A 57671-nucleotide genomic window follows, 5' to 3' on the forward strand; every position below is an offset into this window, starting at 1 on the left:
TAATTGCATATTTAGCTTGAATATCCCGTAAAGAGGCATTCCCCTCAAAATATTCTTTAACGGCAGCAATTTTTAAGTCTCGACTATATGGAGTGTTTTGGGAGGTTGTTAACAATACGTGCGCACCTACGTGCTTGTACATTTTCACCCAGGATTGTAATGATGATTTATCAACTGATATTTCTTTTGCGATAGTTGAAAAACTTCCTAATCCATTTATATAGCGCTGGACTGCTTGAATCTTTTCCTCATAACTGACCTTTGATTTTCTTTTCATAGAAAAACTCCCCTTGCAGCGACAGTTTTATTATTTCAACTGTCTACTACAAAGGGAGCATATCACTTTGCCGATGGTCATTTTCAATTACATAACAATTTTTACGCACTCCATATGAGCCGACTCACGCCTCACGCCTTGCGCGTCACCTTCACCCTTAGGGTATCCCCGTCGTGCTCGACCTCAGCCTCGTCCACCAGGGCCCCCACCAGATCCAGCTCCGAGTGCTTGTTGCCCCCCGCCAAATTCCAGTACTCCTCCAGCTCCAGCTGCCGGGCGCCGTGGATGGCCTCCTTGAGGTGCACAATCCTGGCCACCGGGATGCGGCTGACATCGCCTTCCAGCTCCACCGTGGACTCCAGCGCGTTGGTCCTGACGTCCACCTTCAGGTCATCAATCCCCATCTTGAAAAAGACGCGTACGAGTTCGCTCATAATTTTAATGACTTTTCCCTGTTCCTTACTCAAAACTATCTTCCTCCCTAAACGCGTCCAGGATTGGCACCAGCGTCGCCGCCACAATGCCCCCGGACAGACCATTGTTGTAAAGGTTGATGCCGCCATGCAGATAGCCCACGTTCATGACCATGGACATGTGCAGGAATCCGGCGAGGACCCCCGCCTTCCAGCCGAACTGACCTGAAATGGGAGCCAGTGTCGTGCCAAACAGCGCCGCCAGAATTGCCCCAGTGGAATTGACGTCCCAAAGCTTCAGCTGCGTGGCCAGGAAGACCCCCAGCATGACCGGCAAGGCGTTCCTCAGGTGCTTTCCAAACGCCCCAAAGCCTATCATGGTGAAAATGCCGCCTATTGTGGGGCCGCTTAGCTCTCCCTTAACGAGAAACACATAGCCCATACCCGCAAAGCCCAGAAGGCCCATATTCACAAGCGACACACCAAAGCCTTCTGTGGTGACAAAGTCCGAAACCAGCCGCCCGGGCTGACGCATGAGCTCTCTCAGATGCTTAAAGCTATGCTCATTCATGAGGTAGCCCGTCACAATGAAAGAACCAAAATAGACGCCCAGAATGCTGGCCAGGGCCAGGTTGTTCCCCTGGGACACTTGATAGACCGTTGGCGTCTCCAGCCCAAAAGACCTGAAAACCGCCATGAACACCGTCCCAATAATCCCCGCGGTAAAGCCCACGTTGTATAGGTTGAAGCCCTGATGAAACTTGACAAAGCTCGTGGCCAGGGGCGGCAGGATGATCCCCGTGAGGATACCAGCGATGTTGCCCACAAGCACGCCCGCCCACAGCGGCAGCCCAAAACCAAAGGTAATCTGGCTCACAAGTGGGCCCAGGGCCGTACCAAACAGCGCGATCAGGATGAATTTCCCGAACCGCTCCTTCTGGATCCTCGAATACAAGTACACCCCTAAAACAATGCTGACAACATTGTAGGGGTTCTTCCCAAACATGGCAAAGCCGCCCACAATGGATACCGCCGCGATCAGGTAGCCGTTCATGTGGGCCCTGGTCTTCCTGGCCAGGAAGATGGACCCCAGCATCATCAGGCCGCTGTTGAAAAAGGCGGTGCCTATGTTCGCGATTTCCATGTAGTCCGTCAGCAGGATGCTCGACGAGGTCAGGACAGTGCCCATGCCCTTCAGTATTTCGAGGGGGTTGTTGAAAAAGAATCCCGTGAGCAGAATGATTACGGCGTACATGGTTATGACTTTGTATTTGGTGTCTTCACTGATAATTTTATGGTGGATCGCCCACCGTTTCTCCACATTTTCAATCACTCAATCGATCACTCCTTTTGAAACCTTGCGGGTGCGGGGTTCTATTTGAGACCGTTTCTCAGTAGGAGTATTCTACAGGAAAATGACGGGGGATGCAAGCGGTGCATGCGTTGATTGGCGTTAGGGGGAGGGTGCTGGCGGGAGACAATCGGTGGAGGTTATGTGGCGTCTTTTCCAGGAACGATTTAGCCTTGACTACAGGTGATCACTTACCTTCCTTACAAAAACACAAAAATTAAAAGTGCTTTAAACCAAGATTCACCAATGGTCTAAAGCACTTTCTATACTGCAAAATGGGATTATAGTTCACTTTGAAACGCGACACCGAATACAAAATTCATGTTGCTATTGCTCTCAATTTCTGACTTAATTTTTGGTTTTATCATTTCTTTTTCATTTAGACTTCTCTATTTTAGAGGATTTAACATTTCCTATACGCCAGACATCAGCATTTTTAATGCCCAAATCATCAGGGTTGAATATTGGATCAACGCCTTGCGCTTTTTGACTTTCATAATCCTTGAGAACTTTTATCGCTACGCCGCCAGAAATCGCTAATGCAATGATGTTGATCCAAGTGAGCAGGCCAACACCAATATCAGCCATCCCCCAAGCAATTGCTGATGTTTGAGTCGCTCCGACCAAAGTAAAAACAACAAATAAGCCACGAATCACAGGAATTAATTTTAGCCCCGTTTTTTCTTGAATATAAACACCTACGGTCTCACCTGCATAATAGTAGGCTATAAGTGTCGTATATGCGAACAGAAATAATGCAATGGCAACGAATGCGGAACCAAACCCTGGCGCGATTGTGTCAACGGCCATTTGAGTATATACAGGGCCAGCCTCGACACCTTGCAAATGATTTACTATAAAATCTCCTGTTGGTCCCATTACATTATATGATTTGGTAATAAGAATCATGAATGCGGTTGCTGTACATACAAGCATTGTATCAATATATACCGAAAATGCTTGAACTAAGCCTTGTTTTGCCGGATGAGAAACGTCAGCTGCCGCAGCCGCTTGTGTGGCTGTACCCATACCGGCTTCATTGGAATATATGCCCCGTTTTACACCATTTGAGATTGCCGCACCAACAATACCAGCAAACGCTTGCTCTGTTCCGAATGCACTCTTAAAAATCAAAGCAATGACGCCAGGAAGTTCAGAAATATTCAATACGATAATAACAAGTGCAATCAACAAATATATGCCCGCCATAAATGGCACAAGTACCTCAGCGACTTTTCCTATTCTTTTTACGCCACCAAATATTACTATTGAGACTAATAAGGTTACTATAATTCCGGTCATCATTCTGGATATGCCAAATGCGTTTTCAAAGCTGGATGCGATCGCATGGCTTTGCAGCCAAGGCACGCCAACAGTTGATCCATAAATCAGAGAGATTGCGAAAAGAATGCCCAGAAATTTCATGCCTGTATATTTCTCAATGTAATAAGCTGTGCCACCGCGATATTGTCCGTTATATTCTTCTTTATATACTTGGGCCAGAGTACTCTCGACAAATGCCGTCGCCGAACCGATCAGGGCAAGACACCACATCCAAAATACCGCTCCTGGACCACCGAGCGAAATCGCGGTCGCCACACCTGCTATATTTCCAACACCCACGCGACCTGCGATTGATAGTGCGAACGCCTGAAAAGACGTGATCCCCTGTTCTCCGGATTTTCTATCCAACAGCAATTTAACCATCTCTTTAATCGATCTGAATTGAATAAATTTCATTCTCACTGTGAAATATAATCCAATTATCAATAATGAATAAATCAGATAATTACTCCACAAAATCCCGTTGATCATGTCAATAATTGATGCCATTCAGATTCCTCCTCAAATTTTGTTTAACCCACTTAAAAAATCAACCCGCTGATTATTTTACACGAGTGCGTTAAAAACAGAGTCTATCACATGTTCGATCAATAATGGCAACCTTTGGAAAGCATCCACTTTATGAACTCTCTCCGTAATTTTATGCAAATCTTTCCCCCAAGGTCCCAGGTTAACCACCGGCATACTAAGCTTCTTCAAGCCTTCAATCGGAATCCCATAGAGAATATTCCAGCCAGGCATATTTTTTCTGACTGCTTCAATATCCTCGTTCTGCAGTGAAAATGAAGTGTAACTCAAGTCCGAGATCCCCATGAAGTAGTGCTTTGATTCATAAGTAATCCCCCAGTGACTTTCCGTAAATTGGTTCACCCTCTCTTTGAATGAAAACCCAGCTGCATCTTTTAGTTTACTATTGGTGACATGAGGATAGAATGGACCTGAAAACGCAATCACAATAATGGGTTCATGATCATTCAACTGCGTCAGCATGTAGCTGATCATATCTATTGTAGCTTCCTGGAGTGTGAGTTCACCTGCCGCGACACTTTGACTCAATTCTGTAGCGCGCGTCTCGTAAAGCGTCTTGAACTTTGGACCATTTTGCACTGTCAGCATAGTCGTCAGCTCTTCTAAAGTGACAACTCTGGGGGCAATATTCAAACGCTCAATTTTTTCTTTACTGTAAACATTATATGTAGCTACACTTTCAATATATTTTTGAATACACGTCTTGAATGAACGCTCAGCATAAGCCTTGAGTTTATCAAGAATCTCACCTGGTGTTGTATAGAGGGTGAGGATGCTGAAATAAGCGACGGCAGATTCAGGAAGCGAAGCGTCATATTGTGCTTTCTGATCTCTTAAATAGACCCATGCTGGCGGCGGTGTCACTTCCCCTTCATAGTGATCAGAAAAATCGCTTGAAAGCTCTATTTCAGAATGCATTTGAGACAACAGCCACACGGGATTAAATCCTGCGAACACGTCGCCAACGTGGGATTTTTTACCTCTCGCATAGAGAATAGGCATGATTTTGCCCACAGTACCTTCATGAAAAATCGGCCGTTTTTCCGCGGTCAGAGCTATAGGTTCAGAATTGATTGTCGTCACAAAATTAAGGCCGTGCTCTTCTCTCAAATTGTTTAAAAGCGTGATGGCGTCTCTCATACCAGCGGATAAATTCTCTTCATCCGGTACAGATAGAAACAGTAAACTTCCATTGAAGGATTCAACCTCAGAAGCATATCTCTCCATCAACCACATTTGTACTGCTGCCCCGGCCTTCATATCACAGGAGCCTCGTCCAAAGATCCAGTCAGGATCCGCAAGGTCTGTTTGGACTTCCGGTGATAATTTTTTTTGCTTGAGGTGCTTTTTCAAAGCATCAGGGTTTAAAGCGACTTCTTTCAGATCCTCGTATTCAAAAATATCCACTACATCATGATGATGTATGAGAATTATGGTATTGGGACTGTTGCCTTTTACAAGACCCCAAACGATTGCTCTTTGATAGGGATCTCCGGGAAGGGTATGGTTGCTCAAGAGGTGGGGATGTTCCTTAAAGTACTCCAATTGGTTTAACCAGCTGTAGATATAATCTGACATATCTTTCTCAAGTGAGGTCCCTGTGTCACTTTGAATCTTCATCAGACTATAGAATAATGCTTCGATTTCATCTGATGACTGCATTGAAATTGACTCCTCCAAAGTATTTCCACTCCTTTCACTATTAAACTATCACAGTCATGTTGACGGCTTGTGTGAAGAAGTGTTTATTTTCGAAAAATTGATTCTGATTTTAGAATTTATTTCACCACATACAGAATTTATTTTAACGGGTGTTTAACAGTTGATCAAAATTACGCAAAAAAAATGCCTACTCAAAAGGCCGCTGCGTCCTTTGAGAAGGCTGAATCGATTAACTCAATTTTAATAGTTGTCTATTCTGGAGCTTGAGCTGATAATCAATGGCATTAATAATTTTTTTCGATGTTTCATCTGCATTATTAAAGTTAAAAATATGGATTTGAATGTCCTGATTAACGCTTAGCTGACTAAACAGTGCATCCAGTCCATAATAAATCTGCATTTCTGAAGGCGGCCAGGTAGATTGATGCGACATGCCCTCCATAAGTCTTACGTCAGGGTAGATATACGCAAGATAGGATATTTTGAACTTTTGATCCTCAGAAAAAGCAGACATTGAAATCATTCCGAACAGACTTTCCAACAATCGGCTGCAGAGCTCAAAAGAGATGAACGCGGTGCCATCCATTTGAATTTTTTTGTATTTGGCTGATTGGGCCGATTTGGGAATGACGCTCGCCTTGACCTGCGTCTCTTCTTGCGTCTTAGTCTCACCCATCAGCTGCCTGTAGATGTTTTGCAGCTCACTGCCTGGTTCAATATTCAACTCATTGCGCAATGTTTTCTCAAAATCCTGATAGAATTTGATCGCTTCTACTCTGCGGTTCGCGTTGATCCGGTTGTTCATAATTTTGAGATACGTATCCTCGTGCAATGGATTGATCTTCAGCAGCCTCAAATAATATTGCAGGGAGTCTTCATACACCTTCTGTTCCAGGAGCTGATCGCCAATATAACTCAAAATCTCGAAATAGATTTTCTGGTAATGATTCCTGCTGATTAAAGTCCAATCATTGATTTCAGGGGCGTTATTAAAATATTCGTTCTCCAAAAAATCATTTTGATAAATCTCAATCTCTTGCATTAATGGTTCAAGCGCCATGCTTTTATAGTGTTTATAAATCCGGTCCAGCTCCAAAGCGTCAATATAGACCTCTACCTCAGGATTCAGGCAGCATATGCTTTGATCTCCCGTAATGATGCTTACTTTCTCAGTGAGCTTATTGATTTCCCAAAGCGCATGTCTTAGATTATTGCGGCTGGATTTCAAAGAACTGTCATCCCAAAATAGGGACGCAAGATATTCTCTTTTGCATTTGCCTTGTCTCGATAGCAACAGATAGATCAAAAGTCCTATTGATTTTTGACTCAATTTGCCCTCTACATTGCGTCCGTCTATTTCCAGCATCAACCCGTTCAGCGTGATCACAGACACCCTACTCAACGTGATCACCTGCACAATAAATGCTTCTTCCGTTTTTAACAGTCTCATGCACAACAATGCTCTTAATTTCAAGCGGATTACAAGTAAACGGGTTTTGATCCAGAACTACCAAGTCAGCGATTTTACCAATCTCCAGAGAGCCTTTTAAGTGCTCTTGGAAAATACCATAGGCGGCGTCTATTGTAAAAATTCTGACCGCTTCATAAACACTTGTCTTCTGACGTGGATTGCTGCCGTTTACCAAGGTGTGCAGACTCATGATGGGATTCATTTCAGTTGCGTCACTATCTGAACCACCTATAACCGTCACACCATGGTTTAACAGATCTCTGAAAGGATTGTTGGTGGCCAGCCTTTCCCTTCCCAAACGAACCTCATAGGCCGCGCCAGCTTTGGACCAATATTCGATCGCATTGGGGACCATGGATGCAATGACGTTTAATGATGCCGTTCTCTTGATGGCATCCATGGATGGCAGCTCATAATGCTCAATTCTATGCCGATGGTTGTCATTGGGATACATTGTGAGTGTCTCCTCAAGCGCGTCCAACGCCATATCAATTGCCCGGTCGCCTACAGCGTGAATTGCGATCTGAAGATCAGCCAAATGCGCTTTTTTCACAAAATCCTTAAGATTCTTCTCGGAGAAATATAAAGAGCCATAGCTTTCTTTCATATCATGATAGGGCTCTGACACTGCGGCCGTTCTTGAACCTATGGATCCATCCAGCAGCAGACACCCTACGCGGGGGATATTCATTTGTTTCAATTTCTCTAAATCCAACGTCTGATAAAATAAAACTACGTCGATAGGGAATTCATTCTGATGGTTGTAAATATATTCGCCATCGCGATCACAAAAAGCAAATCCGCCTTCCATGGCATTCACCGTTGTAATGCCGCAGCGCAGAGCGTGCTGAAATGCCAGTTCCATTCCTTCTTTTCTCTGCTGGTCCGTAATTTGATTATAAAATTTGTTTGTGATGAAAGCATTAGCTCTGTCATAAACAATGCCCGTCGGAGCGCCGTCTTCATACTCAATACCTTGAAGGTTGAATGGCAGTTTAAGATTTGTATAAGCCAGGGAATTTACAATGCTCGTGTGTTTTTCTATTCTATTAATCCAAATTGGATGGTTTTGAAAACGCTTATCCAAGTCGTGACGATTGGGTAATCTTTTTTCGATCAAGTTCACTTCATCCAGCTTTACGCCCCGGATTAAGGTGCCCTTTGGTTCTTTCAATGCGCGTTCTTCAAGCTTAGAAAAAATGTCTTCAAAGCTTTTACAGGAAGATAAATCCACCGCCAGCTTGTTGATGCCTGTTTGAACCAGATAGATATGCGAATCAATAAATCCCGGCAGGACAGTCTTTCCCTTCAAATCCAGGGGCTTCTTGCTGATCTCAAGATATTTGTGATAACCGTCATAGATGCCACAATCCATTATTTTCCCATCATTTATTAACATCCATTTATACACAGTGTTGTTTGAATCCATGGAGATAATATTCCCGTTGTAGATTAAATCATACATCCTCACACCGCCCCATTTTGCATCATTTTCCGAATTAAATTCCTCTTTGCAGCATTATATCATACTTAAAACATCCAGCTGTTGCCCATTCAATACTCGTTTGAACCGGCAGTCAAGGCGAAACAGACATGAAAATGGCCGCTGCGGCAAGGGGGTGGGGGCGTGTTAAATCACCATCGGGCAAAGCACTTGGGCCTTCAAAAGCTCAAGTTTTTTGCCGATGGTCACCCATCCCCACCCCCACTTCCCTCCACGTTCCTTTTCTCTCCACGCCCCTCAGCTTTGGCCCCCAGCATCAGCCCCACATACCGGAAGAAGACGCGCACAGCGCCCCCGGACATTCTGATCAGGGTGCCCGCCCCAAACTTCTTCGTGATGTAATTTGTATGGTTGGAAACGAAGTTGAGGTAGAGGATGGTTTTAAGGACCTCGTAATAGTAGGCGCGCAGGCTCATCCGGCCCGGGCGGATGATGACCTGGCCAAAGCTCCAGGCGCTATAGTCGTCTTCTTTGAACAAAAGGCGGTCCTGGTCCTTGTAGTGCTTGTAAAGAGGAAGGCCAGGAAAGGGGGTCAGTGGCGAAAAGGTGGCGATCTCCGGGGCCAGCCTTTTGATGTGCCGGCGCAGGGCCTTGAAATCGTCATGGGTCCAGTCCGGGTGGAGCATGAAGGAAGCCCAGACGTCAATGCCGGCTGACTTCAGCCACTTTGCGGCTTTGAAAGCGTCCCCCGAGCGCGAAGGCTTTTTGTAGGCCTCGAGTTCCTCATCGCTGAAGGATTCATAGCCCACGAGCACCGCTTTCAGCCCGTGGTCCCTGAAGCTCAGGATGGCCTCCGGGTTTTTCAGGACGCTGTGAACGCTGGCGTAGCAGATGAAGCTTTTGTGGAGGCCCGCCTGATCGAGCCGGTCGCAAAATTCCTCGAGCCGCTCGCCATTATTCAGGAAGTCGTTGTCAAAAATCATGAGGGACGGTTCCTCAATGGTTTTTAAGTCTTCCATAACGAAGTCCATGGGGAAATCCCGCTCGCAGGGGCCTTCCATGCGCCACCTAAGGCAGAAGTCACAGTGGGCGGAGCAGCCCTGGGAGGTCTGCAGGATGGCGCAGGGGCGGAAGCCAAAATAGGCGTATTGACCGCGCCAAGCCTTGGTGGAAGTGCGGTCCGGGAGCCAGTAGGCGTTGGTTTTTTGGCGCAGCCCAGTCCCCGACCAAATCATTGTCTGACGCGGCCCAGTCCCCAACCAAAGCTCTGTTTCTTTTCCCGGCCTTTTTCCTTTTTCGTTTTCAATGCCCTTAAACAGCGCCTTGAGCCCTTCCTTGGTCGAGACCTGAACCACCACGTCAATCTCCGGTACCACAAAGGCCTCTGGATTCAGAAATGCCTGGGTGCCGCCTGCCACAACAAAAGTTTGGGGCGACAGGGCTTTGACCCGTGCCGCCAGCTGCCTCACCGCCATGACGTCCACACATAACGAGGTCAGTCCCACGACCTCCGGCTGCAGCGCAGCCAGCCGCTCTTCCAGCGCCCGCACCGCGGCACCCTTTTTCCCTGAAGCCTCTACCGCCATCAAATCCAGGACCTCAACGTCGTGGTCCTCTTTTAGCGCCGAAACCACCATCTCCAGCCCCAGCGGCTCAGAAAACATAATTTCCCCAAGGGTCACGGACTGGGGCGTCCGGGCCGGCCTCACAAGTAAAACACGCATCTCAGTCCCTCCCTCAATGGCTTAAATGCAAACCAAATACAAATTCCAGTGCTTGTGCCGATGGTTGGTTTGCGAAAACCATCGGCAAAAGCTCAAATAATATTAGGCGTAATCCGCTGCCGGATCTGTCGCCGGTAATACAGGTTCACGCCAAGATAAAACAGCGCCCGGGCCAGCGCCCCCGGTGACTTAAATGCCTCCCGGCGCAGCAGCGACCGCCGCACAATGCTTCCAATGGAAAACACCGCTTCATACAGCGCCCAGTACGCCGCTGTCAGATCCTCCGGACTCATGTGGGCAGGCTGGTGCACCGCCTCGCTGCCGTTATAGGCGTAAATGTCCGCGTTCACAATCCGCCCCGCCCGCTGCATCTCCTCAAAATAATCCGTTCCGGGGATGGGCGTCAGAATGTAGAACCGCGGCACCACAATGCGGTTTTCTTCAATAAAGCGCGCCGTCGCCTTAATGGAATCCAGGGTATCCCCTTCGCCGCCCACCACCATCTCCGTGGACAGGTCGATCCCCGCCCGGCGCACTGCTGCCAGCAGCGCCGGATAGTCTGCCGGAACCGCCCAGTCCTTGTCCATACCGTGCAGACTCTCCTCTGAAAGGCTCTCGAGACCAAAGCTCAGGGCAATACACCCCGCCCCGGCCATGGCGTCCAGCAGCACCGGATCCCGACCCACGGAAATGTCGCATTGAGAGAGCCACTGCATGCCAAGGGGCCTGAGGGCCTCGCAGAGCGCCAGCAGGTACTGCCGGTCCGCGCCTATGTTGTCGTCCAGCAGCAGGAACTTCTTAAATCCAAGGTCCTGCACCTGTTTTACATCCCGGAGTACTTCCTCCAGCGGCAGCTTCAGGTAGCGCCCACGGTAGAGGCAGTAGACTGAACAGAAGCTGCAGGTGTTGGGGCAGCCCCGTCCCGCCTGGACTGGCAGAAAGTCGCCTATGCGCTTGTTCACGATCAGGTCGAACCGCGGCAGGGGCGTGTGATACAGGTTTTCCGGTAAGTCCCTGTCCCCGACCAGCAAGCCCCTGTCCCCAGCCAACGAGTCCCTGTCCCCAGTCGTTGAATTATTGGCGAGGGGGGTGGGAATGGGGACATCGCAAAAAACCTTCTTTGGGTTCCCGGCTTTGTAAAGCGGCTTCAGACATCCGGCCTCAAAGTCACGGATGACTTGGGGCCAGGTCGCCTCAGCGTCCCCCAACACCACGGCATCCGCGTGCTTCCCGGCCTCTTCCGGCATCAGGCTCACCATGTAGCCGCCCAGGACCACAGTTTTGCCCCGGGCCCGGAATTGCCGCGCAATGTCCAGCGTCCGCACCACCGCGTGGCCCATGCTGCCAATCCCAATCAGCGCCGCATCTGTGTCCCAGGGGATCTCCTCTATGGTCTCAAGGATGATCTCGACTTCCCAGTCCTCGGGCGTCAGCGCTGCAAGCAGCGGCAGTCCCAGCCCCACGAAGTAGAGGCGGCTTTTCTTGATGGGTTTTTTGTCCGGCCCGTCGCCCGCGTAAGGCGAGGACTGGATCAGCAGGACTTTTTTCCTGGGTGAAGGTCCTGGAGATTTTGGCGTTGGCATTATGTTTGCGGTTGGTGCTGCGTTTGGAATTTCCGTCGAGTTCGCCTCTTTCAAAGCTTTTGCCGATGGTCCCCCATCCCCCACTTTGCTCTTCATGCGCCTTGCTCCTTTCGCGACCCCAGATTTACCCTTGGGCAATTTTCTTCAGATATTGAAGGCTCACCCTCGCCGAGCCCACAGACAGCCGCAGCACAGGTCCAAGGCCATAGCGGCGGATCAAAGCCATAACATGAGCCGGGCTTGCGACGCGCTTGTGATAAAGCTTCAGCATTTCCCAGTAAAAGGCCCGGACGCTGAGCTTTTCAGGCTTCAGGACCAGATGGGCCAGATCCCACTTGGGGTAGTCCTCCCGGGGAACCAGGAGACGGTCCTTGTAGTCGTCAAAGATCGCCGTGCCCGGCAGGGGCGTCAGGGGCTGAAGGTTCACAAAGTGGACTTTGTTCTTTTTCAGCCACAGATTCAAGGTGTTGAAGTCATCTTTGTCGAAGTCCATGCCCAGGATTAAGGTGCCGTAGAGCTCAACGCCGTGGCGCCTGAGGATGGCAGCAGCTTGTTCGTTTTCCGCCAGGCTCGTGCGCTTGCTGTAGGTGGACAGGTCCTGGGCCCGAACGGATTCAAGGCCTATGATGACGGCCCTGAGACCGGAACGTTTGAAGCGCTCTATGACGTGCTCGTGGCGGGCGACGAAATCCGCCCGGCCGTAGATGAGGAATTTTTTGTTTAGACCTGCCGCGTCCAGGGCGTCGCAGAAGGCGAGGACCCGTGCTTCAGATACAAGGAAGTCGTCATCCACAATGTAGACCTCTTCTTCCGGTATGCCCTTCAGCTCCTCGATCACGTCGTCGAGGGGCCGCTCGCTGTATACGCCGCCGGTAATCTCCCGGCAGAAGCAGAAGCTGCAGTCATAGGGGCAGCCGTAGGAGGTCTTGATGAGGGCGCAGGGATTGTGGAACATATAGTAGTAGCGGGCCCGGTAGCGGGCAGTGCTGCTGCGGTCCGGAGGGAGAAGTTTGGTTGGGGACAGGGACTCGCCGGAAAGTTTGGTTGGGGACAGGGACTCACCAGAAGCATCCGGCTCGGTGTACTCCGGGGAAGCGGTGCAGGGCGCCGCCGCCAACAGCTCTGTTCCACCGCCCAGCCAGACTCTGGCTTCAAAGACCGCGTTTTTAGTGAAGATTTTGTCGAATGTGGGGGGCTCATCCGCCTCAGAAGCAGTTGCAGCAGTCCCAGGCAAAAAGTCCTCCGGCACCACTTCCGCGTGGACGCCACCTACACCAATTTGTATCTTTGGATTCCAGGCCTTGATGACCCTTGCCGTTTCCTTCAAGGTCCCCACATGCGTAATATAGCCGCTCATCAGGACCACCTCAGGTCGTAACGCTTCCAGGAAACTCTGCAGGGACCTCCGTTCCAGGATCATATCAACAATTTGTGTCTCGTGACCATCTGCGCCCAGGTTCGAGGCCAGATACTCCAGCTCCAGCGGCTCACAGACCATCACGTGCTGGAGGCCAATGGTCTCCGGGTCCGGCATGACACGGAGCAGCATTATTTTTTTCGGGACAGGCCCCGAGTTTTTGGTTGGGCCCAGTCCCCCACCACGCAGCGCTTTGGTTGGGGACTGGGCCCAAGCAGCGTCTTTGTTATTTTCCCCGTCTGCGCCACCCTTCAGCCGCAGCACCATCAGCACTATAGACGGCATAAACCAAGCCGTGGGCACCTTTTCCACCGACTCGACCTCAAACCGGCCCGCCGCCATGGTCTTCAGGGCTTCCACACTGTAATAGCTTGCCGTCCCCGTGGTCAGCTTGACCATGGAAAGCACCGCCGCGTCGTATGTGGAATTGGCAGACGCCTGAGCCAGCACCAGCATACCCCCTGGCGCCAGAACCGCCGCCATGTCCTCCAGCACCTGAACCGGGTCCGCATAATAAGGCAAAGAATGGGTGCACATCACCACGTCGAACTTTTTCTCGCCGGGATCCGCAGCTTCAATCAGCCACCGCAGCGCTGATGCGTCCCGCACCTCAAAAGACAGCTCCGGATGCCGGCGCCGCGCCTTCGCGATCATGCCCGGCGAGGCATCCACGCCAGTGAATTGGCCGATGGTCAGCCGCACAGCACCTGTCCCCTCCGTCTTTTCAAGTGCATCTACCTCCCGGGCTACCTCGCCCAGCAGCTCCCCAATGCCGCACCCCACATCCAGCACCCGCGTCTCAGGCGTCAGCCGCCCTGCGAGCCTTGCCAATACTGCACGTCTGGTCGGGCCCAGGGACACCCTCTGGACCCACAGGCGCTCATAAAAATTAGACCAGAAATCCCATACCACCGACATGAACGCCACCTCCAAACCTCAAATCAGCGCAGCCGCGCCTTTGCAGAAAGCCACCAAAACCGCAGATAAAACAACCAAGCCGGCATGCGGGTCGGACGCATCACCAAATGCAGGAAATCAAACCGAGCCGGACGCGCCAGCCCCTCCGCCGCCATCCGCCCGGCATACTGTTCGTAGACCTTGGTCCCTTTCAGGGGTGTCAAGATGGACACAGTAAACCGGCGCACCTCGTGTCCTTTAATCCAAGCCCACAGCCGCCTGAAATCCCCAGCGTCGTCATCCGGAGACACCAAAAACAAAGCCGTCAGCCTTGCCCCCGCTGCCCGAATCACGTCCACCGCGCCGGCGTTGTCATCTGCCTCGACCCCTTTGCCCAAAGCCTTGAGCTGCGCGTCCTCCACCGCCTCAAGTCCCACGATCCATTCATCGAAGCCAATCACCCGAAGCCGCTTTACATAATCCTGAAGCCTCACTATCACATCCGCTCTGGCGTAAGCAATAAACCGCTTATGAACGCCCTCAGCCGCCAGGCCCTCCAGTGCAGAAGCCCACGCATCAGCCCGCGCCGCTGTCGTCAGGAAGCAGTCGTCCACGATCCAAATGGTATCGGCTGAGATGCCTCTGATTTCCTGAATGACCTCTTCAAGCGGCCGTTCCTGATACACCCCGCCGTTCAGCAGCCGGCAGTAGCAAAATTCGCACAGGTGGGGACAGGACCGCGCCGTTTTCAGAAGCGCCACACCACGCCGCTCCACATACCGGACTTTGTGTTTATAAGCTTCGAAATAGCTGCGGTCTGGGACAGGCCCTTCAAAAGCCCACCCTTCTGCCGATGGTCCCTTTTCCACCCACCCCGCCCCATCATCCTTATAAGCCACACCCGGCATCTTTTCGTAGAGATTGGCAACCCCCACACCTTGTTCAAAATAACTTTTCAACAGGACGTCCAGCCCCCAAAGTGCGTGGGCAAAAAACACCGCGTCAACACCTTCCGAGTAAAAATCCTCCGGACACCCCTCCGCATGAACGCCGCCTACCCAGACGGCTGTCTTTTCCGAAACCTTTTTAGCATGCGCCGCAAGTCCAAGGATCTCCTCCACCGCCGTGACGTACCCCGTCAGCATGAGGACATCCGGCTTCTCCTTTTCAATGATGTCTTTCGAGCTGCCACCCTCCAGCCAGGAATCATAGAGCCTATAGCTAAGGCCAGCCCCGGAAAAACGGTTCAAAACGGCCGCAATCATCTCCAGCTCCAGCGGCTCAGTCACAATGGGCCGAATGCGGGATAAGAGTGATCTGCCATGGCATTTTATGAGTAATATTCGCATTGGACACCCCCAAAAACCAAGCTGCTAAGAAGCCAGAGTCCGGGCCTCATCACTTGAACACGTGATGCTTGACCTTATAACGCCGGTAGGAAAAACCCTTGACCAGTGCGCCAAGGAGCTTGTGCAAAACAGGGCTGGAATGGGCAAGGTAAAGGTACTTCAGCTGTTCCTGAGCACCTGTCTTGGACTTGCTTTCGGCAGCGGTTTGGCCGAGGTTTGTGGCGGTGCAGCCATCGGCAAAAGCGTCCTGGATGAGGTGGAGCAGGAGGTTGCGGTAGAGGTCAAATTTCAAAAGCCGTGACCGGTCAAAGCCGCCCAGGACAAAGTGCCTAATCTTGCCGGCCGGCGTGACCTCGTCCAGGGTCTGCACAAAGGCCAGGGGGCGCCCGTCGTGGACAAACGCGGTCGTGGTGCCCGGGAACCCCTCAAAATAGGCGAGGGGCAGCTTCTCGAGCTGATCCTTGGAGTGATTAAAGACCTCCAGATACAGCGGATAGAGGCTTTGGTGGGGGACAGGGACAGACCGTTGGGGACTGGGCCGCGTGGTGCGGGACTGGGCCCAACCAAACTTCCATGTCTCAACCCCTTCAAAAGCCTCAAGGGCCCGTTTGGCCTGACGCCTGTAAGGACTGCGCAGGGCAGCCATATAGTCCTCAAACCCCTCATACGGCAGCGGCAGCACGTAGCTTGAGAGAGTGAGCCCCTCGGGCAGGTCAAAGGCCTCGCCCTCAGGGGCATTGAGGATCACCGTCAGGCCCTTAAGCTGGCGGCGGATCCACCGGGACATCAGCGCGCGCCCGGCCGCCTCCCTGGTGGCAAAGCCCGGCGCCGCCACGGACAGGGGCACACCCACAAGGGTCGCCGGCACCGCCAGCCGCCCAAACCGGGCAAAATTCAGCAAATTGAGCTTTAACGAATACGTCACGAACAGCACCCCAGCTATCTCCGAGAACCAGTAGCGCTGTCCGCAGGGGTTCACCGACTCCAGGAACTCGAGGAAGGCCCGCTCAAGATAAATCGCGCCACCGCCCGGCAGGTCCCCCCGCCACTCCCCAAGGCAAGCGTCCCATGCCGATGGTAACTCGCACGCACTTTCATAGCACTTCAGCTCTATCCGTTCATCCCATTCCGCCTGGTTCATTCCTCGTCACGCCCTCATTTTCAATTCCAGTAAGCGCGGCTAAACGCTATTCTAATCCACGTCAATCACATACACCTCATAGTGGTGTCCCTCGCCGTCCGCCCAGCGCTCCCCAAAACCCCGGGACGGTGTATTCCCACTCAGGATCCAGCCCGCTTCACACAGCTTAAACCTATCGCGAACATACTCCCGGCAGGCCTCAAAGAGCCGCACCACGCCGCCCCGGCTCTGATGCGCCGGCACCACGCCAAGCTCCACAATCTTCATAGTATCGATCCGCCCCGGCCAAAGCTTCCACCGGAGCCAGGTCTTGACGCCTATCGTCTCACCGGGCTTCATAGCCTGATTGAAGTCCGGATACCACAACATGAAGCCCACCGGCGTCTCCCCATAAAACAAGAACAGAAGATTTTCCGGCTTTAGGAATGCCCTGAACTCCCTGAACAGCTCCAGATCCTCCTCAATCCGCCGCTCGTAATAAAAGCGGTGGCTGGAAAAAGCGGCGTTGTTGATTTCCGTATACATCCGCGCAGTCTTCTCCAGATGCTTGAAATCCGCTGGCACAACCTTATAGGCTCTGGAAATCCGCTGCCGCAGCCGCTCAGTCACCGGTACTTCAAAGGCTTCCAGCACTGTCGTGTAGGTCAGCATGGAAATTGTTTCTGTCGCGAAGCCCTCGAAATAGTGCTTTATGTAAGGCGGGTGATAGGCGCTGCCAAAGGTGGGCACCTCATCAAAATGATCTGCCAGAATCCCAAGACCGTAGTTCACGTGAAAGTTAAGTCCTACCAGAAGCTTCGTCGCCCCCCGCTGCCGGGCGAGCGCACGGCCATGCTGGATCAAGTGTCTGACAGCCTCTTCCTGATTTTCAAGGGCCTCAAAGCAGGCCAGCTGAAGGTACTCCGGCATCCGGTCCACCTGAGCGAACACACTGGCGGCAACTGTCACGCCTCCGTCTGTGACCAGCACCGGCTGGAGAAATGCCGACTTCGCCAGGGCCCCTTTGCCCTTCAGGATCATCTCCAAAGTGGGGCTCATGATGTCACGCCTCAGGGGGTCCTTTCTATTCAGCTGCTTTACAAATTTAATATAGTCGCCAGTTTCACCTGGCCCCAGCACGCGCAGCACCATGTTGACCTCCCGTAAGCCTTTTTTTCAGTATAACATTTGACGGGCGGGACACCAATGGTCATAAGGTTACAGGTGGGGACAGGGGATTATCGGCAAAAAAGAAAAAAGAGGTGATGGCCGATGGTCTTCATAAACCACGGCCCGCACCTCCATTCAGTTCAATTCATTTCATCCAAGCGCACTGGAGCAGCTCTGCCGCGGCCGACCTTAAGCCACCAGAAAATACAGCGCGAGGTTCACTGCAAAGGGCGCAGCATAGGCTCCAAGAAGGGCCAGCAGCGGCCCCGGCTGTGTTGCGGGCGCTTTGGGCGCCATCTGGTCCATGGTGTTAACGTTGTTATGGTCATACACCTTACCCATTGCGAGGAAATTGCCACGGCTTTCAACGCCAAAGAACAGCGCGAGGGGAATAATCAGCGCCAGGAACGCCCAGACGAAGAAAAAGAATCCAAAGTTGAAGCCGTCGCTGCTGCGGGAAGACAAAAATAGATAGCTCCCGAGCTCAATGGCTGAAAACACGAGCAGGAAACGGATGCCTTTTTTGAGCTTCTTCTTCACTGGTTGACCTCCTAAAGGCGAAACTGATCATAAGGGAAGCTTGAGGCGCTGATCTGCTTGGCGGATGCCTGGTCGACGCTGCTGTTTGAGGTGGGTTGATTCCAGCCCAAAATCCACAGAATCAGAAGCGCGTTAAGACCGAAAAAGAAACCAATCCAGAACCATCTGTCAGCCTCATGGCCGCGGCCACTACGAAGGGCCTGGGATTTGGATGCAGCCCCAAATATGCTGCCGAGAACGATCCAGACAACTAAAAACACAAAAAAGTCAAACATCCGGCAACCTCCTGTTTCTGTTGATGACTCGAGGGTTCCTTAATCCCGTCAGTCTTGCGCAGCTCTTAAAGCTTAAGCTAATTGGCGACCCTTCATTCACAGTATCCCCTTTTAAACGGTGCTTAATCCTAAAACGCCAAACTTAATGGAATTTTAATGGAAAAGGCAGTGTGTTGGTGCGGCCCAGTCCCCAACCGGATGTTCAGGATGTCCCTGTCCCCAACCAAACATCCAAGCCGGCCCAGTCCCCCACCAGATGTCCCTGTCCCCGACCATCACTCCAGTCCCTTGGCCCCCTGAATGTACTCATCCATGATCTCCGCCACGCGCTTCGTGTACTTCACCGCCTCGACCACCGTCCGAGCCCCGGTCACCACGTCCCCGGACGCGAAAACCCCAGGCCGCGTCGTCCGGCCCTCCTCGTCCGTCATGATCAGGCCACGGCCGTCAATCTGAATCCCCTCCGTATAGCTGACAATGTTCGACTTTGGCCCCTGGCTCACCGCAATGATCACCGCGCTCGCCTCCAGCAGCCCCCTGCTGTCCTCCACCGTCACAATCCCGTCCGGCGTCAGCCGCGTCTCGTCATATACGACCCCGCGGCCACTAATCTCCACCGGCGACTTGTAAAACTCGAACTTGACCCCATCGATCTCTGCATAGTCAATCTCGTGCTTCCTGGCCGCCAGCCGCTCCCGCCCGGACCGCGCCATGATCGTCACATCCCGCACGCCATGCCGCAGAACCGTCCGCGCCACGTCCATAGCCACATTCCCGGCGCCAATCACGACCACCTTGTCCCCCAGCCGGTAAGCCCCCGGGTTCCTCAGGTAATCGATCCCAAAATGCACATGCCCCAGCGTCTCACCCTTAATCCCCAGCTTCCGCGGGTTCCAGACCCCCGTCCCAATAAACAGCGCGTCATACCCATCCCGGAACAGATCATCCACCGTCAGCACCGGCCCAATCAGCACATTTGGCCGAATCACCACCCCAAGCTCAATCAGCTTGCGCTCCAGCCGCGCAATAATCTCCTTGGGCAGCCTGAACTCCGGAATCCCATAATACAGGATCCCGCCAATCTTGTCGTTCATGTCAAAAATGGTCACCTTGTAACCCTTCTGCGCCATGATAAACGCCAGCGTGATCCCCGCCGGCCCAGAACCTATTATGCCGATGGTCCCCAAATCCCCCACCCCCGCCTCCACAGGCAGCATATCCAAACTATAATCGGAGATATAATTTTCAATACTGCTGATGTGCACCGGCATCCCCTTGGCCGCCAGCACACAGTGACCCTCGCACTGTGCCTCATGCGGGCACACCAGCGAACACACCAGCGACAGGGGATTATTGTCAAACAGCATCTTGCCCGCATCACTGATCCGCCCTTCAAGCAGCATCCCAATCATCTCCGGAATCGCCGTGCCCACCGGACAGCCCTTGACACACCTCGGATTCTTACACTTCAGGCAGCGCTTCGCCTCATCAATCACATGCAGTCCCATCTCAACACCCTCCAAACCTTCGTGTTCCGACTTGTATTTTGTATTCTGTATAATATACCACGGATGAAGTCCCCTGTAGACCATTATTATTTCTTTAACAACATTGAAGGCGCTGAATGAAACGGCAAAAAATCCGCAAGAAAAAAAGCGCCTCCATCAACAGAGACGCCTTACTGTGTGTTTGTTTCAATTTACTGTAGTTTCAGACCGTTTCATAACGATTAGAACTTTTTTCTAAGCCCAACTCCCAGGCCCAACATCAGTGTTCCAGCTGCGTAATAGGCATAAGGCGGGATTTCGCCTGTCTGTGGGAGGGTCTCTTCTTCGAGCTCTGTCGTTGAAAGTGGTGTTGCGTCGTCTATGATTTCTTCAAGGTCTTCCTCTTCAGAAGCTTCTTCGTCAGCGGGTGCTGATGGCTCACCTTCTGCGATCTCAAGCGCGCTGCCGCTTCCAAGCGGTGTCTGCGCCTGAACAACCGTCTCTACAACAACGGTTGTGTTCTGGTCATTTCGATCTGATGGCCTTGAAGGTTTCTTAGACGGCTGAGGCGCTTCTGGTTCTTGCGTACTGGATGTGTCCTCAGGATTTTCTGATTCATTTGGATCTTCTGGATCTGCCGGATCTGCTGGATCTGCCGGATCTGCTGGATCCGCTGGATCTGCTGGATCCGCTGGATCTGCTGGATCTGCTGGATCCGCTGGATCTGCTGGATCTGCTGGATCCGCTGGATCTGCTGGATCTGCCGGATCTGCTGGATCTGCTGGATCTGCTGGATCCGCTGGATCCGCTGGATCTGCCGGATCTGCTGGATCTGCTGGATCTGCCGGATCTGCTGGATCCACTGGATCTGCCGGATCTGCCGGATCTGATGGATCCGCTGGATCTGCTGGATCTGCTGGATCTTCTGGGTCAACTGGAATTTGCGGATCTTCCGGCGCTTCAAGCTGCGCCAGTTTAAATTCAAAGCTGTCTGAACCCTCGATCCAGTCATAGACTTCTTCGAGAATTGACGCGCCTTCGCTAACCGGCAAGCTAAAAATCATATCTTCGAAATCTTTAAAGTTTGCTTGGCCTTCACTGACAGTCATCAGCAGGCCTATCCTTACATCTTCGCCTACCGGCAAATAGCCATTGGCGTTTTCAAGAGCATCGTCATAAACGTCATTCCCGGACAAATTTTCATCCGCTGCCAAAGCGCGAATGGCTTCATGAACCTCATAGTCATAACCATGATAATCATTCAGCAAATAGTTGATAGCGTCGGCATTCTCAATACCCGCAAACTCAAGTGATGAAATTATGCCGCCATACTTCACCTCTAACGCCATATCTGACGTATAACCGAGGACATAATTAACAAAAGTACCTTCCAAGTGATTCTTCCTGTCCATCTCAACAGCTTTAAAGTCATCTGTTAAATAGAAGAAATGGATCCCTGGCTTCGGTTTTGGCTTTGAGCTCGCCTCAGACTCCAAAATATAGTCCACCAGTACGCTGGACTCATAGTTGACTTCAACGATCACGCTCAAAGCTTCCTCAGCACTTGCCTCGACTTCAAACTCAGTGGAAGTTAAAGTCTCAACCGTTTCACCGTCCGACCCTTTCACCGTCACGTTTGCATCAACAAAACTAAAACCTTCATTGAAGCTTAAGCTGACCGCGACTTTGTCCGGGCTGGTTTTATCTAACGTGTAGGAGCCAAAGCTTGTAGTTACTGTCTCGATGCCTGTGTCTTCCGCAAATCCCATCATCCCAAACGGGAGCGCGAGTGTGATTATGAGCACAAAAATAAGGGATTGTGCCCATGATTTTGAATTGCGTTTCATGGTATTTTCCCCCTGTCAAGTAGGTTATTTATCTATGATTACTTGACACGGCAGCTGGACGGCCATAACCTCCAAGTTCCAGGTCTTAGGCTCCTAAGCTTTGCGTCCCAGCCTTTCAGCTGGTTTGCCTTTTTCGTATCAACGATCCTCCTCTACAGTCTTATTGAAGAAACACACAGTGATCTACTTTCAGAATAGTGCGATAATGCAAGCTTGTCAAGCGGTATCTCAACCGCTCAAAGCCTTATGTTAACCCGCTTTCAGCTGTTTTCACAAAACCTTTACAACATCTTGTACCGCCCGCCTTGCAATGACGAGTTTTGACACGATATGTGCCAAAATAAAAAATTATATTTTTTTCATCTTCATTACAAAATCTTCGACCAAAAAAACAAAACCGCCGGGAACTGCGCCACTGTCACAACAGCGCCATCACCCCCGGCGGACCTCATCCAGCTTTCTTTTTTCTTTTTTCATATACTGCCCAATCGCGACAAACACCGAAATCAGCATCCAGCTGAGCAGGACCCCCAGCAGGGCGCCACCAGCGTCCAGAGCCATGTCTGAAAACTGCATGATCCGTCCCGGCACGAAATGCTGGTGCACCTCGTCTACAACCCCAATCAGGCCCGAAATCAGCCATGCCGGCATCACCAGCCGTAGCCCCCTGCGCCGGGTCACCGAGAAAAACGCCAGCGTCACAAACCCGCCCAGCACCATAAACAGCAGCAAATGCGCGCCCTTGCGGGCCAGATATATCAAAAAAACAATGCTTGGATCCGTCGATAAAATAAGCTCTGACTTAGTCGCCAGTCCCAGCCTGACTATCACCTCATAAGTCTGCTGCGTCGTCTCCTGCATGGCCTGACTCGAAAACCAGCAAATCACCGCCACCCAGGACGCCGCCAGCAGCAGCGTTAAAACGCGTTTCACGCGGGCATCCCCCCTCACCTCAACCATTATATGCTGAGATCAGGGGGGTGGTCAAGGCCGCAGGTGTGTTAACATAAAATGTTTTTCGCGCTCCAGCAGCTTTCACGAGCCCACTGTCAAACCACTCCGCACGATGCCATGACGCCGCACCTTCACCGCAGGTCCCCGCCCCGCTCCTTTTCCCGGATATACAGGTCCAGCGCCCGGATTCCCCGGTGCGCCAGCTTGAACATCAGAATATAAAGGTAAATGGTCAGCACCATAAACACAATAAATATAACGACATTAAACAGTCCTAAAAAGCTCCACCATCCGTTCATTCAAAAGCCCCCTAAAAGATTTTTTTTAGCCGATGGTCACCTCAAAGTCACCCATCCGCCCTATCACACTGCTCGACCTTCCAGCCACAAACCGCCAACAGGCCGCTTTTCCTATCTTACCCACCTCTTAAGGCCCAAAACGTTTGCCCCACAAATGCCGTGGTATAATCAAAACAATCTCCATATTCAATGCAATAAAACTTACCGCTCATGCGTTATAGGATTAGAAGGGGCCTTGTCTATGATACTTTTTACCTTTGTCATAAACGACAACTTAGAGCCGCAGATTTCTGCGACAGCAGGCGAGCTGGATGAGGGCCTGTTATCCCGCATTGGTCAGGGGGACATGTCCGCCTTTGACCAGCTATACCGGGAAACTGAGCGGGCCATGTACACCTACGCCCTCTCCCTGACCAGAAGCCACGACGAGGCCCTGGATCTGGTCCAGGAATCCTATGTCAAAGTGCTCTCCGCGGCCCACCTCTACCAGCCTATGGGCAAGCCCCTGGCCTGGCTGTTCACAATTCAGAAAAACCTTCACCTGAGTCACCTCAGAAAGTCCGGCCGGATCACCCCGCTGGACACTGCGGACATTGAAAACAGCAGCCGCTTTTCATATGTGGAGGATCCTGATGACCGTCTGGTCCTTGAGTCCGCGCTGACCCTGCTGAATGCGGAGGAGCGCCAAATCGTCCTGCTCCATGCCGTTACGGGAATGAAGCATAAGGAGATTGCTGAGACCATCGGCATAAACCTTTCTACGACGCTTTCCAAATATCACCGCGCGCTGAAAAAGCTGCGCGCCCATCTCGAAGAAAGGGGGCTAAACGCATGAACGAAGACAACCTTAAAAAGCATTTGAAGCAAGCCATTGATCAGGCCCCAATCGACCTTCTCGAGAAGATCAAGGCGCAGCCGGCCGAGAAAATGGCCGCCCATGACGACATCACACGGCAATCTGCGTCCGGAAAAGTCCGTTACCTTAAACCCGCGCTGGCACTGCTCTCCGCAGCCGCAATTTTCCTCATCGCCTTCGTGAACTGGCAGATGACGACGCAGTGGGTCGACAGCATGGTGTACCTGGACGTCAATCCAAGTCTTGCCCTCGAAACCAACCGACGGGACCAGGTGATCCGCTTGAGCGGACTGGATGACGAAAGCCAGGCGCTGATCGAAGGTCTTGACTATAAAGGCAAAAGTCTCGAAACCGTTGCGGCAGAGCTTCTTGACCGGCTCGTCCTGCAGGGCTACGTCAGCAGCAGCGAACCCGCCATCCTGCTTTCGGTTTTCAATGAAGATCCCGAAAAGCGCAGCCGCCAGCTCACTGAACTTGATCAAGCCATTCACGCCTACCTCAAAAGCTTGGAGATTCAGCCGATTGTCTTGACACAGACCCTGGACCCAACCGAAACCCTGAGTGAGTATGCCGAGGCGAATCACATTTCCGTCAGCAAGATGACACTGATCCGCAACATGATCCTTCTCGACCCGGACCTGAAGACTGAGGACCTCTCCAAGCTGTCCCTGGAGGCTTTGATCAAAGTTTCCTCCAAAGTTGAGCTGAACCTTGAGCAGATTATTCAAAGCTCAGATATGGAGCGCATCAAGACTTTAGACGATTTTGATGAGGACGACCCTGAGGATCTCGATGACGACAACGATGACGGCATTGATGACATTGATGATGATGGCGACTTAGATGATGATCAAGACGATGACGATTATGACTTCGATGATACAGATGATAATGACACTATGGATGACGCTTATGATTTGGACGATTCTGAGGACGACGACAGTCTGGAGGATCTCGATGACGAGGTCGAGGATGATCCTGACGATATCGATGATGACGACATGGAAGATGACGACACTGAGGACGACGACTCAGAGGACGATGATTAAGCTTACAAAAAAGTTTTCAAAAGGATGCAATAAAAATCACCCCTCGTGCGTTAGTGTAATATAACGCTAACAACACTGCATAAAGGAGTGACTAAAAATGACAATAAAAAGAAAGCTTTCCCTATTAGCGATTCCTGGCCTGCTGGCCGCCTCAGCCTTTACCTTTGCTTTCCTGAACGCCCCGGCCAACACCCTGACCGTTGACGTCAACCCAAGCATAGAGTTGACGACCAACCGACTGGACAAAGTCGTGGAGATCAATCCGCTGAACAATGACGCCAGATCACTCTTGGAAGGCTATACGCCAAGTGACCGGGATCTGGATGACGTGGTCAACGACCTCGTGGACCGCATGATCTTGACGGGCTACATTACAGGTGGTCAGGACAATGTGGTTATGATCAGCGTCCAGGATGAAGCTGCAGACCAAAAACTGGTAGACCGTGTGAACAAAGCCATTGCGGCTTATCTGGAAAACAAGCAGATTGAAGCGACCATCGTCAACAAAAAACTTGATATTGCGCGTGAAGCGCTGAACAAAGACGGTGTTTCCTCTGGTAAGCTGGCCGTTGTCGAGGCTTTGATGAACAGCGACGATTCGCTCTCTAAAGAAGCACTGGCGGATATGAAAATCTCCGAGCTCGTCGCGCTTGCCAAAGACCTTAATATCAAGCCATCCACCCTTTTCGAAGCGGTTCTGGACCGTGATGATGATTTTGATGACTTTGATTTGGATGACGACTTTGACGACGACGCCTATAAAGATGCTGACGATAAGGACGACCAAGATGACGACCGGGATGATGTTTGGGACGACGACCAGGATGACCGGGATGACCGGGATGACAATTGGGAAAAGTCAGACAAACCTGCAGATGACAGCTCCTCTGCTTCTATCAAAGTAACCATAAGCGATAATGTGATTTCAGCCGAACGTGCCAGAACGATTGCGCTTCAAAAAGTAAACGGTGAAATTATCAAATTGGCCCTGGATGATGACGACGACCGTATGGAATACGAGGTCGAAATCCTCTCAAATGGCATAAAATATGAAATGGAAATTGATGCTGTTACCGGAAGCATCCTTGAGTTTGAATCCGAAGCAGTCTTTGATGACGACAAAGCTTGGGATGACGATAACGATTATGATGATGTAGATCAAGATCTGCCTAATGATCGTGAATATGATCGTGATGATGATGACGAGGATGACGACGATGACGACGATGACGAGGATGACGACGAGGATGATGATGATAAAGATGATGACCGTGATGACGACTAAATTTGAATAGAGTAAATGCCCCTGCCTTGTTGAGACTCACTCACAGGCAGGGGCATTTTTTACAGCAAATCTTTGTAGGCGCGCATGGCGTATAGTACTCTGACAATATCCACTTCACGCTTTTGCTCATCCACAATATAAAAGACTATATAGTTGTTTACAAGAAGCTTCCTGTAGCCTTTTAGTCTCAATAATTTTTCTGTCACAAGCTCGCACGACATAGGAAACTCTTCCAGTCTCAATATTTGATGTTCTAGTTTTTTCAGAAAATCTACTGCAGCAATTTCATTTTTCAACTCATACGCAATATAGTCACTGATCTCTTCAATGTCCTGGTCAGCAATTGGTGTCAGCCGTATGGTGTACCTACTTTTCTCCATATTTGCTCCGAATCCTTGAAAACGCCTCTTTCACAGGAATCATTAATTCACGTTCTCTTAGCTGACTTTCACCTTCAGCAAGCTTTTCATACAACTCCAGTTTGGCTAATACCTTCTCATAGGCTTCAATACTCATGACTACCAGATCTCCGTAGCCATTCTTAGTGATGTAAATTGGCTCCTGACTCTCGTGGCATATTTCTGAGATCTCATTTGTGTTTCTCAATTCTTTAATGGGATATATTTTTGGCATAATTCCACCTCTTATCAAATCATAATTATGCTATAATTATACCACAATCGGCATTCACTGTAAGGTAACTTTTCTTGAGTTATACACTCCAAATTGTTATAATCAACTGTGTTGAATTTTGACAACTATTTTTTAGAATTGAGGCAAACAAAAATGATTCAAGTAGAAAAGCTTTCCTTTGGTTTTCCGGCAAAAGATTTATATAAAGAGATTTCCTTTTCATTGGAAAAGGGACAGCACTGCGCATTTATTGGAAGCAATGGCACTGGAAAATCAACGCTTGTTGATCTGATTATTCATCCAGATCAGTATTTGTACGACGGTAAGGTTACCAAAGATGCAAGCTGCCGCATTGGTTATGCCAGCCAGTTCGCTGTGAGGGATAAAGAACAGGAATGCACTGTTTTTGAATATCTCAGTGAGAGATTTGTAAAAAATCAACAAGCGATAGCTGCTGTGTGTGAAGAAATGGCAGTGGCTGAGGATGTGGCGCCGTTGTTTGAGAAGTATCAGGCGCTTTTAGATGCCTTCGAAGCTATGGACGGGGATCATTACGCAAACAATATCCGTAAACAGCTGTATTTAGCCGGTATGCGTGAGTTGGAAGAAGCAAAGCTGTCACAGCTTAGTGGCGGAGAGTATAAATTACTTCAGATAATGAGAGAAATGCTGCTATCGCAAAATCTTCTTGTCCTGGACGAACCGGATGTATTTCTTGATTTTAACAACTTAAATAGACTTCGTCAGTTGATTAATGGTTATAAGGGCACATTGCTAGTGATTACACACAACAGATATTTATTGAATCATTGCTTTGACAAGCTTCTGCACTTGGAGAACGGTGACCTTCAGGAATATGATGGTAATTATTCAGAATATCGTTGTTCCCAGATCAAGGAAAAATTAAAGCTTAAGGTGCAAAGTCTTGAAGAACAAGAAGAAATTGAGCGCACTGAGAAAATGGTTGATATTCTGCGTGCAAGAGCTTCGGCACTTGCCAATCCCGTTATTGGAAGTGCTGTAAACGCAAAGCAAACGCAGCTTGACCGTTTGCGCGCAAGACAAATTAAAGCACCTTTTATTGAGCTTCGTGAGCCAAAGATTGAATTTCAGGCGGTAGACACTGAAGCAGAGCGTACGGTTTTAAGCATTGCAGATTATAACGTTTCATTTGATGACAGTTTACTTTCAAATATCAATTTTGAATTGCGCGCTGGCGAAAAAGTGGCCATCGTTGGGGCAAATGGGACAGGAAAAACTACTCTAATACGCGATATCTTAAACAATAACCATCCGTCCATCCATATCAATGAAGCTACAAGCTATGCCTGTTTATCCCAGCTTAAGGACGAGAATATGGATGAAACGAAAACGGTCTACGAGGTTATGGAAAACCTGGGCTTCACGACCAAGGAAAGGATCCAGGCGTATCTCGGGGAATATTGTTTGACCGGTGATACTTTAAAGCAGAAGGTAGGTCAGTTATCCGGCGGAGAAAAGAACTTGCTCCAAATTGCTATGATTGCAAATACCAATGCAGAGCTCCTTATTCTTGATGAGCCGACCAGCCATTTGGATCTTTACGCGCAAATGGCTCTGGAAAAAGCCCTGATCAACTACAAAGGGGCGATCCTCATGGTAAGCCATGATTTCTATCTTGTCGCTAATTGTGCAGATTACGTTTTACTTGTAGAGGACAATACGATTAGACGTCTGCGTACACGGACGTTCCGTAAAATGGTCTATGACAAATATTTCGATGTGAAGTATTTAGAAATAGACAAGAAAAAACAAGAATTAGAAGCTGATATTACATTAGCCTTTAAAAAGAATGAGCTGAACAATGTAGACAAGCTTTGCAGCCAGTTGGAAGCCCTTAGCGCGATGTAGTGATTAATGACGGAGGAAAAAAATGACTGAATTATTAGCGCCGGCAGGAAGTATGGAAGCTTTGAAAGCTGCAATTTCCAATGGTTGTGATGCAATCTATCTGGGAATGCAAAAATTTGGCGCACGTGCCTACTCCTCAAATTTTGACGTAGAATCGTTAAAAGAGGCTGTTCAGTATGCGCACCTTAGGGATGTAAAAATCTATGTCACAATGAATACCATCGTTTTCGAGAACGAGGTTGAAGAGATGAAAGCGCAGATGCACGAATTGAATGACATTGGTGTGGATGGCATTATCGTCCAGGATCTGGCGGCTCTCGATTATATAGTTAAAAACTTTCTTGATATGGAAGCCCATTGTTCAACTCAAATGGGGATAGATGATTTGGACGGGACTTTATTATTCAAAGAGCTTGGCGCTAAAAGAGTGGTTCTGTCCCGTGAGGTTGAGATTGAAAAAGTAAAAGAGATCAAAAGAGCAGCTAAAATGCCAATAGAAGTTTTTGTTCACGGTGCTTTATGTGTCTCTTATTCTGGAAATTGTCTCATGTCTGGTTTAATAGGCTACAGGAGCGGAAATCGCGGAAGATGTGTTGGTTCATGTCGTAAGGTCTATGAACTTATTGATCAGACAACAGGGACAGCTTTAGGGAAAAGCTATATTCTATCGACCAAGGACTTAAGCACAATCGATTATATCAATGATTTAAAAGACATTGATTCTTTAAAAATAGAAGGCCGCATGAAAGAGCCTGCCTATGTTGCTAATGTGGTCTCAAAATATCGCCTGGCCATAGATCATAAAGTAACAGAAGCAGATAAAGAAAATCTGAGCAAAACATTCAACAGAACCTTTACTAAAGGCTATTTGTTCCACGAGGACAGTAAAGATATTACAAACATCTCAAGACCCAATAACTTTGGTTTAGAAATTGGAAGAATCAGCAAGATCGTTAAAGACATGTATGAAATCACACTTACGCGACCTTTAAACCAAAACGATACCATCAGAATAAGTCATGAAAATGAAGATGTTAATTTAACGGTTGCAAAAATGTACGGTAAAGATGGCAATTTAATCAACACCGCAGATGATGTCTGCTATATCAAGCTCAAAGAAAAGCTGTCCAGGGGCGATTCAGTATACAAAACGAAGGATGTTTCCTATTACAAAGCATTGGAAGCCTCCCTGGAAAAAGAATTTAAACGTTTTAACCTGGACATCAGAGTGTATGCCTATCCTGATTCAAAGCTGATCATAGATGCGGCGGGCTTCGGCTTTAATTATTTATATGAAAGCGAAGAAATTTTAAGCGAAGCCATTAATAATCCCACAACAAAAGAGCAGGTCGTGAAGCAATTTTCAAGATTGAATGATACTATATTCGAGCTTAATCATGTAGAATTCGAGGAATGTGGTGTCTTTATCCCGGCTAAACTGTTAAACGCAGCAAGACGGGATATTGTACAGGGCTTATATGACTTAAAGCTTAACAGCCATAAGAAAAGAACCAAGGCTTTGAAAGCAAAAGAAAAAATAAGCTTTGCCCCTGATAAGCCCTACCTCACGGCCTCTGTCACGACCAAGGAACAGTATGACGCATGCGTGAGCTGTGGCATTGAAGAAATCTATTTCGAAAACGTTGTTAGAAGAAACCAGAATGATTATAAGGAAAAAGAAGGTCAGCTGCTTATAGGCGGCTATGGCGGAATCTATCACTACAGAAAGACGAATCCTTTTGTTGCGGATTATTCTCTAAATGTAGTTAACGCCACCAGCTGCTACGAACTCTATAGATTAGGTGCGAAACGCATCACTTTATCTTATGAATTGAATAAGAGACAGATTGAAGATTTAATTCATGCTTATTATGAAGAAAATGACGGTTATCCCGCACTTGAAATGATTGTCTATGGCAGGGCGCCATTGATGTTTACGAAATATTGTCCATTGAAAAAAATGGATCAATGCGGCGTTTGCAGAACTAAGCGCTACGAGTTAAAAGATGAGCACGGAACGTTTCCCATCCTTTCTCATGAGGATTGTACAACGACACTCCTTAACGGGAAGACGCTTAATCTTTTTGATGAGCTGCAAAGCATAAAAGGCATTGAGGCATTCAGATTAAACTTCACTATTGAATCAAAAGAGCAGGTCGTGAAAACCATTAATGAAGCCTTAGGCAAATTAAATGGCGGCGTGAATAAAGCTGTCTTTAACCAGGACACCGACACAAGAGGTCATTTTAATAAAGAGATTTTGTAGGGAAACCCCATTCCAAAGCTGGGTGCTACCCTCCCGGAAATGAAAGTAAAAGCGCTCCTTAGGGTGAAGTGATTCCATCCAAAGGAGCGCTTTTTCCGTACTTCAGTCTATCGGTTGATCATGACCAGCCCGGCAATGCACAGCACCACGCCAAAGATCTTGCTGACCTCAAAGGCCTCCTTGTATAACTGCATACCCACCGGGATCAGCGCGATCGCCAGCGCAATGTTGGCCACAAGGCTGCCAACGCTGATGTTCCATCCCGCCCTGTAAGCCGCCAGAAAGCCAAACTCCAGCCCCAGAATGGAAATGCCAAGGAGAACACTCGTCCAGTTCAGGGACTGCAGCGACTCAAGGATCCCCTTATCAGACTTGTAAAAGAGCAGCGCCACCGCGGACAGGGCCGCAGCCACCAGATAGGTGACTATCAGGCTCACGAAAGGGTTGATTTTGTCCGGCGTGGATTTTTGCGCAATGTGATACAGGATGTTGGATGCGACAATCATCACAATTGAAAAAACGTACATGAAGCTCTCCTCCTGGGTTCTGCCTTAGAGCGGTGCACCTTGATTAAATGACCCGTACTGCTTTAACTCTAACGGCCAAGCTCTATGACATTTGCCACAAGAGCCTTGCACTTGCCGCAGTCTGTACCGGCACCGGTGATTTCGGAAACCTGATCTGCGGTCTCTGCGCCATTTGAAATTGCGGTTAAAACGTCTTGGAAAGTGACCGTTTTGCAGCCACAGAGCATGGTCATGATGTAGTCTACGTTTTCCTTGCAGCCCTCACATTCGCCACACGCGCCAGTGACAGCCTTTAGCTCTTCCAGAGTACGCGCCCCGCCAATTTGAGCTTTTCTGAACGCGAGATACTCGACGTTATTGGTTGTACAGATGATGCCTTTGCTTGCCATTTTGAATTTCTCCTCTTCTGATGTGGTTTTCCCAGCACTAATCTGGGAATTTTGTGATCTGACCAGAAGATTTTATATTATTTTTGAAAACATTTCAAATGCTTTTCTTTGCTTTTAGTGAGAGTGAAATGTGTTAAAATGGGATCAACGATATTGAAGGTCTTGGCTTTTTCTCTTTTTGCATAAGGATGGCGGTTCCCCGCCGTGAGTGGATTTTCGGGGTGGATGAAGAAAGGACCATCGGCAGAAAATGCTTTTTGCAGATGGTGGATAAGGAGCGTTTTGAGATGGAAAATCTTGAGTTAAAAGAAAAAAATAATATTTCCGATGGTCACCTGACCCTCGCCGCGCTGCCCAAGCATTTTAAGGGATTTCTATTCGACATGGACGGGACGCTGTTCGACTCCATGCGGATGTGGCGGCACCTGATGCCGGATTACCTGAAGACGCACGGGATTGAGCTGCCGCGGGAGGTCCACAAGGCCATGCAGGGCAATACGTTGGGACAGGTCATTCAGGTCGTGGCTGAGCTCTATAATGAGCACCTGGATGAGCAGGAGATGTTCGAATATTACGATCAGCGGCTGAGAGCGGCCTATGGAGAGCAGGTTGGGTTTAAGCCCTTCGCGCTGGAGTATCTGCAGTATTTGCGTGCACATGAGCGTAAGCTCGCGCTGGTGACAACCACGGACCGGGTCTATGTGGATGTGCTCTTTGAGCGCTTTGGGCTGCATGACTATTTTGAGGTGATCCTGACCATTTCGGATGTGGGGGCGGGGAAGAACAAACCGGACATCTACCATGAGGCGTCACAGCGGCTTGGGCTTGGCGTGCAGGAGTGCGTCGTCTTCGAGGACGCGCTGTTCGCGCTGGAAACGGCGAGGGCGGCGGGCTATGTGACGATTGGGGTCGAGGACCACGGGCATGTGGATGAGGAGACACTGGCGAAGAGCTGTGATTTGATGATTAAAAGCTGGGATTGGGCGTAGGGGTTTGGGGGAAAACAAAGAAAGGAAAACGGCGCGCATTGCCGTTTTCCTCTCAGTTGTAGTAAAGGTGAGAAATTGGCGCGGTGGCGCCAATTTCTTTTTTTGGTGTGTTGTTTTACCACCACCTCACGAGCCAAGGTGCAGAATGTTGGTGCGGCCCAGTCCCCGACCGGCCTTCAGTGAACAAGCTCTGTTTTGGGCGGTGGCAGAAGTTACACCTCACGCTATCAGACGTACACCTCGCGGCTATCGCCTATTGCCCCGCTACGCTGCGCTTCGGTGACGCCCTTGCTTCGCTCGGTGACAGCATGCGCCCTATATAAACAAAAGTGATCCCACGCTTCCGAGAGCAAGCTCTCTTTTTGAGCGGTGGCATAAATTACACCTCACGCTATCAGACGTGCCCCCTCGCTCCGCTACGCTGCGCTTCGGTGACGGGCTGCGCCCTATATAAACAAAGGTAACGCCGTACTTCAGAGAGCAAGCTCTCTTTTTGGCGGTGGCATAATCTACACCTCACGCTATCAGACGTGCACCTCGCTCCGCCCTATGGGCTGCGCTTCGGTCGCGGGCTGCGCCCTATATAAATAGAAGTGCCCCTCCACTTCCGAGAGCAAGCTCTCTTCAGCGGAGGGGCACTTCTATTTATGCACGTCTGTTAGCTTTCGCGGACGTTAGCTTTCGCGCTACTCTTCCCCCAAATACGCTTTTCTCACCCGGTCATCCGTCAGCAGGGCCTTCGCCTCGCCTTCAAAAATGATGCTGCCTGTCTCAAGGACGTAGGCGTAGTCCGCCAGCTGGAGGGCAATGTTGGCGTTCTGCTCAACGAGCAGTACTGTCAGTCCCGTCGTCTTGTTCAGGTCCGCTATGGCGCTGAAAATTTCCTGGACGACTATAGGTGCAAGGCCCATGGATGGCTCGTCCAGCATCAGGAGGCGTGGCTTCGACATGAGAGCCCGGCCTATTGCCAGCATCTGCTGCTCGCCACCGGACAGCGTCCCACCCAGCTGCTTGGCCCGTTCCTTTAATCGCGGGAAGAGCTTAAAGACAAATTCCTTGTCTTTGGCCACGCCGTCCTTATCCTTGCGAAGATAGGACCCCATGTCCAGGTTCTCCTCTACCGTCAGGGCCGTAAAAATCCGCCTGCCCTCCGGTACGTGGATGACGCCCTTGCCTACAATTTTCTCAGAAGGAATGGTCAGCAGGTTCTCGTCCTCAAAGAGGATTTGGCCTTTGCATTTTACCAAATTGGAAATCGCCTTCAAAGTCGTGGACTTACCAGCGCCGTTTGAGCCAATCAGCGTGACAATTTTCCCCGCGGGAATTTCAAAAGACAGGTCCCGGAGGGCATGAATGCCGCCGTAAAAAACGTCAATACCTTGAACCTTAAGCATCCGGCTCCGCCCCCTTTCCAAGATACGCCGCTATGACGCGCTCGTCTTTCATGATGGCCTCAGGCTTTCCTTCGGCGATCTTATTGCCATAGTCAAGAACGGCCACACGGTCGGAGATGCCCATGACCAGCTTCATGTCGTGCTCGATCAATAATACCGTAAAGCCCCGGTCCCGGATCTTGCGGATCAGGGTGGTCATTTCCACCTTTTCGTTGGTGTTGAGGCCCGCTGCGGGCTCGTCCAGGAGGATGAGACGCGGTGAGGAAGCCATGGCACGGGCAATTTCCACGTGGCGCTGAATGCCGTAAGGCAGGCTGACGGCAATTTCATCCTTATATTGAGTCAGATCCAGAAACTCCAGGATCTCTTCACAGACGCTGCGGATCCTGAGCTCTTCGTTTTTGTGGCGCTTCAGGTGCAGCAGCGCGTCGAAGATGCTGGAGGACGTCCGGCAGTGCTGGCCCACCATGACGTTCTCGAGGACTGTCATGCTGGAAAAAAGGCGGATGTTCTGAAAGGTTCTGGCCATGCCCAGCTTGGTGATTTCAAAGGGCTTGGATTTTTTAAGCTCCGCCCCCAGAAAGTCCACACGGCCCTCGGTAGGCTCGTAGATCCCGGTCAGCAGGTTGAAGAATGTCGTTTTGCCGGCGCCGTTGGGGCCAATCAGGCTGACGATTTCGTGCTCATCGATATGGAAATCGACCTTGTTAACGGCTGTCAGTCCGCCGAAGACTTTTGAAATTCCAGAGGCCTCTAGGATTTTCATCTGCTGCTCCCCTCCTTTTAAGACTGTCGAGACTGATCATGCCCTGCGGACGAATGATCATCATCATGGCCAGCAGAATGCCGTAAATGGCGTATCTATAGGTGGAAATGTCACGGAGTGCCTCCGGTAGGATGGCCAGGATCACGGCGCCAATTATGACGCCAGGAATACTGCCTAAACCACCAAGGACGACCATGGTTAAAATGGTAACGGACTCCATGTAGGTGAAGTTATCCGGGTTGACATAGTGTACAAAAGAGGCGAAGAAGCCACCCGCAAAGCCGGCAATGACAGCACCAAGAACAAAGGCTAAAATCTTCATGTTGGCCGGATTGACGCCCATGGACTCTGCCGCGATCTCATCGTCTTTGACCGCCGCGAGGCCCCGGCCCAGCCTGGAATCCTCCAGCCGCTTGCTGATGATAATGGTCAGGATCACCATCACGAGGATGATATAGTAATAACCTGTGTTGCTCTTGACAACATAGCCAAAGAAGGACGGTGACGGAATGCCCGGAATCCCCGCAGGTCCCCTGGTGAAGGAGCCCCAGTTGATGAGGATGAGCCTCAGGATTTCGCCAAAGCCTACGGTGACTATGGCCAGATAGTCGCCTTTGAGTCGCAGGGTCGGAATCCCCAGGACAAAGCCAAAGATGCCGGCCACAATACCAGAAGCCACAAGGGCGATCCAGAAATTGACACCAAAGGAAACCGTCAGAATAGCCATAGTATACGCGCCAAGGGCGTAAAACGCGGCGTGCCCAAGGGACAACTGACCCGCCTGCCCCAGAACAATGTTCAGACTGAGCGCCAAGACAATGTAAAGCAACACCATGACGCTGGTTCTCAGGATGTAAGGTTCACTGGACAGCAGAAACGGCAGTACTAAGGCAAACACACCCACAACGGCGATCAGCGCCTTTTTCTTGCCGCCGCTGACTTTGAACAGCTTGACGCTGGCAAAGTCGAAAAAGCGGGCCAGGACCTGGATTGCCAGGAATAAAACCGCGGAGTAAAACAGCAGGTTGCGCAGCACGATCATTAAATTCGTCATCTCAGCGCCCCCCTATACTTTCTCTTTCATAGTCTTGCCAAGGATGCCCGTAGGCTTGAACAGCAAGACAATGATCAGGATGATAAACGCAATGGCATCCCGGTAGCCGGAGGAGACATAAGCCGCGCCAAGGCTTTCAGACACGCCCATGAGCATGCCGCCAATCATGGCGCCAGGAATGCTGCCAATCCCGCCTATGACCGCCGCGATGAAGGCCTTGAGACCCGGTACGAAGCCCATCATAGGGAAGACCGCTTTATAATACATGCCGACCAGGGCACCCGCTGTGGCACCGAGGGCTGAGCCCAGGGCGAAGGTAAAATAGACCACGCGGTTCGTGTTGATGCCCATAAGTCTTGCCGTGTCCATGTCCTGGGACACACAGCGCATGGCTTTTCCCATTTTTGTAAACTTAACAATATAAGATAAGACCGAAACGAGGATGATCGTCACCACAATGATGATGATCTGGATCGTCGACATTCTGAAGCCGGCGAAAGTGTAGATCTGATTTTTCATGACCTCTGGAAACGACTGTGTCTCCGGGCCCCACACCAGCATGGCGAAGTTCTCGAGAAAAATGGCGACCCCAATCGCTGATAAAAACAAGCTGATCCGTGGGGCTTTGAATACCGGACTGTAAGCGAATTTGGCGATCCCTATCCCAAACAGCGCCGCGCCAGCCATACCAAACAGCATTGCTGCCGCGATTGGCATGTTCAGAACCGTGATAGCCGTCAGCGTCAGAAACGCGCCAACCATGTACAAGTCCCCGTGGGCGAAGTTGATCAGGCGGATAATGCCGTAGACCATGGTATAGCCAATCGCCGTCAGGGCGTAAATCGAACCGAGCGCGATCCCGTTGCTGAGATGCTCCATAAACATGCGTAGACACCACCTTTTGAAATGCACGCCCCTTGTGACAAGGGGCGTGGCGGAGTGAAGCTTTCGTAGGAATGTTTGTTTTTGAGACTTTAAAGTACTTTTAAAACCTGTTTGCCGATGGTCCCGGAAGTCCTAAGGCTGAACATCGGCAGGAATAATTTTTCCATCTTTAACGGTAAGGATAATGATGTTTCGGGTCACCGCGTTGTCAATGAAGGTAATTGGGCCAGCGACGCCAGGGAATTCCTGGGTCTCATTGAGGAACGCCGTGATGGACTCACGGTCCGCGCCGTTAGTCTTCATAGCTTCGAGGAGGACGAGGGCGGAGTCATAAGCGAGGGCTGCGTAGGTGTCCGGCTCTTTGTCATACTTCGCGACGAAAGCTTCCGTGAACTCTTTTGTGCCGGCGAACTCGATGTCCGGGTGGAAGAAGCCCGTGAACTTGATGCCTTCAACCGCGTCGCCGCCGAGCTTGACGAGCTCGTCGGAGCTGATGCCTTCCGTGCCGAGCATGTCAATGCTGAAGCCGGAATCCTTGGCTTGCTGAGCGATCAGCGCAGTTTCAACGTAGTAGCCTGCCACGAAGAGAAGGTCAGGGCTTTTGCTCTTAATGGTGGTGAGCTGAGGGCTGAAGTCCTTGGACTGGCCTTCAAAGTAAGTTTCTGTCGCGACTATGTTGCCGCCGAGCTCTGTAAAGCGCGCTGTGAAGTCATCTTTCAGGCCGACGCCAAAGTCGTTGGCCGTAAACATTATGGCTGCGTTTTTCTTGCCCATTTGGTTGTAAGCGTATTCAGCAAGTCTGTAAGCCTGATCCGTGTCTGTCAGGGAAATTCTGAAGATGTGTGGTGTGGAGCCGTCTGTGATCGCCTTGTTGACGGAGTCCGTGATGACTGGGATCCCGGCTGCTTCATAGATGCCGCGGGCTGCCAGCGTACAAGAGCTGTTCCAGTGGCCTATAATGGCGAGGACGCGGTCGTCTGCCGCAAATTTCTGCGCGACGTTTGGCGCTTCTTTAGGGTTGCCTGTGTCGTCGCCGACCAGGAGCTTGACTTGCTTGCCGTCAATGCCGCCTGCCGCGTTGACTTGCTCGAGGGCGAGCTCAATGGCTTTGACTTTCATGTCGCCAAACTGAGCGGAGTCACCTGTCATAGGGTTTGCGCTTGCGATGTAAAGTTCCGTGCTTTCTTCCTGTGCACCGCCGCCGCAACCAGCGAGCGCCGTGACTGCGAGGAGTAAGATCATTAATAATGCCAGCATTTTTTTCATGTTCGTTGTTTCCCCCTTCATGCTTGTGTTCGTTTTTTTTTGTGGCTTCAGCGGGAACGCTGCCGCCCCCTGTGCTTCTTATTAATGCAGGAAGGATGCCAAGTTTTAGATTTGTTGTCGTTTTTCACGAAATAAAAATAATTGTTTGAAAATTTAGATATTAGCTCAATTGTATTCATAAAAACACAAAAAGACCCCCTCTGAGAGTCTCTTTGTGTTTTGGGTCGGGTGTTATGCGTTCCTCTGCGTTCGCCAATTTTCGACAAAAGGCATGAAATAATTTCATGGTCTGCAATAATTTCATGAAGTTGGGGTGGTGGCCCTATAACCAATACAAAGAGAAATCATCCGCTTCATGTGGAGCTGGATTCCCGGACAAAAGCAACAGGCGTTATTATGTGCGAACAAGTAAAGTCGCTGGTGAATGAATGCCAGAAATGCCGCCTTCTTTGAACGCGTCCCGGCTGACATTCTCGCTGAGGTGATTGATATCATCAGTGGGTTTGTTGAGGTTGAGAAGGCGTAATGACTTTTTAACCAAAGAATGCTAATTTCTTTGCAATCTTGATTTGTCTTTATCGTTAGTATATAATCATTTATATACGTACCAAAAAGACGGTTTAAAGGGGCGTGTTATTATGGATGACAAAGAACTAATTCACCAAATTTTGCAATCTAATAATGGCATAATTGAAGCACGCCAAGCATCCGAAGCAGGTATAAATAACAAAACACTACAAAGACTCCATCAATCCGGAGATCTGGAAAGAATTGAACATGGAATATATATTGACCCCAATTATATTGAAGACATATATTATATAACTCAGTTGAGATGCAAACAAGGTATTTTCTCCCACGAAACGGCATTGTATTTTCATGAATTAACAAATCGAACACCTTTTCAGCTACAATTGACGATTCCATCTGGTTATAACACAAGACTCATCAAAGATAAGGAGAGGTTCAGGTTTTTCTACATTAAAAAAGATTTGTTTGAAATTGGAAAGATAAACATGGTATCCCCATTTGGTAATCCTATTCGAATCTATGATAAAGAACGAACTATCTGTGATGTACTGAAGAAGAAGGACCAATTAGACGCAGATCTTGTTTCATCTGCAATCAAACAATATATAAAAGAACCCGGCAATGATTTTTCAAAGTTATTGACTTACGCGGAGCTATTTAAAATAAAAGACATTGTAAGACAATACTTGGAGGTTATCATATGAAATTCAGTAGTCCAAGGCAATTGAAGGACTGGATCAAGAATTATTCAAAGAAAAACAACGTAATATCTAATACAATTCTACAGAATTATATGATGGAGAGACTGCTTGAACGAATGTCTTTATCACCTTATCATGATAATTTTATTTTAAAAGGTGGTTTCTTGATCACTTCTTTGGTAGGGAGTGATCTTAGAAGCACTTTGGACATTGATACTACAATAAAAGGACTTCCTGTCACTCGAGAAAATATTGAAAAAATCATTCAAGAAGTTTTGGCAATTGCCATTGATGATAACGTGAGTTTCCAATTAATAGAAATCAAGAATATCCGCGATACAGGTGAGTATGATGATTTTCGGGCATCATTGGTCGCACATTTCTTTAATATGTCAATCAGTATGAAACTAGACATTACTACGGGGGATGAAATAATACCAAGGGAGATAGAATACGGCTTCAAACTAATGTTTGAAGATCGGTCTATAAACATTAAAGCCTACAATATCGAAACTATTCTGTCAGAGAAGATTGAATCCATTCTATCCCGAAATGTTGCAAATACGAGATCCAGAGATTATTATGATGTTTATTTATTGTCGACACTTAGAAATATGGATTACAACCTCCTTGATGTGCAAGACGCAATAAGGAAGAAAGCTATAGAGCGTGGCACTGAAGCATATGTAGACAACTGGAAAAAATATTTAAGTGATATCGAGGAAAGCACAGATCTTAGACAACTATGGTATTTGTATTGTAAGAAATATCCTTATGCGAACGGACTCAATTTTAATTTAGTTGTTGAATCAATAAGAAAATTGCTTGAATAGCTAAAAAAAGTTATCCAATTTAGAAAATCAAAAGAGCAGAGTTTTGTCACCCTGCTCTTTTATATTGGACTAATTTTCTCATTTTGAGGAAAAATGGTGATAGGGGGGGCGTTTTCCCTTCCAAAAAAGTATCTCTACCCTTCCCCCAGCCCAAACTCCTTGATCTTGTTGTAAAGATGCCGCTCGCTTAGCCCCAGCAGGTTTGCAGTTTTACGGCGGTTTCCTTCACAGTGCTTCAGCGTCGCTTCGATCAACCGCCGCTCCACCTCGTCCAGCCGTTCCCCTACATACACCGGTACAAGCTCCCGGGAGGACTTGTAAACTGAAATGCCAGTAATATCACCCGGCAAATCTGAAAGCTGTATGATTGGATCCATAGACAGCGCCACCGCACGCTCAATGATATTCTGAAGCTCCCGGACATTCCCCGGGAAGTCATAAGACTCAAGGGCTTCAATGGCCGCTTGGGAAATTCCTGAAACCACCTTGCCAAAGCGCTTTGAATAAATCTCAAGAAAATGCTGGCACAGCAGCGGAATATCCTCTTTCCGTTTTCGAAGCGGTGGCACCTCAATAGCCACAACATTCAACCGGAAAAACAAATCATCCCTGAACAGGCCCTTACGCACCGCCTCCGCCAGGTTTCGGTTTGTCGCGGTGATCAGCCTGAAGTTCACCTCTATGGATTTCTCACTGCCCAGGGGCGTCACTTTCTTCTCCTGAATCACCCTCAGCAGCTTTGCCTGAAGGGTCAAGTCCAGATCCCCGATCTCATCCAGGAATATGGTCCCCTGATGGGCCAGCTCAAACTTCCCTTTCATCTTCTGGTGCGCCCCGGTGAAAGCCCCTTTTTCATAGCCAAAAAGCTCACTCTCAAGGAGATTGAGTGGAATAGCGGCGCAGTTCAGCGCCTGGAAACTGTGCTTTGCCCGGTTGCTCCGGTCGTGAATGGCCCTGGCAATCAGCTCCTTGCCCGTACCGCTTTCGCCGGTGATCAGCACGTTGATGTCCAGGTCCTTGACCCGGTCAATCACATCAAAAACATATCTCATGGAGGCGCTGTCCGCGATCAGCATGCGTGGCTCCTCAGAGCCTGCACTCGGACCGCCCGGCCTGCCTGCACTGCCCAGACGTGAATCAGCACCGGTTCCGGCGCCAGCGCTGCGAAACTCCAGCGCTTTATTGATCATCACAGTCAAGCTCTGAATGTCCAGTGGCTTCGTTACATAGTGATACGCCCCACTCTGCATGGCCTTGATGGAGGACTCAATGCTCCCATAGGCGGTCATGGCAATGATCATGATCTCCGGCTTTTTCGCGTGAAGGGTTCGGATCACGTCCAGCCCATCCACATCCCCGAGTCTTTGATCCAGGAGCACCAGGTCCACCGAATGGGCCTCGAGGATCTCAAAGGCCGTCTCGGCGCTATCCGCCACATCAATTTCGTAAAGGTCCTCCAGCGCGTAGCGGAGCGCTGTCAGAATAGTCCGCTCGTCATCCACAATCAATAGGCGCTTCAAATCCGACTCCCCCTCTCCTCAAACGCCGGAAGCAACATCACGACGCGGGTACCGACACCAGGTGTACTTTCAATTGAGATGGTTCCGTTGTTCTCGCGGGTGAGCTGCTCGACCATCGGCAGTCCTAATCCGTAGCCGCTGCGTTTGGAGGTTACAAAGGGCTCAAACGCCCGGGCTGCCTCCTCCGCGTTCATACCTGGCCCGTTGTCCGCCACGGTCAGTTCGACCATGCCCTGGTCGCCCCGCAGTATGCTGGTGATCTGAATGTTCCCCGGCTGCCCGCCGCCTTCAATCGCGTCGAGGCTGTTCAGAACGAGGTTCAGCAGGATCTGCTTGAGCTGGTTGGGGTCCGCGTAGATCCGGGATGCTTCAAGCTGATGGGTTATGACCGTGTGGCCGTTCTCGCACCTTGGTTTCACAAGTCGTTCAAGATTCTCCACCAGGCTGGCCAGGTCGATCTCACGGGGCTCCGGCGCCTTTGGCCGGGCATAATCCAGCAGGTCCGCGATCAATTGATCCATCCGGGCGATCTCCGCTGGCACAATCTCGTTGAATTCTTCTATGAAACGGTCGTTGCTCCGCTTAAGCGGCACCAGCTCAGACAGGGCTTTGATGGACGTCAGCGGATTCCTCAGCTCATGAGCGATGCCCGCCGCCAGGTTGCCTACGGTCTGCATCTTGTCCAGCTGCCGGATCGCGGCTTCCTGAGCCCGGATGCGCTCTGTCTGGAGCGCAACTTCCCTGCTCAGCTTCGTGTTCCACTGACGCACGACCAGCGCCGCGAAGAGCGACAGGCTCATGACGCCAAACAGAACATAAAACACGCGCTTGACCTGATCCAAAGTGAGCCCGTAGTCCACCAGCTGCTCACCGAACCATTTCTTGTAGATTCTGTCGTAGGTCCCGTTCGCTTTGACTTTTTTTATGGCGGTGTTTAGCGCATTGAGCAGTTCCGGCTGATCTGGGTTCACCGCCATACAATAATCCGTGACCGCCATGGTCTCCCCTACTATTTTAAGCTCCTCCAGGCGCCGCATTTTCTGAAGATAATAGATGGCTGTCAGCCTGTTGCCCACAAAAGCGTCCGCCTGACCGTTCAAAACATCCGCGAGGGCTATCTCTTGATCTGCGAAGCCAAGGGCATTGATCTCCAGCTCCCGGCCCAAAATCTCATGAGCGACGTCGCCGAGCTGGTAGGTCGCCGTCCTGCCCCTGAGGTCGCTTAGAGCCGCGATAAATTGATTGTCCTTACGTACGAAGATAGCTTGGGAATTGGTGACAAGCGGTTCGGTAAAGAGGTAATAGCCCTCCCGCTCCGGCGTCCGGGTCATCCCCTGAATCATGTCCACCTCGCCTTTACGAAGCGCCTGCAGCGCATCCTCCCACTTCATGGGGATGAGCTCGTAGTCCATTTCCATCTCGAGGAAGACCGCGTTCAGCATATTCACGTTGAAGCCCCGGTAGATCCCGTTCTGATCCATAAATTCGTAGGGTGGGTAGTTGATATCCCCCGCAACCCGCACGACATCATTGCCCCGGCCCTCTACGGCGAAGGAGGGCTGTCCTGCCACCACGCTGAGTAAAGTGACACCTGAGGTAGTCCCCAGCACCAAAAGGGCAAAAAATAAAACAAGGAGGGGCTTCACCAGTTTACTGATCCTGATCAACGTACTCCCTCCTTGCGCTTTAACTAAAGTTTGGTGTTTTGGTCCGGCCCAGTCCCCGGCCAACAATCTGGTGTGTCCCAGTCCCCAACCAGCGATTTGGTTCGGCCCAGTCCCGCACCACGCGTCCCTGTCCCCAACCACGCGTTTACTCTGTAACCTCTGCCTGGATTTGTAACATCTTATCAAAACTCCATTGTCCCGTATATGGAAAAACACCATAACGTTTCAGAGCATAAGGCACATCCGCGGCACTCGCTGGCGCCTCACCCAAGGCAAAGGCCATGACGTAGCCAAAGCTGTTGAGCACCAGATCCGCCCTGGTATCATGGGCGCCATAGGGGTGGGCGTAAACTCGGGTGCGGTTGAAACCCCGCTCCTCGAGCAGGCCTGTAGCGATTTGAAGGTCCGCCTTTAAAGAAATCTCGTCGAGCGCCAGCGACAATGGTACACCGCTCTCACTCAGCCCATGGAGATTGTGACTGTGCGGGTGATACTCAAAGACATTCTTGGCTTTGTTCATTTCGTCCCAGGATATTTTAACCGTCACAGCTGGATCCCACGCTGCTGGCGCCGCCTCCACCGTTCCCGTCACCACGAACATGGTCGCGGTAAACCCATGGGCTTTCAGGATGGGGTACGCGTAGCGATAGACGCTCTTGTAGCCGTCATCAAACGTGATGACCACACTGTTTTCCGGCGCCGTCCAGCGGCCCGCCAGGTGGTCCTCAAGCTGTGCCATGGTCAGGGTTGTGACACCTCTTGACTTCAAGTAAGCCATGTCGCTCTCAAACTTCTCAACGGAAACTATAGCACCGTTCAACTTCTGGAAAGGTGTCATCTCCGCTTCAAGAAGAAGATGGTGGTAACAAAGGACAGGAATGTCCGCAGGTGAATCAGGGACTGCGGGGACCATCTGAAGGCCCTCTTCCGCGCTGGCCAGCAGAGGCGCAGCCTGCTCGGACCTGAGGGATGCCTCAAGCGCTTCAGCGACACCCATCTCAACAGTTTCAACTTCTATCACGCCAGCTTCAGAGGCAATGTCAGCTTCAGGGGCAGCTTCTGCCTGCGCCTCCAAAGCGCCGTCGTCAGCATCAGCCTCATTTGCCGGCTCCAGCAGCGCACTTTGGCCTAAAGTCTCAAGGAACCCCTTCTCCACATAGTCCACGCCAGCCTCCCTGAACGCGCTGTGCCAGGTCTCCCGCCCCGCGGTGTCCAGCACGTTCAGCCGGCCATCCTCGGAGGGCGTGACGAAGAACTGCTGCTCACCGAGCTTCACCGTCTTCAGGTCCCAGGTGGAATGCGGGGTCAGCGTCAAGCCCGGTATGCGCGTCAGGTCTTCCAGCCGCAGATACTCCGCCTCTACCCGTGTGATCAGCTCGAAGGTTGGTTGCGCTTCAGGAACTACGAGCGCTTCACTATCCGCAAAGACTGCCGATGGTCCCGCCGCCACAAACAAAGCAATCGCCAGACTAAGAACAACACGCACGCCATGGCGCTTCGATCTATGGGTTTTATGATTTTCAAGCTCTCTATGATTTCTATGACGTCCCATGTTCCCCGGACGACGCTTCCAGCTTAGCTTCACGGTTTACCTCCCGAGTTCTGCGTTTATTATACATTTAATCAGCATTTATTCTGCATACAGAATGTCGACAATCATATCCTCCCGGATCTCCCATAGGTTCGCCTGAACCCTGAAAATATTCCATTCATCAATATCAAAGACCCGCACCCAGCTGTCCATGACCTGCTTGCGCTCCCTCGGGTAAAAGTGCGCTGTGGCCTCATCCACAAAGGCAAACAGATTAGTATGCCCCCGGCTGGCCATGTCCTTTTTATAGGCCTCTTCGTCCGCCTTGTCTTTTGGGATGTAGAGATGGTTCAGAACGTGATCCCACTTGACGCCGTCAAAATAAATGATTTCAGACGGATCCACCTCAAGGACGTAGACGACACTGTCCTCGGTAGGCCTCAGCATGTTCTCTTCGCTGATCGAGCACCAGACAGGAAATTCAACGCCCTCCGGCTTTGGATTTCTCTGATTCGCAGCATTCACAAACCATTTATAGAGCTTAATGATATAATCCGCTATAACATCGAATTTTTCCTCAAGATGGGCACGCTCAATGCGAATGACGCCGTGCGCCTTCAGCGCCTCAAGACTTTTTATGTCCTGACGTGTCCACAGCCTGACTTTATTTGCTTCACTCATGGTTCAGTCATCACTCCTTCCCTCTCAAGCGTCTCATGGTTCTCATGGAACTCATGGATCTCTCCCACCTTCAATTGTAGGAAAATAAACTGCGCTTGACAAGGAAGAATTGCGTTTTGTAATTAAATACATTCTTTTGTCCATTAAAATGCTTTTTTCAACCTTGTATTCTGACACAAACAAAAATTTCTCCTATTGAAACGCAAAAATAATAAAGCGCCCAACTCTGTGGGCGCTAAAAAATTGTATATTTCTCATCTAAATCCTATCTTGTGATTATTAATAGCGCCTGCTGTCCAGACCTCAGAGCAGCAAGCCTCCTCTATCAGAACCGTTTCCTCCCCGTGAGCAGCGAAATCACAAAAAGCACCAGGAATATAAAGAACAATATTTTCGCAATGCCGGTAGCTGTACCTGCGATCCCGCCAAAGCCCAGGAAACCGGCAATTAAAGCGACGACGAGAAATATAATAGCATACCTCAACATTATCTGTTCCTCCTCAATTCGAAATCATTACATGAAATTATTACCTTTTTCATTAATACCCTGTAAAGCGCCCTCGAAACAATTCCAAGTGTTTTGGTCGGAAAAGTGGCGGAACCGGCGCAGGCGGCTGTTGCCTATTGCGGCTGTTGCCTATTGCAGCTGTCGCCTATTGCAGCTGTTGCCTATTGCGGCTGTCGCCTATTACCCCCTACCACCTCTGACTACTTGCCCTCACTTTGGGTATAATACAAGTCATACGCGAAGGTTAATCCGCGTTACGCAAACGACCCGATTCCGAATGGACACTCAAGCTATAAGGAGGCCACGCCTATGCCCCAAGTCCAAATTCTCAGCCTCAACCAATTCCTGCTGCTGGCCGCCTTTGTCCTCCTTGCCAGCGCTTTTTCCAGCAAGATCCTCTATCGCTTTGGCATTCCCACCCTCCTGATCTTCCTCTCCATAGGCATGTTCTTTGGTGCCGATGGTCCCGGAAACATCCAGTTCAACGACGCCACACTGGCTCGCAACATCTCCATCCTCGGCCTTATTATGATTATGTTCACCGGCGGCTTCGACACCAACTGGAGCACAGCAAGGCCCGTCGCGGCCAAAGCGCTGTTGCTCTCGACCCTCGGCGTCGTCATCACGGCAGGTCTTGTAGGCGTCTTCGTCCACGCCATCACCAACCTCTCCCTCATAGAGGGCTTCCTCCTTGGCTCCGTCATCTCTTCCACCGACGCGGCCTCGGTCTTCTCCATCCTGCGCTCCAAAAAACTCAACCTCAAGGACCGGCTTGCGCCAATGCTTGAAATTGAAAGCGGCAGCAATGACCCCTTTGCCTATATGCTTACGCTCCTTACCCTCAGCGTCATCCTGTCCTCAGGCGACGGCGCCAGCTCACCCGTCCTCATGCTCCTGAGGCAGGTTGCCTTTGGCGTCCTCATTGGCGCCGCGCTTGGCAAAGCTGGCGCTTGGTCCCTTCGAAAAATCCAGCTGGACATTGACGGCCTGTACCCTATCCTTACGTTTGGCTTCGTCATTGCGACCTATGCAGCGTCAGAATCCATAGGCGGCAACGGCTTCCTGTCCGTCTACCTCATGGGCCTCATTGTGGGCAACAGCCCCATTGTCCATAAGATCAGCCTGGTGCGCTTCTTCGACGGCATCTCCTGGCTCATGCAGATCGTCCTCTTCTTTACCCTGGGGCTCCTGGTCAATCCCTCCACTTTCCCGCAGGTGGCACTGGTCGGTCTCGCCGTAGCGGTCTTCCTGATCCTTGTGGCGCGTCCTATAGCCGTGGCCGCCATCCTGACGCCCTTTGGCTACTCCCTGCGCCACCAGGCCTTTGTGTCCTGGGCCGGCCTTAGGGGCGCGGCGTCCATAGTGTTTGCGACGTATCCGTTGTCGCTTGGGTTACCATCGGCAAATCTCATCTTTCATACGGTGTTCTTCGTGGCCATGCTGTCCGTTCTGATCCAGGGCAGCTTCATGAGCCAGATGGCGGTCAAGCTGGACCTGATCGCCCCCAACGACTCCGTCCTCAAGACCTTCACGGACTACGCGGGCGAAATCCACAACAAGATCCTGGAGCTGCCCATCACGGCGGACAGCCCCTTCGCCAACAAAGCCATCATGGACCTGGGCATCCCTATGTCCATCCTAATAGTCATGGTCAAGCGCGGCGAAAACGTCATCACCCCCCGGGGCTACACAGTAGTCCAACCGGGCGATGTCCTGATGCTGACAGGCGATTCGGAGGAGGAACTGCTAAATTGCTGCACAGGGCAACCAAGTGACATTGTGGTATAGCCTAAGAACATGCGAAAATGAAAACACGACGAGCACATCAAACACCGTGAGGTGTGAATGATGCTGCCGAGCACAAAAACAAAAGCTTTGCCAATGGTCATGTGAACCCACACCCAACCATCGGCAAAGCTTTTTCTTTGTCTTACTGCTATCCCCTCACCGGCGATCCTCCACCTTCTTTGAGGTATTCTTGACGTTAATGCCATAAAGGTTCTGAACCTTCGAATAGCCCGAAGTATCCACAAACAGCGAGACGCTGGACAGGTTCGCCGGCAGCGCGGACGGCGACTGGAATTTTACCACCGTCTGCCCGCCAGACACCGTATAAGTCAAATTGGACACGCTGTTGAAATTCAGTTTGAAGGCCCCGGCATCCACCCGGGTCAGCGGCTGACTAAACACCGCCGTGACACTGCGGCTATCCGTCGCGTAAACACTCACCAGCTGCGGCGGGTTCTTTGACACGTCGGTCATTGCCGCGAAGCTGAAGTTCTGAGCGGTCATAGTGTTGCCGCTGAGATCCTTGACACCAGTCACCGTCAGCTGAGCTCCGGTGGACTGAGATAAGGTATATTCTGTATTGGTCAGGCTCAGCCTGTAGGTTCTTCCACCATTAATCTGCACGGGTGTCCTCGACAGCACAAATGAGCTGTTCGACAGGCTGACCGCGTACCGGCTCCGAACTGTGGCACTGGCCACATCTACCGGTTTGTTGAAGGTCACATAAGCATATTTTGAAACCGTATCCTTGACGGCTGTCACGACATAAGGCCTCTCGACATCCGGTTTTTCCGGTATTGTAAAGGTTGCCGTATAGACGGACAAAACATTTGGAATAAATGCCTGGTCCGGTACATTCCTCACGTTCACGCGAATGCTTTTACCCTCTAAATTGGCATCATTGAGCTGAACCGTGTATACCCTCCCGGATCCGGAAACGGACAGCCACAAGTTCGGAATCAGCGCCCCTGTACTGAATTTCACATCCATGTTGGACGCGCCAAAGCTGACATCCTCACTGAATTCAAGCCGCAGCGCATTGGCAGAAGTCATTTCCATTCGGGTCACACTGGGCGCCGTGAGATCGCCGGAAACCGTTGCCTGTAAAGCGCCGCCCGCGTAAGGCTCGCCCCAGGTATCCGTCAAGGCCCGGCCTTCATTGTTCTCCGCGGCAATAAACACCTCCGAGGTGCCCACTTTCAGTGGCACCCCCGTTAGAATCCCGTTTGACTTGTAGGCTAACCAGACATGGACCTCTGACACTGCCTCCTCTGGCACGACAGGCTGCGTCAGTGCCGCATCCTTATAGATCCCAAGCGGTGAATTCCCATCTTCACCATAAAACACATGGCCCGCCGTCAGTCCCAAAACAGGTCTTGAAAACTTCAGCGCAAAAGCGGTATGGGAGGCAGAAATCACTTCTGCCCTCACCGGTGAAAAATCCTGTTCAAACAGCATGGAGCCAAAATAATACACGCTGACGTTGTCGTCCTCGCTGACAAATTCCCGGGCAGTAACGTCATACATGGCCCCAAGGCCCATTTCAGAGCCCACCGTCACTATAACGCTGTGGCTTCCGCTGGACCGCAGCCCCGTCACGGCCATAAGTCCGTCTGGTGCTTCTACTGTAACCGTTCCAAGCTCAGAGATTGCTTCGCTGAACACCAGCTCCAGTGACGTCCGGTTCACCGGCCTCACCGCTTCGACGTGCAATGCCTCCGTACTTGTCTCCACAAAATGGATCAGCGCCAGGTCCAGCCCTTTTACGCTTGTATTAAGGGTCTGGAGCATCATATCAAACACTTGGCCCCTTAAGATGTCCGCATCCGGATCAATGCCGGCAGCGCCAGCTTCCAGGCCAGATCCAGGGACCATCAAGCCCAGCCGGACGGCAAAATCATAGGCGGTCGCAAAGGTAAAATCCACCTCTGCCCGGTAGCCAAGCGCTTTGAGCATAAAGACGGAGGCCTCACGAATGGTATGGCGCGCCTCATACCCAAAGCGGTTCCCACCAATTCCGGCGGTCCAGCCCCTGGACTGGGCATATGCCACGTAGCGCTCCGCCCAGTGCGTGCCACCGCCATCCACGAAGGTCGAACGCGCCTCATATTCAGACGCTTGTTCAAACTCTCCCATCATCCGCGCCAGCAGCACCATCATCTCTGCTCTGGTCAGATAGGCGTCTTCCGTCAAATCTCCATTATAATCCCCCGTTACCAGCCCATAGGATTTTAAGATCTCACCCGAAGTCTGGGGGGCCGAATAGCCATGAATCGCTGTGCCCACAAATAAAATCGCAGCCACCAGCAACACCATCCACTTTCTCATCAGCGGTGCCTCCTTGTCCGCGAAAAGCCCAAAATTTAAACCTTTCTGCAAGAAAATTTTACCCTAAATAAGGCGCGCGCGGTCCGCTAAAGACAAAATGAAATATAACTGTAAAACAACTGAGACATTAACAAAAAAAACTCCCGTTGCCTTGGCAGATCGTTGATAGATCACGCCTCAGAGAACGGGAGTAGTTTACATTTGATCCTAAATTTTTCTTTTATAACAGCATTTTTCAATTAACTTATCAGTTTCAAGGCTTCTTAAAGCACAACCCCTTCATCACTGACTTCCTCAATGGAAAAGTCAATAATAAACGCTGTCCGCGCTGAGAAGAAATCATTCAGCGACGTCTGCCAGACCCGTCTTGCACTCTCATTGTCAGAAGCCGCCTGTAAAAATTCCACTGCCGTGGTCATGCCGCGTTCATATTTGATCTTCGCGATCTCGTAGTTCTTGACAGAAAGACCATAGCGGCCAAAAGCAGTCATGACTGAGTCATACTTGTTCGCCAGATCGTTGTAGGCAATTCTGAAGTCATAATCTGCGCTTCGCAGCATGGAAATCGTCCTGAAGGACTCTAAATTCATAGCCCTTTCTGCCTGAATGATTGTCGTTTCGTTGTCTGAAATTTCCTCAGCTACGTCATAGTTTTCCTGAGCGATTCGAAGGGTCTCTACCTGGTCGAGAAGCTTGTCGGAATTCTCTTTGTAGGTCACGACCGCCATTTCAAAGCTATTAATTTGAGGCAGCGACACATCCAGCACAGGCTTGACCACCTCGTAGCGATCGCTGGCTGAGCGCTCCATCAAAGCATTGAGCTTAATATAGTTCAGTTCAATGGTACGCTCGTAGGAAGCGATAACCCGACTCTGCTGCTGAAGGGAAATGTAAGCCTTGTCATAATCGATTTTCGCAATCCGTCCCATTTCCAGCATGAGCCTTTTAGCCAGCTCGTCTTTTTCTGCGGCCATCAGGTCATATCTTGCCTGCAGCAGCCCCTCTTTGGCATTGATTAAGTTCAGGTATGAAGTGACGGCGTCGCTCTCAAGGGTTTTCAAAAGGGTTACTTTCTGGCGTTCAAGAGAGTTGAGCTCAAACTTCATTCTCAGCGGCTCTACGTAAACCAGCTTCGCTTGTGGCAGATACTTGTCACCATAGTTTGACTCCACCAGATCTTCAAGATCTTCTGCCGTATCCCTGGCCTCATCCTCGAGCCATGCCGTATAGCGAAGCTCTTCATTCAGGAGCGCCAGCTGTGAATTCTCAGTTTGAACCCGGTCGACCACCTGCTCCAGTGTTAAAGTCTCCAGAGCGAATGCCCCGGATAATGTCAGTGACATTACTAATAGTGTGAGCGGTAAGATCCGCTTGATCATTGTCCCATTCCCCCTGTTCCTGAGCCGTACTGCACCGTGCGGTCCAGTGTCTGATGTGCGAGATTATACTGATAAACACTGCTTTCCAGTGCGAGAAGCGCCTGCTTGAGGCCCATTTCAGCACCCGTCAGGTCCACATCTGAAACATAGCCTACGCTGTGCAGCGCCTTGACCCGGTCGAGGTCAAGCATGGCAAGATCATAGCTTCCGCGGGCATTCTCCAGCGCTTCCTTTTTGGTGAGGGCCGCGTCGTAAGCCGCGTAGAGATCCGCGTCCACTGAGCGGACCGTGGCTTCATACGCCTCTTCTGCTCTTAACAGGGACATTTCAACGGCTCTGTACCTTGGCTCGTCATCATCAAACCATTCCTCCATGACATCGAGCTCCTGTCGAATGGAGAACACTTGCCGCAGCGCTCTGATCGCGTCCGCCCGGGTTCTGAGAGATTCCGTCAAAAGCGCCTCATAAGTCTTGATCTCGCCGCCTGAAACCGTAATTGGCAGCAGCTTTACAGAAAAAGGCTCTTTGAACTCAATGCCTGCCAGGGACCGCATTCTGTAATCGAGATTTTCACTTTCCCTGTCCAGTCTCACTTGATCCCGCTGAGTGACCTCCAGCTCCAAGTTCTTAGCTTCGAACTGCAGCTCTGAGATTTTGCCCAGGCTGTAGCGGACTTTATCCGCCTCCAGCTGAACTTCCAACAAAGATACATATTCCTCTATCAATCGTTTTTGAGTCCCCAGGGCGCCCATATTCCACCAGAGGGCCTCAACACCGCCCTCCAGCATGGACGTTACCCGCTCCCGGTCAATTCGCAGAGAGGCGTACTGATCAATCAGCTTATTGGGAAGAACCTCCACCGGATAAATAAAATTGTCATAAATCTCTTCGTCACTCAACGACGGCGTCGCTATGCCCAACCGGTCAAGGAACAACGCCTGAAGCTGCAGATACGCCTGCTTCATGGCGATTTGCTCCGGTGTTGGGACCGGAGGGCTTGGGGGCACTGGTGGCGCAGCCGGGTCCTCAGGGGTTCCCGGTGCTTCAGGCTCCAGTGGATCCTCAGCCGCCCCAGGATCAACAGCCTCACCGGGCGCCGCAGGGTCTTCAGTTTCACCAGGCACTTCCGGCTCAGGCACCACTGGCGGCGGATCCGGAATCAATCCCGCGCCGGCCTTATGCAGCCGCTCATAGGTCTTATAGGCTTCATAGAACTCCGTGATCCCCTCTTCACTGTCCTGAAGGTCCTCCAGATTTTCCATCAGTGTTTCCATTCCCTGAGTCATAGCCAGCAGGTCCACGCTTGAAGCGACGGCTTTCTCCTTTAGGGATTCCAGTGTCTCAGCTTCAGCGGAAAAACCGGCTGCTGCCCCAAAAGGGGTCAAGGCTAAACTTAAAACTATTGCAATGAGCTTTTTCAATCCATCACCCTCAATCCTCATTCGTAAACAAGTGTCCATTATATTATACCCGCATTATGCAAAAGGATGTTCAAATTTTCTGACTGTTAACTATTTTTAATATTAGCGTTGCTGTCAAAGACGAAAAGACGTGAAAGGTGGAGAAAGTGATGGCAAGGAGACCATCGGCATCACGCCTTTGCTGCCTCTGCTGCCTCCGGCCGGATCTCCGCAATAAAGCGGTCCTCCTTGACAAACAGGTTCTCAAGGGTCACGTAGATCAGCGGGATGACTACAATGGTCAGCCCCGTGGCCGCCGTGATGCCCCCAATAACCGTCACCGCCAGCGGCGAGAACCGCTCCGATCCCAGTGCCAGCTGCATGGCCAGCGGCATCATGCCCACCACGTCCGAAAGCGCGGTCATCATGATAGGCCTGAACCTCGCCCTGATGGCGAGCTCAATGGCTTCCCGCATCTCGAAGCCCTTTGACCTGTGGTCATTGATGGCATCCACCAGCAGGATCGAGTTGTTGACCACGGTCCCCGCCAGCAGGATGATCCCTAACAGCACCGGCATGGAAATGACTTTTCCCGTCAGTCCCAGGGCAGGGGCAATCCCAATCACCACCAGCGGAATGGCCATCATAATGGTCAGTGGGTGCAGGAAAGACTTGAACTGCGGCACCAGGAGCAGATAGACGAAGAAAATCGCCAGGGAAATGAGAAACACCATGTCCCCCATAGAATCCGTCAAAGTTTTCTGTTCCCCGGCCAGCTCGACCTCATAGCCCATAGGCACCACCATAGTCTCAATCTGCGCGTCCACATCCGTCATGACGTGGCTGAAGGTCCTGTCCTGAATATACCCCAGCACCTCCACGGTATATCTCATGTTCTCGCTCTCGATCAAATTGGACCGCGGCTCCTGAGTCACCTCAGCAATTTCCTTCAGCCGCACGCTGGCACCCAGCGGTGTCATGATCTCCGTGTTCATGAGCTGCTCCAGGGACTGCGTCCCGGACAGCCGGTTTTCCACCTGAACCCCCAGGGTCAGACCCGAATCCAGCGTCATAGTGTTGGCCTCCATGCCCTCAAGAGCGAGGTAAAGCTGGGAGGACACACTCTGGCTGGTAAGTCTCAAGGCTTGGAGCTTCGTCTGGTCAAAACGGACGCTCATTTGGCTGTAGCCGTCATTGTAGCTCTTGTACAAGTTCGTGATGCCAGGGATCGTTTCCAGCTTTTCCTCCATCTGGCTGGCCAGATGATAGAGCACGGCCAGGTCATCCCCGCTGAGCTTCACCGCGACGGGGGCTGTTGCGCCGCTCACCGCTGTGCCGCCCTTTTCCTTCACCACATACCGGTTGATGCCAGGCAAGGTATCAATCTTTTCTCTGAGCCGCACCTGAAAGGCCCAGATGCTCTCCTCCCTCTCCAGCCGCGAGGTCAGGGATACGGTTATCATGCCCTGATCCGTGCCCATCATGCCAAAATCGCCCATTTGAACGCTGCCCTCTTCGTACCCGAGGCGTGTGTCAAAGGTCGCCACGCTGGACTCCCCCGCCAGATAGGACTCAATCTGTCCCAAGGTCGCCTCAGTCTTCTCAAGCGTCGTCCCAGGTGTCATTTCAATAGTAATATAAGTGACCCCACTGTCAAACTTGGGCAGCATCTCCATGCCATTCATTCTGAGAAATCCGGCACTGAGCCCAAGTCCCACAATCAGCAGCAAAAAAGTCAGCTTCTTGTGGTAAAGGGCCTTCTTGAACACGTGGATGTAGCCCTCCAGGAGCTTGTCCATCCAGCGGTTGAAGGGGTCCGTCACCTTTTTTAAAAAGCCTTCCGTTTTCTTAAACTCAAAAGGCGCCATCAGTACCGACAGCTGCGGAATCATCACCAGCGCCACGAACAGCGACGCGCTGATCGCAAAAATCAGCGTCATGGACAGCGGCCGGAACATCTCTCCCACAAAGCCCTGTATAAACAGCAGCGGCACCAGGACAATCAGCGTTGTGGTCGCCCCGGCAATGCTCGGCATAGCGATCTCATTTGTCCCGTCCATAGCCGCCCGCTCAATGGATTTGCCCTTCCCCGCGTGGCTGCTGATGTTCTCCACCACCACTATAGCGCCGTCCACCACAAAGCCTATGCTCAGAATCAGCGCGGACAATGTCACCAGGTCGAGATCCATCCCAAAGAGCCGCATGAGGCTCAGGGTGATCAGGAATACCAGCGGCATGGACACCGCTATGACCAGGGACCTGGAGATATTGACAATAAACAAGACAATGACCACTATGGTGAACAGGATCGCCAGCGCAATGCTGGTGGTCATGTTGCTCACCATCTGCTCCGTGAACTCGGCGTCGTCATAGGCCACATGCAGGCTTAAATTTGGGTAATCCGCCGCCATCCGCGCCATCTCATCCTCGACCCGCTCAATGACCTTGATCGTATTTTCCCCGGTCTTCTTGGTGATCGTCACCGCCAGCATTTCCTCGCCGTTCAGGCGGTAGCTGCTCTCCCGTGCCCCTGTGGTCAGGGACACCGCCGCCACGTCCTCCAGGCGGATCCCGTTGCCGTCCGCCAGTGGAATCTCCAGCTGCCCCAAAGCCTCCGCCGAGCTGACATTTGCGTCCACCCGAACCAGCAGCTCCGAGCCCTCGTGAAGGATGCTCCCGCCAGGCGTCTTGAGATAAGCCCTCGAAACCGCCTCCACCACCTGACCCTCCGTCAGACGGTAGGCCCGCAGCCGGTCCTCGTTCAAAGACACTAAAGCCTGCAGCTCGTAGCCCCCGAGGAGATCCGCGGACGCCACCCCTTCCGTCAGCTGAAAGCGCGTCAGCAGGGACTCCTCCGCCACCCGCCGCAGGGCTGCCATGTCCAGGGACGTACTGCTGAGCCCTATGGTCATCACCGGCATGTCCGACGCGCTGAACTTCATCACCTGAGGCTCTTTGATGCCCTCCGGCAGGCTCTCCCGGGCCCGGCTCAGCGCGTTCTGAATGGCAATGGTCGCCTCGTCAATATCCGTCGCATAATCAAAGGTCAGCCGCAGCATGGCCAGGTTATCCTGACTTGTGGACTCAATGTCCGTGATTCCTTCCAGCTTAGCAAAAGCCTGCTCCAGGGGCGCCGCCACCTCCGTGACCACGTCCGACGCAGACGCCCCCGGATACGCGGTCATGACCGTTGCCGTAGGCGCATTCGTGTCCGGTGACAGCTGCGTGTTCATCGTCAAAAAGCTGTACACCCCAAAGAGGATGATCCCAATCACCAAAGACAAGACGACATGGCGTTTTTCTACTGAAAATTTTCCAAAGCTCACGGTCTCACCTCCAGGCCTACTTCCGCTTCCCCTTCAGTCGCACTGGAAAAATTATAGACCGCCGCGCCGTCATACAAATCATCCAGGTTGGTCACCGCAATGACCTCACCCGGCTTCAGCCCGTCTATAATCTGATACTTCTCATTCTGTTTTTTGCCGATGGTCACCCCTCTCTCCACCACACTGGTCCCATCTTCACTCACATAAACCACATATTGCCCCTTCAGCTGCTTCACAGCATCCAGCGGAACCATCATCTGATTCTCCTCCTGCTCAAGGACGACCCGTACCTGCACACTGGCCCCCATAGGCACCTCCAGCGTCATGCCTTCCACCGAAATCTCCACCTGCCCAATCCGTGTCACGGGATGAATGCTGGGGCTCACAAAGGTCACGGTACCCATCTGAACGGCTTCGCTTCCGGAGAAGGTCAACTCAGCGCGCATGCCGGTTTTCAGCTGAATGAGATCCGTTTCGCCAGCCTGAAGCACCACTTTCTGGACACCTCTTTTATCCATGGTAACGAGGGGCTTGCCTGGTGCCGCCAGATCGCCTGCTGCGACGTGAAGCTGGCGGATGATGCCGTCATAGGGAGCTCTGACCTCAGCCTCCGCTATGATCAGATTAAGCTCCCGGATGGCCGCGTCAATTTCGTTTCGCCTGCTGAGGGCCGTTTGCTTCTCATTCCTCAGCTGATCGTAGGTGCTGTTCATGGTGGCCTCAAGCTCCTGGGCCTGATAGGTCATAGTGTCTATTTGCAGCGCCGCCTGATCGAGGGCCAGCTCAGAGATGGCCCCTGCTTCGTAAAGGACCTGGGCGCTTTCAACTTCCTGCTTTTGGAATTCCAGGCTTTCTTTCAGGGAGGCAAGCTTGTAGTTCATAGGTCTGTCACTGTAAAAGCTGCCCACTTCGCCGCTCAGATACGCGATCTGATTTGACAGCGTCTGCCTTTGGGCCAGCATAATGGACTTCTTGGCCGCTAAAGCTTCCTGATCCAGCGTCACCAGAAGGTCGCCCTGCTTTACCGCCTGCCCCTCTGCCGCATGGGTCTTCAATACCGCAGCGGTGATTTTTGAG

Annotated in this window: 47 protein-coding genes and 1 riboswitch (1 of these 48 running past the window's edge); of the genes, 9 read left to right on the forward strand and 38 right to left on the reverse strand. The window is 50.9% G+C overall.

The genetic code is table 11. The annotated features are described in order from the left end of the window. The 19 genes from BLP63_RS07485 to BLP63_RS16835 all read right to left on the reverse strand — a co-directional run. The coding region (locus BLP63_RS07485) for a transposase (protein ID WP_139159794.1) at positions 1 to 277 on the reverse strand (277 nt) is incomplete at its 3' end. Positions 278 to 408: 131 nt separating this feature from the next. Continuing rightward, positions 409 to 744, reverse strand: a complete 336-nt coding sequence (locus tag BLP63_RS07490) for a hypothetical protein (protein WP_092590297.1) — start codon at positions 742 to 744, stop codon at positions 409 to 411. After that, positions 737 to 2023 carry a DUF1576 domain-containing protein gene (locus BLP63_RS07495; RefSeq protein ID WP_242870836.1) on the reverse strand — a complete coding sequence of 429 codons (1287 nt, stop codon included), beginning with the start codon at positions 2021 to 2023 and terminating at the stop codon, positions 737 to 739. The genes BLP63_RS07490 and BLP63_RS07495 overlap by 8 nt, the downstream gene beginning before the upstream one ends. 393 nt (positions 2024 to 2416) lie before the next feature. Then, positions 2417 to 3874, reverse strand: coding sequence for an alanine/glycine:cation symporter family protein (locus BLP63_RS07500; RefSeq protein WP_092590298.1), 1458 nt, complete (start codon positions 3872 to 3874; stop codon positions 2417 to 2419). A gap of 57 nt (positions 3875 to 3931) precedes the next feature. After that, positions 3932 to 5575 (reverse strand): M20/M25/M40 family metallo-hydrolase, encoded by a 1644-nt coding sequence (locus tag BLP63_RS07505; RefSeq protein WP_092590299.1) that lies wholly within the window; start codon positions 5573 to 5575, stop codon positions 3932 to 3934. A gap of 229 nt (positions 5576 to 5804) precedes the next feature. Further along, a complete protein-coding gene (locus BLP63_RS07510) occupies positions 5805 to 7025 on the reverse strand; it encodes an AfsR/SARP family transcriptional regulator (protein WP_092590300.1) in 1221 nt (406 codons plus the stop codon). After that, on the reverse strand, positions 6970 to 8511 hold the full coding sequence (locus BLP63_RS07515) for an amidohydrolase (protein WP_092590301.1): 1542 nt from the start codon (positions 8509 to 8511) through the stop codon (positions 6970 to 6972). Before BLP63_RS07515 ends, BLP63_RS07510 begins: the two co-directional genes overlap by 56 nt. 224 nt (positions 8512 to 8735) lie before the next feature. Further along, on the reverse strand, positions 8736 to 10214 hold the full coding sequence (locus tag BLP63_RS07520) for a B12-binding domain-containing radical SAM protein (RefSeq protein WP_092590302.1): 1479 nt from the start codon (positions 10212 to 10214) through the stop codon (positions 8736 to 8738). A 92-nt stretch (positions 10215 to 10306) separates the two neighbouring features. Next, a complete protein-coding gene (locus BLP63_RS07525; protein WP_242870837.1) occupies positions 10307 to 11893 on the reverse strand; it encodes a B12-binding domain-containing radical SAM protein in 1587 nt (528 codons plus the stop codon). 28 nt (positions 11894 to 11921) lie between these two features. Continuing rightward, entirely contained in the window at positions 11922 to 14132 is a 2211-nt protein-coding gene (locus tag BLP63_RS07530) for a methyltransferase (RefSeq protein ID WP_092590303.1), read from the reverse strand. 23 nt (positions 14133 to 14155) lie between these two features. Then, on the reverse strand, positions 14156 to 15460 hold the full coding sequence (locus BLP63_RS07535; RefSeq protein WP_092590304.1) for a B12-binding domain-containing radical SAM protein: 1305 nt from the start codon (positions 15458 to 15460) through the stop codon (positions 14156 to 14158). 49 nt (positions 15461 to 15509) lie between these two features. Beyond that, on the reverse strand, positions 15510 to 16601 hold the full coding sequence (locus BLP63_RS07540; protein WP_092590305.1) for a GNAT family N-acetyltransferase: 1092 nt from the start codon (positions 16599 to 16601) through the stop codon (positions 15510 to 15512). 51 nt (positions 16602 to 16652) lie between these two features. Further along, positions 16653 to 17732 carry a GNAT family N-acetyltransferase gene (locus tag BLP63_RS07545; protein WP_092590306.1) on the reverse strand — a complete coding sequence of 360 codons (1080 nt, stop codon included), beginning with the start codon at positions 17730 to 17732 and terminating at the stop codon, positions 16653 to 16655. A 207-nt stretch (positions 17733 to 17939) separates the two neighbouring features. Next, entirely contained in the window at positions 17940 to 18290 is a 351-nt protein-coding gene (locus BLP63_RS07550; RefSeq protein WP_092590307.1) for a hypothetical protein, read from the reverse strand. An 11-nt stretch (positions 18291 to 18301) separates the two neighbouring features. Continuing rightward, entirely contained in the window at positions 18302 to 18565 is a 264-nt protein-coding gene (locus BLP63_RS07555) for a hypothetical protein (RefSeq protein ID WP_092590308.1), read from the reverse strand. Between the two features lie 275 nt (positions 18566 to 18840). After that, positions 18841 to 20073 (reverse strand): NAD(P)-dependent oxidoreductase, encoded by a 1233-nt coding sequence (locus BLP63_RS07560; RefSeq protein ID WP_092590309.1) that lies wholly within the window; start codon positions 20071 to 20073, stop codon positions 18841 to 18843. A 221-nt stretch (positions 20074 to 20294) separates the two neighbouring features. After that, positions 20295 to 21899, reverse strand: coding sequence for an LPXTG cell wall anchor domain-containing protein (locus tag BLP63_RS07565; RefSeq protein ID WP_092590310.1), 1605 nt, complete (start codon positions 21897 to 21899; stop codon positions 20295 to 20297). A 46-nt stretch (positions 21900 to 21945) separates the two neighbouring features. Beyond that, positions 21946 to 22038, reverse strand: a riboswitch (cyclic di-GMP riboswitch). A gap of 293 nt (positions 22039 to 22331) precedes the next feature. After that, a complete protein-coding gene (locus BLP63_RS07570) occupies positions 22332 to 22832 on the reverse strand; it encodes a VanZ family protein (protein WP_170829352.1) in 501 nt (166 codons plus the stop codon). 152 nt (positions 22833 to 22984) lie between these two features. Beyond that, on the reverse strand, positions 22985 to 23152 hold the full coding sequence (locus BLP63_RS16835) for a hypothetical protein (RefSeq protein WP_170829353.1): 168 nt from the start codon (positions 23150 to 23152) through the stop codon (positions 22985 to 22987). Positions 23153 to 23393: 241 nt separating this feature from the next. Here BLP63_RS16835 and BLP63_RS07575 point away from each other — a divergent pair, with 241 nt between their 5' ends. The 3 genes from BLP63_RS07575 (at position 23394) to BLP63_RS07585 (ending at position 26342) form a co-directional block, all read left to right on the forward strand. Then, positions 23394 to 23987: an RNA polymerase sigma factor gene (locus BLP63_RS07575; protein ID WP_092590312.1), complete on the forward strand. Its 594-nt coding sequence runs from the start codon at positions 23394 to 23396 to the stop codon at positions 23985 to 23987. Further along, the gene (locus BLP63_RS16840) at positions 23984 to 25057 is read left to right on the forward strand and encodes an anti-sigma-I factor RsgI family protein (RefSeq protein ID WP_092590313.1); all 1074 of its coding nucleotides are present in this window, start codon (positions 23984 to 23986) and stop codon (positions 25055 to 25057) included. Before BLP63_RS07575 ends, BLP63_RS16840 begins: the two co-directional genes overlap by 4 nt. A 97-nt stretch (positions 25058 to 25154) precedes the next feature. Continuing rightward, positions 25155 to 26342, forward strand: coding sequence for a PepSY domain-containing protein (locus BLP63_RS07585; RefSeq protein WP_092590314.1), 1188 nt, complete (start codon positions 25155 to 25157; stop codon positions 26340 to 26342). Between the two features lie 59 nt (positions 26343 to 26401). Here the strand turns inward: BLP63_RS07585 and BLP63_RS07590 are convergent, their stop codons facing one another. After that, on the reverse strand, positions 26402 to 26722 hold the full coding sequence (locus BLP63_RS07590) for a type II toxin-antitoxin system RelE/ParE family toxin (RefSeq protein ID WP_092590315.1): 321 nt from the start codon (positions 26720 to 26722) through the stop codon (positions 26402 to 26404). Continuing rightward, positions 26709 to 26975, reverse strand: a complete 267-nt coding sequence (locus BLP63_RS07595) for a type II toxin-antitoxin system prevent-host-death family antitoxin (RefSeq protein WP_092590316.1) — start codon at positions 26973 to 26975, stop codon at positions 26709 to 26711. The genes BLP63_RS07590 and BLP63_RS07595 overlap by 14 nt, the downstream gene beginning before the upstream one ends. A gap of 153 nt (positions 26976 to 27128) precedes the next feature. Here BLP63_RS07595 and BLP63_RS07600 point away from each other — a divergent pair, with 153 nt between their 5' ends. Both BLP63_RS07600 and BLP63_RS07605 read left to right on the forward strand, forming a co-directional pair. Continuing rightward, positions 27129 to 28865, forward strand: coding sequence for an ABC-F family ATP-binding cassette domain-containing protein (locus BLP63_RS07600; RefSeq protein ID WP_092590317.1), 1737 nt, complete (start codon positions 27129 to 27131; stop codon positions 28863 to 28865). A gap of 22 nt (positions 28866 to 28887) precedes the next feature. After that, positions 28888 to 31131 carry a U32 family peptidase gene (locus BLP63_RS07605; protein WP_092590318.1) on the forward strand — a complete coding sequence of 748 codons (2244 nt, stop codon included), beginning with the start codon at positions 28888 to 28890 and terminating at the stop codon, positions 31129 to 31131. 107 nt (positions 31132 to 31238) lie between these two features. Here BLP63_RS07605 and BLP63_RS07610 read toward each other — a convergent pair whose 3' ends face one another. Continuing rightward, entirely contained in the window at positions 31239 to 31658 is a 420-nt protein-coding gene (locus tag BLP63_RS07610; RefSeq protein WP_092590319.1) for an EamA family transporter, read from the reverse strand. Positions 31659 to 31726: 68 nt separating this feature from the next. Next, on the reverse strand, positions 31727 to 32047 hold the full coding sequence (locus BLP63_RS07615; RefSeq protein WP_092590320.1) for a (2Fe-2S)-binding protein: 321 nt from the start codon (positions 32045 to 32047) through the stop codon (positions 31727 to 31729). Positions 32048 to 32334: 287 nt separating this feature from the next. Between BLP63_RS07615 and BLP63_RS07620 the strand changes: the two genes are divergently transcribed. Next, positions 32335 to 33036 carry an HAD family hydrolase gene (locus tag BLP63_RS07620; protein WP_170829354.1) on the forward strand — a complete coding sequence of 234 codons (702 nt, stop codon included), beginning with the start codon at positions 32335 to 32337 and terminating at the stop codon, positions 33034 to 33036. 686 nt (positions 33037 to 33722) lie between these two features. Here BLP63_RS07620 and BLP63_RS07625 read toward each other — a convergent pair. The 5 genes from BLP63_RS07625 to BLP63_RS07645 all read right to left on the reverse strand — a co-directional run bounded on the left by BLP63_RS07625 (position 33723) and on the right by BLP63_RS07645 (position 38401). After that, a complete protein-coding gene (locus BLP63_RS07625) occupies positions 33723 to 34430 on the reverse strand; it encodes an ABC transporter ATP-binding protein (protein ID WP_092590322.1) in 708 nt (235 codons plus the stop codon). Beyond that, positions 34423 to 35196 carry an ABC transporter ATP-binding protein gene (locus tag BLP63_RS07630; RefSeq protein WP_092590323.1) on the reverse strand — a complete coding sequence of 258 codons (774 nt, stop codon included), beginning with the start codon at positions 35194 to 35196 and terminating at the stop codon, positions 34423 to 34425. Before BLP63_RS07630 ends, BLP63_RS07625 begins: the two co-directional genes overlap by 8 nt. Then, a complete protein-coding gene (locus tag BLP63_RS07635) occupies positions 35138 to 36250 on the reverse strand; it encodes a branched-chain amino acid ABC transporter permease (RefSeq protein WP_092590324.1) in 1113 nt (370 codons plus the stop codon). The genes BLP63_RS07630 and BLP63_RS07635 overlap by 59 nt, the downstream gene beginning before the upstream one ends. 12 nt (positions 36251 to 36262) lie before the next feature. Further along, positions 36263 to 37135 carry a branched-chain amino acid ABC transporter permease gene (locus BLP63_RS07640; RefSeq protein WP_092590325.1) on the reverse strand — a complete coding sequence of 291 codons (873 nt, stop codon included), beginning with the start codon at positions 37133 to 37135 and terminating at the stop codon, positions 36263 to 36265. 132 nt (positions 37136 to 37267) lie between these two features. Beyond that, on the reverse strand, positions 37268 to 38401 hold the full coding sequence (locus BLP63_RS07645) for an ABC transporter substrate-binding protein (RefSeq protein WP_092590326.1): 1134 nt from the start codon (positions 38399 to 38401) through the stop codon (positions 37268 to 37270). A 638-nt stretch (positions 38402 to 39039) separates the two neighbouring features. On the opposite strand from BLP63_RS07645, the gene BLP63_RS07650 reads away from it, so the two are divergent. Together BLP63_RS07650 and BLP63_RS07655 are read left to right on the forward strand one after the other, a co-directional pair. Continuing rightward, complete coding sequence (locus BLP63_RS07650; protein ID WP_092590327.1) at positions 39040 to 39636, forward strand: type IV toxin-antitoxin system AbiEi family antitoxin domain-containing protein; 597 nt, start codon at positions 39040 to 39042, stop codon at positions 39634 to 39636. After that, on the forward strand, positions 39633 to 40466 hold the full coding sequence (locus tag BLP63_RS07655; protein ID WP_092590328.1) for a nucleotidyl transferase AbiEii/AbiGii toxin family protein: 834 nt from the start codon (positions 39633 to 39635) through the stop codon (positions 40464 to 40466). The genes BLP63_RS07650 and BLP63_RS07655 overlap by 4 nt, the downstream gene beginning before the upstream one ends. Positions 40467 to 40600: 134 nt before the next feature. Here BLP63_RS07655 and BLP63_RS07660 read toward each other — a convergent pair whose 3' ends face one another. The 5 genes from BLP63_RS07660 to BLP63_RS07680 all read right to left on the reverse strand — a co-directional run bounded on the left by BLP63_RS07660 (position 40601) and on the right by BLP63_RS07680 (position 46352). Then, positions 40601 to 41986 carry a sigma-54-dependent transcriptional regulator gene (locus tag BLP63_RS07660; protein WP_092590329.1) on the reverse strand — a complete coding sequence of 462 codons (1386 nt, stop codon included), beginning with the start codon at positions 41984 to 41986 and terminating at the stop codon, positions 40601 to 40603. Beyond that, positions 41983 to 43653, reverse strand: a complete 1671-nt coding sequence (locus BLP63_RS07665; RefSeq protein ID WP_170829355.1) for a transporter substrate-binding domain-containing protein — start codon at positions 43651 to 43653, stop codon at positions 41983 to 41985. Before BLP63_RS07665 ends, BLP63_RS07660 begins: the two co-directional genes overlap by 4 nt. Before the next feature lie 145 nt (positions 43654 to 43798). Next, entirely contained in the window at positions 43799 to 45238 is a 1440-nt protein-coding gene (locus BLP63_RS07670) for a polysaccharide deacetylase family protein (RefSeq protein WP_092590331.1), read from the reverse strand. A 45-nt stretch (positions 45239 to 45283) separates the two neighbouring features. Next, complete coding sequence (locus tag BLP63_RS07675) at positions 45284 to 45865, reverse strand: DUF3841 domain-containing protein (protein WP_092590332.1); 582 nt, start codon at positions 45863 to 45865, stop codon at positions 45284 to 45286. A 325-nt stretch (positions 45866 to 46190) separates the two neighbouring features. Further along, a complete protein-coding gene (locus BLP63_RS07680; protein ID WP_092590333.1) occupies positions 46191 to 46352 on the reverse strand; it encodes a DUF1328 domain-containing protein in 162 nt (53 codons plus the stop codon). Between the two features lie 330 nt (positions 46353 to 46682). Here BLP63_RS07680 and BLP63_RS07685 point away from each other — a divergent pair, with 330 nt between their 5' ends. Then, on the forward strand, positions 46683 to 48161 hold the full coding sequence (locus BLP63_RS07685; RefSeq protein ID WP_092590334.1) for a potassium/proton antiporter: 1479 nt from the start codon (positions 46683 to 46685) through the stop codon (positions 48159 to 48161). Between the two features lie 156 nt (positions 48162 to 48317). On the opposite strand, the gene BLP63_RS07690 is transcribed toward BLP63_RS07685, so the two are convergent. The 5 genes from BLP63_RS07690 to BLP63_RS07710 form a co-directional block, all read right to left on the reverse strand. Next, positions 48318 to 50489 carry an Ig-like domain-containing protein gene (locus BLP63_RS07690; protein WP_092590335.1) on the reverse strand — a complete coding sequence of 724 codons (2172 nt, stop codon included), beginning with the start codon at positions 50487 to 50489 and terminating at the stop codon, positions 48318 to 48320. A 263-nt stretch (positions 50490 to 50752) separates the two neighbouring features. Next, complete coding sequence (locus BLP63_RS07695) at positions 50753 to 51868, reverse strand: TolC family protein (protein WP_092590336.1); 1116 nt, start codon at positions 51866 to 51868, stop codon at positions 50753 to 50755. Continuing rightward, entirely contained in the window at positions 51865 to 53289 is a 1425-nt protein-coding gene (locus BLP63_RS07700) for a TolC family protein (protein ID WP_170829356.1), read from the reverse strand. Before BLP63_RS07700 ends, BLP63_RS07695 begins: the two co-directional genes overlap by 4 nt. 170 nt (positions 53290 to 53459) lie before the next feature. Beyond that, positions 53460 to 56594, reverse strand: a complete 3135-nt coding sequence (locus BLP63_RS07705) for an efflux RND transporter permease subunit (RefSeq protein WP_092590338.1) — start codon at positions 56592 to 56594, stop codon at positions 53460 to 53462. Then, positions 56591 to 57671, reverse strand: partial view of an efflux RND transporter periplasmic adaptor subunit gene (locus BLP63_RS07710; RefSeq protein ID WP_170829357.1) — the 3' portion only. The gene runs 224 nt beyond the window's last position; 1081 of the gene's 1305 nt are visible here — the last part of the coding sequence; its start codon lies beyond the right edge, outside the window — the gene reads right to left on this strand; it ends in the stop codon at positions 56591 to 56593. Before BLP63_RS07710 ends, BLP63_RS07705 begins: the two co-directional genes overlap by 4 nt.

The organism is Acidaminobacter hydrogenoformans DSM 2784 (assembly GCF_900103005.1).
Classification (GTDB): domain Bacteria; phylum Bacillota; class Clostridia; order Peptostreptococcales; family Acidaminobacteraceae; genus Acidaminobacter; species Acidaminobacter hydrogenoformans.

What these genes read in the sequence shown, in the direction of transcription:
- BLP63_RS07500 (WP_092590298.1), bottom strand. Translation starts at nt 3,874, where the DNA reads ATGGCATCAATTATTGACATGATCAACGGGATTTTGTGGAGTAATTAT.
- BLP63_RS07505 (WP_092590299.1), bottom strand. Translation starts at nt 5,575, where the DNA reads ATGCAGTCATCAGATGAAATCGAAGCATTATTCTATAGTCTGATGAAG.
- BLP63_RS07510 (WP_092590300.1), bottom strand. Translation starts at nt 7,025, where the DNA reads ATGAGACTGTTAAAAACGGAAGAAGCATTTATTGTGCAGGTGATCACG.
- BLP63_RS07515 (WP_092590301.1), bottom strand. Translation starts at nt 8,511, where the DNA reads ATGTATGATTTAATCTACAACGGGAATATTATCTCCATGGATTCAAAC.
- BLP63_RS07520 (WP_092590302.1), bottom strand. Translation starts at nt 10,214, where the DNA reads ATGCGTGTTTTACTTGTGAGGCCGGCCCGGACGCCCCAGTCCGTGACC.
- BLP63_RS07525 (WP_242870837.1), bottom strand. Translation starts at nt 11,893, where the DNA reads ATGAAGAGCAAAGTGGGGGATGGGGGACCATCGGCAAAAGCTTTGAAA.
- BLP63_RS07530 (WP_092590303.1), bottom strand. Translation starts at nt 14,132, where the DNA reads ATGTCGGTGGTATGGGATTTCTGGTCTAATTTTTATGAGCGCCTGTGG.
- BLP63_RS07535 (WP_092590304.1), bottom strand. Translation starts at nt 15,460, where the DNA reads ATGCGAATATTACTCATAAAATGCCATGGCAGATCACTCTTATCCCGC.
- BLP63_RS07540 (WP_092590305.1), bottom strand. Translation starts at nt 16,601, where the DNA reads ATGAACCAGGCGGAATGGGATGAACGGATAGAGCTGAAGTGCTATGAA.
- BLP63_RS07545 (WP_092590306.1), bottom strand. Translation starts at nt 17,732, where the DNA reads ATGGTGCTGCGCGTGCTGGGGCCAGGTGAAACTGGCGACTATATTAAA.
- BLP63_RS07555 (WP_092590308.1), bottom strand. Translation starts at nt 18,565, where the DNA reads ATGTTTGACTTTTTTGTGTTTTTAGTTGTCTGGATCGTTCTCGGCAGC.
- BLP63_RS07560 (WP_092590309.1), bottom strand. Translation starts at nt 20,073, where the DNA reads ATGGGACTGCATGTGATTGATGAGGCGAAGCGCTGCCTGAAGTGTAAG.
- BLP63_RS07565 (WP_092590310.1), bottom strand. Translation starts at nt 21,899, where the DNA reads ATGAAACGCAATTCAAAATCATGGGCACAATCCCTTATTTTTGTGCTC.
- BLP63_RS16835 (WP_170829353.1), bottom strand. Translation starts at nt 23,152, where the DNA reads ATGAACGGATGGTGGAGCTTTTTAGGACTGTTTAATGTCGTTATATTT.
- BLP63_RS07575 (WP_092590312.1), top strand. Translation starts at nt 23,394, where the DNA reads ATGATACTTTTTACCTTTGTCATAAACGACAACTTAGAGCCGCAGATT.
- BLP63_RS16840 (WP_092590313.1), top strand. Translation starts at nt 23,984, where the DNA reads ATGAACGAAGACAACCTTAAAAAGCATTTGAAGCAAGCCATTGATCAG.
- BLP63_RS07585 (WP_092590314.1), top strand. Translation starts at nt 25,155, where the DNA reads ATGACAATAAAAAGAAAGCTTTCCCTATTAGCGATTCCTGGCCTGCTG.
- BLP63_RS07590 (WP_092590315.1), bottom strand. Translation starts at nt 26,722, where the DNA reads ATGGAGAAAAGTAGGTACACCATACGGCTGACACCAATTGCTGACCAG.
- BLP63_RS07595 (WP_092590316.1), bottom strand. Translation starts at nt 26,975, where the DNA reads ATGCCAAAAATATATCCCATTAAAGAATTGAGAAACACAAATGAGATC.
- BLP63_RS07600 (WP_092590317.1), top strand. Translation starts at nt 27,129, where the DNA reads ATGATTCAAGTAGAAAAGCTTTCCTTTGGTTTTCCGGCAAAAGATTTA.
- BLP63_RS07605 (WP_092590318.1), top strand. Translation starts at nt 28,888, where the DNA reads ATGACTGAATTATTAGCGCCGGCAGGAAGTATGGAAGCTTTGAAAGCT.
- BLP63_RS07610 (WP_092590319.1), bottom strand. Translation starts at nt 31,658, where the DNA reads ATGTACGTTTTTTCAATTGTGATGATTGTCGCATCCAACATCCTGTAT.
- BLP63_RS07615 (WP_092590320.1), bottom strand. Translation starts at nt 32,047, where the DNA reads ATGGCAAGCAAAGGCATCATCTGTACAACCAATAACGTCGAGTATCTC.
- BLP63_RS07620 (WP_170829354.1), top strand. Translation starts at nt 32,335, where the DNA reads ATGGAAAATCTTGAGTTAAAAGAAAAAAATAATATTTCCGATGGTCAC.
- BLP63_RS07625 (WP_092590322.1), bottom strand. Translation starts at nt 34,430, where the DNA reads ATGCTTAAGGTTCAAGGTATTGACGTTTTTTACGGCGGCATTCATGCC.
- BLP63_RS07630 (WP_092590323.1), bottom strand. Translation starts at nt 35,196, where the DNA reads ATGAAAATCCTAGAGGCCTCTGGAATTTCAAAAGTCTTCGGCGGACTG.
- BLP63_RS07635 (WP_092590324.1), bottom strand. Translation starts at nt 36,250, where the DNA reads ATGACGAATTTAATGATCGTGCTGCGCAACCTGCTGTTTTACTCCGCG.
- BLP63_RS07640 (WP_092590325.1), bottom strand. Translation starts at nt 37,135, where the DNA reads ATGTTTATGGAGCATCTCAGCAACGGGATCGCGCTCGGTTCGATTTAC.
- BLP63_RS07645 (WP_092590326.1), bottom strand. Translation starts at nt 38,401, where the DNA reads ATGAAAAAAATGCTGGCATTATTAATGATCTTACTCCTCGCAGTCACG.
- BLP63_RS07650 (WP_092590327.1), top strand. Translation starts at nt 39,040, where the DNA reads ATGGATGACAAAGAACTAATTCACCAAATTTTGCAATCTAATAATGGC.
- BLP63_RS07655 (WP_092590328.1), top strand. Translation starts at nt 39,633, where the DNA reads ATGAAATTCAGTAGTCCAAGGCAATTGAAGGACTGGATCAAGAATTAT.
- BLP63_RS07675 (WP_092590332.1), bottom strand. Translation starts at nt 45,865, where the DNA reads ATGAGTGAAGCAAATAAAGTCAGGCTGTGGACACGTCAGGACATAAAA.
- BLP63_RS07680 (WP_092590333.1), bottom strand. Translation starts at nt 46,352, where the DNA reads ATGTTGAGGTATGCTATTATATTTCTCGTCGTCGCTTTAATTGCCGGT.
- BLP63_RS07685 (WP_092590334.1), top strand. Translation starts at nt 46,683, where the DNA reads ATGCCCCAAGTCCAAATTCTCAGCCTCAACCAATTCCTGCTGCTGGCC.
- BLP63_RS07690 (WP_092590335.1), bottom strand. Translation starts at nt 50,489, where the DNA reads ATGAGAAAGTGGATGGTGTTGCTGGTGGCTGCGATTTTATTTGTGGGC.
- BLP63_RS07695 (WP_092590336.1), bottom strand. Translation starts at nt 51,868, where the DNA reads ATGATCAAGCGGATCTTACCGCTCACACTATTAGTAATGTCACTGACA.